A 56078-nucleotide genomic window follows, 5' to 3' on the forward strand; every position below is an offset into this window, starting at 1 on the left:
AGGTGTCGCAACCCTCTGGAATCATACCGGAGCTCGATCGTCCACCGTCATTACGCCGCCGTTTCGAGACAGCCTCTCAGGATGCCACGCTACTTCTCCAAATATCCAAAACTGGTCGCTTCCAGCCACTCCCCTTTTCGTCACTCCGGACTTGATCCGGGGGCTCGCTGCCCTCCATCGCCAAGTCCCGCGATCCACTCCTCAAAGGTGCTGCGCAAAGTCACGGGTGGCGCAACGGCAACAGCCTTTTCAAAAACCATCCTATTTTGCCAACCCCCCTCAATTCCAGCCTGTCCTATTTCATCCCAGCCCGCCTATCCTCGCTTCGTCTTTGAAATGTCGATCAATTAGCCCCTCACGCACACGCGCGCCCAGGCGCGCGCGCGCATATGGTGTGAACTTCGGCGTAAAAATCGCGGGAATCCGCCATTCCCTCCATGGCTGCCGCCAGCCCGGCGTTCTGCGATGTCCTATTCGCATCGGCCATCCGCTCATGAAAAAAGGCGGCACCCTCGCGAGCGCCGCCTCCCGTTGACCGCAATCGCGCCGGTTCAGAACGGCACTTCGTCGTCCAGGTCATTGTCGAAATTCGGTCCGCCGGCGCTGGCGCCGCCGCGCGCGGCACCCGACGAGCGTCCGCCGCCGCCGCCGCTGCCGCTCCCGCCGCCGAAGCCGCCGCTCCCGCCGCCGAAATCGTCATAATCGCCGCCAAACCCGCCCGAGCTGGCGCCCCAGTCGCTGCCGCCCTGTGAGCGGCCGCCGCCGCCCTGCCCGCCGCCGCCGGGCGCGCCGTCCAGCATCGTCAGCACGGCGCCAGGCCCTTGCAGCACCACTTCGGTCGTGTAGCGGTCATTGCCCGACTGGTCCTGCCATTTGCGGGTGCGCAACTGGCCTTCGACATAGACTTTCGATCCCTTGCGCAGGAAACGTTCGGCAACGCCCGCCAGGCCTTCGGAAAAGATGGAGACGCTGTGCCATTCCGTGCGCTCCTTGCGCTCGCCCGACATGCGGTCCTTCCAGCTTTCGGACGTGGCGATGCGCAGGTTGCACACCTTGCCGCCATTCTGGAAGCTTTTGACTTCCGGATCGGCGCCCAGATTGCCGACCAGAATGACCTTGTTGACCGAACCCGCCATGTTTCCTCCGATGCGTTTAGCCGGTCTTTATAAAGCGACGGCCTTCGGAAGCTACCCCAAACCGATGGCAACAGCGGTCCAGTAGGTGACGCCCGCCGCGACATAGGCCAGCGCAAAAAGATAGCCGACCATGAAGAGCGGCCATTTCCAGCCGTTGGTTTCGCGCCGGGTGACCGCGATCGTCGAAATGCACTGCGGCGCGAACACGAACCAGGCCAGGAAGGCGAGCGCTGTCGGCAGCGGCCACTTGTCCTTCAGCCGATCGCCCAGGCTGCGCTCCAGTCGCGCCTCGTCATCGCCCGCGTCGATCGAATAGACGGTGGCGAGCGCCGACACAGCGACCTCGCGCGCCGCCATCGCGGGGATCAGCGCCAGCGAGATGTCGCGGTTGAAGCCGATCGGCTCCAGCACGACGTTCAGGCCATTGGCGATGCGCCCCGCGACCGAATAATTGACCTGGCTGACGCCGCTGTTGTGAGGCGCCTTGGGGAAGGAGAGCAGCATCCACAGGATGACGGTCGACGCGAAGATGATGGTGCCCGCGCGCTTGAGGAAAATGATCGCGCGCTGCCACAGGCCGAGCAGGATGTCCTGCGGTCGCGGCCACTGATATTTGGGCATTTCCATCAGGAATCCGCCGCTCGCGCCCTTGGCGACCGTGCGCCGCAGCACCAGCGCCGCCAGCATCGCGCCGACGATGCCGGCGACATAGAGGCTGAAGAGGACGAGGCCTTGCAGCCCGATCCCCAACGCGACCGTCCGCGCCGGGATGAACGCGCCGATGATCAGCGCATAGACCGGCAGCCGCGCCGAACAGGTCATCAGCGGCGCGATCAGGATGGTGGTCAGCCGGTCCTTGGGGTCCGATATGGTGCGCGTCGCCATGATGCCGGGCACCGCGCAGGCAAAGGAGGACAGGAGCGGGATGAAGGCGCGGCCCGACAGGCCGACCCTGGCCATCAGCCCGTCCATCAGGAAGGCGGCACGAACCATGTAGCCCGTCGCTTCGAGCATCAGGATGAAGAAGAACAGGATCAGGATCTGCGGCAGGAACACGATGACCGACCCCACGCCATTGATGACGCCGTCGACCAGGAAGGATCGCAGCAGCCCGTCCGGCAGCGCGGCGGCGACGGCGTTGCTGGCGGCCTGCGCCAGGCCTTCGATCGCGGCGATCGGCGCCTCCGACCAGGCATAGACCGCCTGGAACATCACGAACAGCAACGCCAGCAGCAGCAGCAGGCCAAGGACCGGGTGCAGCGCCACGCGATCCACCGCCGCGGTCAGGCGGCGCGAAGGCGTTTCGCGCACGATCGCCGCGCGTGCGATCCGCCGTGCCTCGCCGCGCAGCGCATCGAAGCCGGGCGTCCCGCCAGAGGGGCGCACGGGCTGCAGGCTGGTGTCGAGCAAGCCTTCCAGTTCGGAACGCAGATGGTCGAGCCCGCGCTTGCGGACCGCGACCGTCGGGATCACCGGCACGCCCAGTTCGCGCGACAGCACGGCGGCGTCCAGTTCCAGCCCGTCGCGGGTGGCCAGGTCCACCATGTTGAGCGCCACGACGGTCGGCCGCCCCAGCGCGATCAGTTCCAGCGCGAAGCGCAGGTGATTGTCGAGGTTCGACGCGTCGACGACGATGACCAGCGCGTCGGGCAGTCGTTCGCCCTGCTGCTTGCCCAGGATCACGTCGCGGGTGACCTGCTCGTCGGGGCTGGTGGGATTGAGGCTGTAGGTGCCCGGCAGGTCGACCAGTTCGACCGGGCGGCCATCCGGCAGGGGCAGGCGGCCCGCCTTGCGTTCAACGGTGACCCCGGGATAATTGCCCAGCTTCTGCCGCGCGCCGGTCAGGGCGTTGAACAGCGCGCTCTTGCCCGCATTGGGATTGCCGACCAGGGCAACGAGCGGAAGCCTGCTCATCCGTCGCTGTCCCGAACGCCGGTCCGCACGGAGACGGCGGCGGCATGGTTCCGGCGCATGGCGATGGTCATGCGCCCGACCTTGCAGGCGATGGGTCCGCGACCCAGCAGCCCGCCGTGGTGCAGCGCCTCCACGCTTGCCCCTTCGCACAGGCCGAATTCGCGCAGGCGCTGCCCGTCCGACGCGGACAGGGCGGTCCAGTCGATCAGGTCCACATAAGCGGGTTGGCGCAGCGGCAGGTCGGTCAGGCGCAAGGAAAGGGCACTCGCTGAAAACTCCTGCGAGTGACTATCAATACCGATAGGAAAAGGCCATACGGAATCGCCGCAATGGTGCGGCAGATCATGCCGCCGGGTAGCGCAGCCGACCGATGAAGCGGGCAAGGCTCAGCCGCTCGCCCCCTCCTATGCCCTTCCACCGTGCCTTCGCGCGCTCGAACCGCATCACGCCCTCGATCCGGCGCGCCAGGAAAGCGCGGGTCTGCGCCCACTCCTCACTCTCGTCATTGACGAAAACCAGCAGCGTCGCGGCATAAACCGCCGCCAGCGTGGCGCGCTTGCTATAGTGATTGAAGTCGGTCGCGCTGTCGCCCGCGGCCCGCCACATCGCATCCGCCGCGCGCCAGCCGAGGCGCGCCGAGCGCCCGCCATTTTGCGGCATCGCCATGATCGCCATCGCCCGGCGCAGCGCCTCGCGGTCGGGCGCCAACAGCTTGAGCCGGGTTTCGACAAGCGTGGTGATGCGCTGGCGAAAGGGAAGATCGGCCAGCTTTTCGGGTGGTTCGGCTTCCAGCATGCGGCTGTCGATGCTGGCGAACCAGGCGTCGATCATGTCCATGGCGCCGGCCGAAAGGGCAAGCTGCGCCAGATCCGGGTCGATCCCGCATTCCGCCGCCGCCATGTTGACCGCTTCCTTGCGCCAGCCGTCGAAGGCCGCGTGGCGCGGCAGGATGGGGGCAAGTGCTGCCCGGATTTCGTCCAGCGTCATGTCGTCTGCGGTCTGTGTCATGGCCGGATCCCTAGCGCATTATACCCTCTGTCGGAATTGGCTTTGCGGCCGTTCGCCTCGCCCCTCTTGTGCTTGACCGGCTGCGCTGTTCCGACGGAGTGTCGGCAAGTCTAGGGTTTCGGGTCCTGCCGCACAAGCACGCTATCCGGCACGTTATCTGGGCGAGAAAGGATGTTGCAACATATCATTAGATATGATGTAACATTCCAAGTCGCGGCACGACGACCGCGCAAACGGCAGGATGGAGGACAGGATGACACTGATGAGGTTGCAAGCGACCAGCGACGGATCGGTGGCCGGCTATCGTCGCGGCGGTGGGTCCCCGATCGGCGTCGGCGGCGCGATTGCCGTGCACGCTGTGGTTATCGGCGCGTTCCTGCTGATGCCCAGGGAAGTGATCGCGCCCTACGTCCCGACGATCCTGGTCGGCGAGCCGATCCCGCTTGATCCGCCCCCGCCCGAAGCGGAAAAGCCCCAGCCGCCGAGCGAGACGCCATTGCGGCCGACACGCGATCCGATCCCGGCAAAGCCCGATACGGCGGTCGACCTGCCACCCACCGGCGGGGACATGACGATGGGCGGTTCGAGCGGTGAGGGCTCCGGCGGCGATGAGGGGATAGTGCCCCCGCCGCCGCGCGACCCGGTGGTCGTCGACGCGCGCATCGATCCGCGCGCCTTGCCCGCCTTTCAGCCCGACTATCCCGCCTCCATGATCCGCCAGGGGATGGAGGGCAGCGTGACGGTGCGCGTCGCGATCGGCGCGGACGGGCGGGTGACCGCGATAGAACGACTGTCGGCGACCGACGACGCCTTCTGGACCGCAACCCAGCGCCACGCGCTGCGCAAATGGCGCTTCCGTCCCGCGACTCGCGACGGTGAGGTGGTCGCCAGCATCAAGGTGCTCACCGTCCATTTCCGGCTGACCGACCTCTGATCCCTTGCACCGCCGGGGGGGGGGGGGCGGGGGGCGTTGCCCCCGCTTTGCAACCGGGCCTGCATCCCCTATATGTTCGTGATGGCGATTTTCCCCCGTCCCGTGTCCCCGAAGAGCGCCCTGAGCGACCTGTGGAGCTATTTTCGACAGAATCGGCCCCATAAATGGCCGCTGCTGGGCCTGTCGGTGGCGATCACCTGGGTCATCATCTGGGTGTTCGTGGTGGACGCCAACACCAATACCATGCCGACCCGCAACAAGATCATCTATGTCGAAAGCTGGGACGCCAATCGCACCGACGCGGCGGTCATCCTGCAGCAGAAGATCGACCTCGCCAAGCGCGAGTCCGCCCTGCAAAGGGAACAGAAGCGGATGCAGGGGTGGGCCGACGAATTCGGCATCGACTGGCGCGCGGATGAGGCGCGCAACAGCGCGCGGCGCAAGGAAGCGCTGAAGGCGATCAACGCGCAGCTCGACGCGCGGCTTGCCAAGGCGGAAGCGGCCGAGAAGGGCCAGGCCCCCACCGCCCAGTCCCGGACATCCCAGCCCTGAGCGCCCGACGGTGAGGTCCGATCCCGCGGCCGATCGCCGCTTCATGGCTGCGGCGATCACCTTGTCCGAACGGGGGCGCGGGCTTTCCACACCGAATCCGAACGTCGCCTGCCTGATCGTGCGTGACGGCATCATCGTCGGGCGCGGCTGGACGCAGAAGGGCGGCCGGCCGCATGCCGAGGCGCAGGCGCTGGAGGAGGCGCTGGAGCGCGCGCACGGATCGACCGCCTATGTGACGCTGGAACCCTGTTTTCACCTGTCCCCGCGCGGTCCGCGCTGCGCTGACCTCATGGTGCGCGCCGGGGTGGCGCGGGTGGTGATCGCGCTGCGCGATCCCGATCCGCGCACCGACGGCCAGGGCGCGGCGCATCTGCGGGCGCATGGCATCGCGGTCGAAATGGGGCTGATGGCAGAGGAAGCGGCGGCGGCGATGCGCGGCTTCGTCCTGCGCCAGACGCTGGGGCGGCCCGCCGTGACCCTGAAACTGGGCCTGTCGCTCGATGGGCGGATCGCGCTCGCTGACGGATCCAGCCGATGGATCACGGCAGAGGCGGCGCGGGCGCATGCACATCTCGAACGTGCGCGGCATGACGCCATCCTCGTCGGCAGTGGGACGCTGCGCGCTGATGCGCCCCGGCTGGATGTGCGGCTCGCGGGCCTGGAGACGCGCTCGCCGCGTCGCCTGCTGCTGACGCGGGGGGCGGCGCCCGACGGATGGGAACGCATAGGCGCGCCCGAGGACATCGCCTCGCTCGACCGCATCGATCATCTGCTGGTCGAGGGCGGAGCCGGAACAGCGGCAGCCTTCCTGCGCGCCGACCTCGTTGACCGGCTGCTGCTGTATCGCGCGCCCATCATCGTGGGGGCCGGGCTGGGCGGGATCGGCGACATCGGCCTTGCCGATCTCGGGCAGGCGCATGGCCGCTGGCAAATGCGCGACGAACGGCGGCTGGGGGTTGATCGGCTGGAGGTTTACGAACGGCAACGCAGCGCCTAGAGCCAAGCTGCCCACGTAAGCCAGGACCCCTAAACGCTATGTTCACCGGCATCATCACCGACATCGGCATCATTCGCTCCGCACAGAAGCGCGGTGACCTGCGCCTGGTTATCGGCTCTGCCTACGACATGGACGACGTGGCGATCGGGGCGTCGATCGCGTGTTCGGGGGCTTGCCTGACGGTAGTTGAAAAAGGCACGGGCTGGTTCGCGGTCGACCTGTCAGGCGAAACCGTCGCTCGCACGGCGCCGGGCCTGTGGGAACAGGGTGGCCGGCTCAACCTGGAACGCGCGCTGAAGGTTGGCGACGAACTGGGTGGCCACATCGTCACCGGCCATGTCGATGGGATAGGCACGCTGGTATCCGCAACAGCCGAGGGCGATTCGACCCGGCTGGTCATCGCCGCGCCCGCAGCGCTGGCGCCGGCGCTCGCCGCGAAGGGATCGATCACCGTCGACGGCATATCCCTGACCGTCAACAGCGTCGAGGATCAGTCGGACGGGTCCGTGCGCTTCGGCGTCAATATCATCCCCCACACGGCGTCGGCGACCACTCTCGACACGCTGGTGCCGGGCCGTGCCTTTAACCTGGAGATCGATGTGCTGGCCCGCTATCTCGATCGAATGCAAAGTCTGCGCAACGCCGCCCTGTGATTTTCCGCTTGAACTAATCACATTGTGATGTGATAGGTCCGCGCGGTGACTTTTGGGTCAAGGAGTCGGCATCATGTCTTCCGCGCTTATCGACAAGGTTCGTTCCCTGGTGAATGACGGGAGCATGTCTCGTTCGGGCCTGGCCCGGGCGGCCGGCCTCCATGCCAATTCGCTCCGCCGACTGGGGGAAGAGGACTGGAACCCGACCGCCGACACCCTCGGCAAGCTGGAAACCTATCTGGCGCGGCGGGAGGGCGGCACCGCGCTGGCCTCGCCCGAAGAGATCATCAACGAAGCGCGCAATGGCCGCATGTTCATCCTGGTCGATGACGAGGACCGGGAAAATGAGGGGGATCTGGTCATCCCGGCGCAGATGGCGACGCCCGACGCGATCAACTTCATGGCAACGCATGGCCGGGGCCTGATCTGCCTTGCCTTGACCAAGGCGCGGATCGACGAACTCGGGCTCGACCTTATGAGCCGCAACAACGGGACGCGGCACGAAACCGCCTTCACTGTGTCGATCGAAGCGCGGGAGGGCGTCACCACCGGCATCAGCGCCGCTGACCGGGCGCGCACCATTTCCGTGGCGATCGACGGGTCGAAGGGGCGGGGCGACATCGTGACGCCGGGTCACGTCTTCCCCCTGGTGGCGCGCGATGGCGGCGTGCTGGTGCGTACCGGCCATACCGAAGCGGCGGTCGACGTCGCGCGCCTTGCGGGCCTCAATCCCTCCGGCGTCATCTGCGAGGTGATGAAGGACGACGGCACGATGGCCCGGCTCGACGACCTCATCCCCTTCGCCCAGAAGCACAGGATGAAGATCGGCACGATCCGTGACCTGATCGCCTATCGGCGCCGCCACGACCATCTGGTCGAACGCCGCGCGCAGGCGACCTTCACCAGCAAATGGGGTGGCGAGTGGAAGGCGATCGCCTTCTATAACCGCGCGACCGACAGCGAGCAGATCGTGCTGCAAAAAGGTCATGTCGATCCTGATCAGCCGACGCTGGTGCGCATGCACCAGATGGCCCCGCTCAGCGACCTCTTCGGCAAGGTCGGCGATCGAAGCGGCGTCCTCGCGCGATCGATGGAAATCATCGCGGAGGAAGGCGCCGGTCTCATCGTCGTGCTGCCCAATTCTTCCGAAAATAGCGACTGGCCGTCCAGGATGCTGCGTCGGCTCGCCGGCGAGCAGGTCGACGGCATGGATGAATTGCGCAACTATGGCGTTGGCGCGCAGATCCTGGCGGAACTGGGCGTCCATGACATGATCCTGCTGACCAATTCGCATCACAGCCTGGTCGCGCTGGAAGGGTATGATCTGGCGGTCGTGGGCGAACGCCGGTTCGACATCTAGGAGAAAAACGATGGCGAAGTTCCTGATCGTCGAAGCGCGATTCTATGATCATCTCAACGACCTGCTGATCGAAGGCGCGGTCGCCGCGCTGGAAGAGGGCGGGCATAAATATGAGGTGGTGACCGTGCCGGGCGCGCTGGAAATCCCGGGCGCGATTGCGCTGGCGGCGGAAAGCGGGCGCTATGACGGCTATATCGCCATCGGCGTGGTGATCCGCGGCGAAACCTATCATTTCGAAGTCGTATCGAATGAAAGCGCGCGCGGCCTGATGGCGCTCAGCATGGATGGCATCGCGATCGGCAACGGCATCCTGACGGTTGAGAATGAGGCCCAGGCCCTGACCCGCGCCCGCCGCACGGAAAAGGACAAGGGCGGCGAAGCGGCGAAAGCGGCCATGGCGATGTTGGGGCTGCGCGACCGCTTCGGCGCCTAAGCTTTACGGCCGGGAAGGCAAGGCCCCCTAGGGTCGCGCTATGAAAAACTTCCCGCAATTGACTGTTTCGTTCAGGGTTTCGCACCAGAACGCCGGAAAGCGCTCAAAGCAGCGTGTCGATCGCATGGATCGCAAGGCCGACCAAGCCACCCACCAGCGTGCCGTTGATGCGGATATATTGCAGGTCCCGCCCCACCGCGCCTTCCAGCCGGCTGGTCACCGTACCCGCGTCCCAGCCGCGCACCGTGTCGCTCACCAGCTTGACTATGGTCGTGCCGTAGGCCGCCGTGGCGCCCACCGCCGACCGCCGCGCGAAGCGGTTGATGAGCAGGCGCAGCCCGGCATTGTCCTGGAGCGTCCCGCCCAGTTGCCGCAGCGCCTCGCCCAGGCGGCCGGCCATCGCCTTGCCCGGATCGCGGACCGCCCGCAACAGGCTTGAGCGCGCCTGCTCCCACAGGCCGTCGATCCAGCGCTGCATCGCCGGATTGTCGATGATCTCGTCGCGAATGCGCGCCACTCTCGCCTGCAGGACGGGGTCGGATTGCAGGTCGCTCGCCAGCCGCGCCATGCCTTCCTCCGCCTTCAGCCGCAAGCTGTGCGCAGGGTCCGCCGCCATGTCGGCCAGCAGCCGACGCAGCCCGTCTATGATGGCATTGGAAAGATTTTCATCAAGCCCAGTCCAGCGCAGTATCTTGCCGGCCCGATCATGCACCATCTGCCGGATGAGATGGTCATTGGCTTCCAGCGCCCGGTCGGCCCAATGGATCATCGCGTCCATTACCGGGGCGTGGCGGCCGTCGCGCATCGCCGCTTCGATGGCCTGTCCGATCAGCGGGGCAAGGCTGATGGAGCGCAGCCGCTGCGCGATCGCGGTCTTGGCCATGCCGCCCAGCCGTTCCTGGTCCAGCGCTTCCAGCATGTCGGCCGCAAGGCGCGACGCGCCCTCGCGCAGCCGGCCGTCTCCGCCGGAGGGGCTGGCGAGAAAGCGCCCCGCCGCGCCGGCGATGTCAAGGCGCTGCATCCGCCGCGCCACGACCGCGGGGGTGAGGAAATTGTCGCGCAGGAACAGGGCGAGCGTGTCGCCGATCCGGTCCTTGTTACGCGGGATGATCGCCGTGTGGGGGACCGGCAGCCCTAATGGGTGGCGGAACAGTGCGGTTACCGCGAACCAGTCGGCAAGGCCGCCGACCATCGCTGCCTCGGCAAAAGCCTGGAGGAAGCCGATCGCGGGGTGGAGATGGGCGGTTGCGCGGGCCAGAGCAAACAGCGCGGCCATCGCCACCAGCATGCCGGTTGCCACCCTCCGCATCGCCCTCGCTGGATGGACCGCGCCGGCAAGGGGAAAAGGAAGGCTGTTCAGCTTCATGGCCGACCAACGGTTACGCCGCCGTTTCGTTCAGGCAAGCGCTTCTTTTCGCAGCGATACACGGTAGCAATCACTCGGCCGGCTGCGCCGTTCTTGCATGGGGCTGATCGTCGCCCTTGCGATAGGTCAGAAGGCGGCGGCCAAGGCGGGGGCCCACCCACTCTTCGACCCCCAGAGCCAGGCTGAAGGTCGCAGGTACGATGACCAGCGTCAGCAAGGTCGACAGCAGCAGCCCGCCGATCACGGTGATCCCCATGGGCGATCGCCATGCGCCGTCGCCATTGATCGACAGGGCGGTCGGCACCATCCCCGCGACCATGGCAACGGTGGTCATGACGATCGGCTGCGCTCGCTTATGCCCCGCATCCACGATCGCCTCGAACGTCGGCACGCCTTTCTGGATTTCCTCCAGCGCGAAGTCGATCACCAGGATCGAGTTCTTGGCGACGATACCCAGCAGCATGAGAAGGCCGATCAACACCGGCATGGATATGGGATTGCCGGTCAGGTGCAGCGCGAGCGCGCCTCCCAGCGGCGCCAGCAGCAGCGATCCCAGATTGACGAAGGGCGGCATCAGCCGTTTGTACAGCAGCGTAAGCACGGCAAGGACCAGCAGCACGCCGGATACCACCGCGACGGCGAAATTCTTGACCATTTCGGCTTCGAACTTCGAATCGCCGCTGTTCAGCTTCTGGACTCCCGGAATCTTGCCTTGAAGGACCGCCTTCATGGTGGGCAGCGCATCGATCTTCGCCATTGCCTCGCTGCTGACGACGTCTGGGGCCAGATCGGCGCCGGCGACGATCCGGCGTATCTGATTGTAGCGATTGATCTGCGTGGGCCCCGCGCCGAACTCCACCTGGGCGACGACTTTCAGTGGCACGGATCCACCATTCACCGTTGGCACCGGCATGTTCTCGATCGTGGCGATGTCGCGGCGGCTGTCCTCGGCGATCGACACCCTTATCGGAATCTGCCGGTCAGCGAGCGAGAATTTGGCGCTGTTCTGGTCGATATCGCCAATCGTCGCCACGCGGATCGTCTGGCTGAGCGCGGCGGTCGTGACGCCCAGGTGGGCCGCGAGATCAAAGCGCGGCTTGATGACGATCTCCGGCCGTCTGAGGTCGCCTTGCAGCCGAGGCGCGCGAATTTCCCGGATGCTGGCCATTTCGGTTATCAGCTTATTGCCGACCTGTTCCAGCAGGGCGGCATTGTCGCTGCCCAGCATGATGTTGATGTCACGGCCCTGGCCGCCATTCGACTGCGACTGGAAGTTGACGCGCGCGTCGGCGACCTGCTGGAAGCGCGGCGCCATCGATCGTTCCCAATCCACTGAACTGATCGGGCGGTCCTTTCGCAGCGTCAGATAAATCTTCGCATCCGTGGGATTTATATCGGCAAATGCGGCTTCGACGATCTGGGAGTCGGCGCTCAGCATATCGGCGACGCGACGGGTGATGGCGGTGGTCTGTTCCAGCGTGCTGCCCGGGACGGTTTCCACCTTCACCAGGCTGTAATCGGTGTCGGTCGTTGGCTGAAAGGTCATGGGCAGCGTGCCGAACGCCGCGATAGTGGCCACAAAGGCAAGAACCCCCAGTCCCATGGTCCAGATCCGGTGATCGTACACCCAGGCGGTAAGGCGGTTACGCCCACCGAGCGCCCGCCGCGCCCTGGCCTTGCGTTCGTCCAGTGACCAATGCAGCACCGCCATGTAGCGGTCCATAAGCCGCCCCTCGCCATGGCTTTCCTCGCCATGCGCCTTGAGGAAATAGGCAGCGACCATCGGCGTGATGAGCCGCGCGACGGCAAGGCTGATCAGCACCGCGACGACGACGGTCAGGCCGAACTGGCGGAAGAACTGGCCGGTGAGGCCGGGCATCAGACCGACAGGGAGGAACACCGCGACGATCGCCATGGTGGTCGCGAGCACGGCAAGGCCGATCTCGTCAGCGGCGTCGATCGCGGCCTGATAGGCCGTCTTGCCCATCCGCATGTGCCGGACGATATTCTCGATCTCCACGATGGCGTCGTCGACCAGCACGCCCGCCACCAGGCTGAGCGCCAGCAGCGAGGTGATGTTGAGCGTGAAGCCCATCATGTCCATGAACCAGAAGGTCGGTATCGCCGACAGGGGGATGGCAAGTGCCGAGATCAGCGTGGCGCGCCAATCGCGCAGGAACAGGAATACGACCACTACGGCCAGCACCGCGCCTTCGACCATCGCGGCCAACGCCGAATGATATTGGCTCTTGGTGTAGTCGACGCTGGTGAACAGCTCCTTGTAACGAACCTTCGGATTCTCCTTGCCCAGCTGATCGAGCACTTTTTTCGCCTGGTCGAAGACGGTGACGTCGGACGCGCCCTTCGCCTTGGCGAGGTTGAAGCTTGTCACCTGACGGCCGTTCATTACCGAGAGCGAACGCTGCTCGGAATACATGTCGCGCACATCGGCGAGGTCGGCGAGCTTGACGGTGCGGCCACCAGGAATGGCGATCTGGGTCTCGCCCAGCGCATGCGCGTCGCGAGCGTTGCCGACAACGCGGATAGCCTGTTCCGCGCCGGCAATTTCCGTCCGCCCGCCCGCCGCATTCAGATTGACCTGCTGAAGCTGCTGATTGACCTGCGCCGCGGTAATACCGTGTGATTGCAGCCGCGCCGGATCCAGGATGACGCGGATTTCCCGGCTAACCCCGCCGCCGCGCTTGACCGCTGCCATGCCCGGGATGGCCAGAAGCCGCTTGGCGACGGTATTGTCGACATACCAGGACAACTGCTCCAAGGTCATGTCGGTGGCTTCGGCGCTGAAATAGGCGATCGGCATGCCGTCAATGTCCAGACGACTGACCTGCGGTTCCAATATCCCTTCGGGCAGGTCGCTGCGGATCTGATCGACGGCGTTCTTCACGTCGTTCACCGCGCGGTCGACCGGGGTGCCGATTTCGAATTGCACTGTCGTGAGCGATTGGCCCTCGGACACGACCGAACTGATCTCGTCAACGCCGCTGAGGCCGCGCACGGCGGCCTCAACGCGCTGCGTCACCTGGGTTTCCAGTTCGCTGGGCGCGGCGCCCGGCTGCATTACCAGGACTTGCGCGACGGGGAAGCTGATGTCGGGCTGCTGGTTGACGTCCATCCGGCCAAAACTGAGTATGCCAGCCAGCACCAGGCCCGCGAACAGGACGATCGGCGACACCGGATTGCGGATGGCCCAGGCCGAGATATTGCGAAAACTCATAGCGCTTCCTCGCTTGTACGGGGCGCGATCAGGCGCGCCGCCGCACGCCTAGCCTGCTTTCCTCGGTTCCGGCTTCACCTTCTGGCCCGGAATCAGGAAGGCGCCAGCGGTCATCACGACCCGCTCGCTGCCGGTCAGCCCCGCCGTCACGGGAACGCCAAGCTCCGAAGGCGAACCGACCCGCACCGCACGACGCTCAGCCTGGTTGCGGGCATTGACGATATAGACATAATGGCCCTTGGCGTCGGTCTGCACGGCGGATTCCGGCAGGAGGGGCGCGGCTGTCCTGCCGCTGACGATAGTGGCTGAGGCAAATCCGCCGGGGCGGATCGCGCGATTATAGGGAATGGCGATGCGGACCGTCCCTTGCCGCGTCTGCGGGTCGACCACCGGGGATACCTGCCAGACCCTGCCGGCAAAGCCTGTGCTGCTGCCAACCGGCGTGATGGTCGCGCTGTTGCCCGGCCTTATCGCGGCAAGATCGCTTTCGCTGACCTGCGCCAGCATTTCCATTTCGCCGCTCTTTGCCATGCGGAACAGGATGCCACTCCCGGCGCTCACGATCTGGCCGGGCTCAACATCTCGGGTCAGCACCAGTCCGGCGGCGGGTGCGCGGATGTCGAGCCGGCCCGTGCGGGCCCGCTGTTCTGCCAGCTGAGCGGCCGCGACATTCATGCGCGCGTTGGCCGCGTCACGGGTGGCGGTGCGCTGATCGATATCGGCCTGACTGATGAAACCCCGCTTCACGAGCTGGAGGGCGCGGTCGAGTTGCGCTTGGGCCAGTTTGGCATCGGCCCGATTGACCTCGACCTGCGCGGCGAGCGAGCGGATCTGCTCGCTCTGCACCGACCGTTCGATGACCGCCAGCACCTGTCCAGCGCCAACCCAGTCGCCCGGCTGCACCAGCACGCGGGTGACAGCGCCGCCTTCACCCACCACGCCCACCGGCATTTCGACGCGAGCGGCGAGCGATCCGGTGCTGTTGACCGTTCGCGCCACCAGCGATCGGCCTGGCGTAATTACTGTCACCACGGGTGCCTGCTCCACGCTGTAGGCGGGCTGGGCACTCTTTCCGCGCAGGCTGACCCATGCGGCGGCGATTATCAGGATGCCGGCGATGACGGCGCCGACAAGGAGCGCGCGGCGCCGTGAGCGGCGCGGTTGCTCACCAAAAACGCGCACCGGCGTATCGGCAGCGACTGGAGTTTCGTAGTTCATCCCTGGGTCCATCTTCCGGCGCGCAGCGCGGTGCGAGCTGTATTATAAAAATAAATCACCTCGCTCAACACCCAATATCGTGAGCCTCAGTGCCGCCGCAACCGCAGGTGCGGGCAATGCAGACAATAGAGCCTGGCCGGTCTTGTCAAAAGCGCTCGGCTGTGGCGCAATGCGAGGGTCGGGGCAGGAGGATGCCATGGAACTGCTGGGGTGGATCATCGTGGGACTGTTCGCGGGCGGGATAGCTCGACTGGTAATGCCGGGCCGCGATCCCGGCGGCTGCGTGGTGACGATCCTCCTCGGCATCGCGGGGGCGTTGCTGGCCGGCTATGTCGGCCGGCTGCTCAACATCTATGCGCCGGGCGAACATGCGAGCTTCGTCGCGGCAGTGCTGGGATCGATTGGGGTGCTCGCCATCTATCGCTGGTTCGCGCGCCGAGGCTGAAGGCCGGACGGCGCTGACGCGAAAGGGGCCGCGTCCATGAGACGCAACCCCTTGTTACCCGCCAGCGTTGGTGCGGTTAACGGACTGTGCCGCGCCGAACCAGGTTCACGATGGCGAGCAGCACGACCGCGCCCACCAGGGACACGAGGAAGCTGTAGAGCGTCAGACCTTCATTGATCGACCCGCCACTGAAGATCAGGCCGCCGATGAACGCGCCGACGATGCCGACGACGATATTCAGCAGGATGCCCTGCTGCGCATCGGTACGCATAAGCATGCTGGCAAGCCAGCCAATGATGCCGCCGACAACAAGCCACAAAATAATGCCCATCTCACACTCTCCTTGGACCAGCGCCCCCAGCGGGTTGGCAATTTATGTAACGGAGAAGTCGGCTTCGCGTTCCCGGCAAAAATGAAGGCGATGCAGAATGGCGACCCAGGGTCAAGAGGCGGGGTTAAGAAAAAGGGCCGGCGGATCGCTCGATCCGTCGGCCCCATTCGCGCCGGCCGGGCTCCAGGAGGACGGAGCGCGGCCGGCGTTCAGAATTTCTGCTGCCGTTCGTAGAGGGATTTGTAATATTGGATGCGCGTCACGCGCAGGCCATGCATGCCCGAACGATCCACCGCGCGCTGCCAGCCGGCAAATTCCTCCAGCGTCAGCGAATAGCGTGCGCAGGCTTCGTCCACCGTCAGAAGCCCGCCATTGACGGCGGCGACCACCTCCGCCTTCCGGCGTACGACCCAGCGCGTCGTCTCCACCGGCGGCAAGCTGTCCAGCGTCAGGGGTTCTCCAAGCGGCCCGACGACCTGAGCAGGCCGAATTTTTTGATTTTCTATCATTCTCACCCTCAAAAAGCGGCAGTGGCGTGCCGAGTTCAGCAGCGGCGACCGGTATGCGCTTCAGCCCTGAACATCGGCTAAAGCGCCACGGTAAACGCCCCCTTCATCATCCTTGTCCCGTCCTTAAATGTTGTGCGATCAACGGGTTGAAGCTTCCCGTCGGGCGCATGGCCTCGATCATGCCGTCGGCCCTGGGTGCGAAGATTTCGGCCAGGTCCTGGATCCAGTCGCTCGGTTCATCCTGCCCCCGCAGGACGCCCGCGACCGCTCGCGCCGTCGGGCTGGCCGCTTGCGCCGCCGCCGAAGCCGCCCGCAGTATAGGCCAGACCGGCATGCGCGCCCGGTCGACAGGTCTGGCAAAGGCGGGTTTGAGTCCGCCTGCCCGAAGGAAACTGAAATCCATGGGCAGGAATCTAGCGACGAAAGGATAAAGTCCGGTAAACTCGTCTCACCAATATTGACGAGGTGCGCGATCGTACTGGCATGCGACCGTCTCCGCGATTATATGCGCCGCCATGCAGCCCCAGTTCCAGTTGCCCGAGCCGCTCAGCGCGCGGCGGATCGTTGTTGCCATGTCGGGCGGCGTTGATTCCAGCGTCGTTGCTGCGCTTGCTGCCCGCACCGGGGCTGAAACGATCGGCGTCACTCTTCAGCTTTACGATCATGGCGCGGCGGTGGGCCGCACCGGAAGCTGCTGCGCCGGGCAGGACATACGTGACGCGCGCGCGGTCGCCGATCGCATCGGCATAGCGCATTATGTCTTTGATTATGAAAGCCGTTTCCGCGAGTCCGTGATGGCTGACTTTGCCGACGAATATATGGCCGGCCGCACGCCCATTCCTTGCGTCAAATGCAATATGGGGGTGAAGTTCACTGACCTGTTCCAGATTGCACGTGACCTGGGGGCGGATTGCCTTGCTACCGGTCACTATGTCCGCCGCCTAGAAGGGGCAGGCGGTGCCGAACTGCACCGCGCCGCCGATCCCGCGCGTGACCAGAGCTATTTTCTGTTCGCAACGACTCAGGCGCAGCTAGACTATCTGCGCTTCCCGCTGGGCGGTCTGCCCAAACCTCAGGTGCGCGGGATCGCGGCCGAGCTGGGCCTGTCCGTGGCGTTGAAGCCCGACAGCCAGGACATCTGCTTCGTGCCCGACGGTGATTATGCAACGATCGTGCGCAAACTGCGACCAGACGCGGACAGGGGCGGTGACATCGTCCATGTCGATGGCCGCACGCTTGGCCGGCACAGGGGCTTGATTCATTACACGGTCGGCCAGCGCAAAGGGCTTGAGATCGGTGGACAAGCGGAGCCCCTTTACGTCGTGCGGCTTGACGGCGAAGGGCAACGGGTAATCGTCGGACCAAAGGCCGCACTGGCCGTATCAGGCGCGTTGCTGAGCGATATCAACTGGCTGGGCGGAGATTTCAGCGGCCCGTTGACTGCCAAGGTGCGCTCCATGGCCAGGCCCGCACCCGCGCGCCTGGAAGGCGATCGCCTGCTGTTCGATGCCCCCGAATATGGCGTGGCGCCTGGGCAGGCCGCCGTCCTCTATGCCGGCGACCGCGTGCTGGGCGGCGGCTGGATTGCCAGCACCGAGGCGGCAATGGCGCAAGCGGCCTGACGTCGCTCGACATGGACTTGATGACGAGGTCACGGCGTCCGGTGCGCGGCGCCGAAACCTAGGAGTCCGAACTCGCCAGCTTGGGCGGGGCCCCGCCTAACCTTGCCCTTTTGCCTCCCTGCCGGTAAGGCCCGCGCGTCATGACTCGTCCGATTACCTTCGCCATCCCCAAAGGCCGAATCCTCGATGAGGCGCTGCCTTTGCTCGCCCGCGCCGGCATCGAGCCGGAGGCCGAGTTCCATGACAAGAAGAGCAGGGCGCTCCGCTTCGCAACCAATCGGCCGGACGTGTCGATCATTCGGGTGCGCGCCTTCGACGTCGCCACGTTCGTCGCTCATGGCGCCGCGCAGATCGGCATTGTCGGGTCCGATGTGCTGGAAGAATTCGACTATTCGGAAATCTACGCGCCGGTTGACCTCGACATGGGCCATTGCCGCCTGTCGGTCGCCGAGCCGGAAGGCCTTGCCGACGAGGACGAGGCAGCGATGAGCCATGTGCGTGTCGCGACCAAATATCCCTACCTGACCCGCCGCTATTATGAGGCGCGCGGCATCCAGGCCGAATGCGTGAAGCTCAACGGTGCGATGGAACTGGCGCCTTCGTTGGGGCTCTCTCGACGGATCGTCGACCTGGTCTCCTCTGGCGCGACGCTCAAGGCGAACGGTCTCGTTGAAACGCACGTCATCATGCAGGTGTCGGCGCGGCTGATCGTCAATCGTGCCGCCTACAAGATGCGCTCGGCTGAACTCACGCCCTTGGTGGAAGCCTTTCGCAAGGCGGTAGAGGTGCGGGATGCCGCTTAGGCTCGACAGCGGGTCAGCGGACTTCGTCGCAGCCTTCGACGCCCTGGTCGAAGCGCGGCGCGAGGCGGACGAGGATGTGTCGCGCGATGTGACTGCGATCCTGAAGCGCGTGCGCGCCGAGGGCGACGCGGCGCTTGCTGACTACACCAGCCGGTTCGACCGGCACGATCTGGACGCGAGCGGCTGGGCGGTCAGGCCGGCCGAATGTCGCGCGGCGCTCGATGCGATATCCACCGAACTGCGCGATGCGCTGGAACTCGCGGCGGCGCGGATCACAGCCTATCATGAAAAGCAAAGGCCGCAGGACAGCGACGGCGTGGACGCGGCGGGCGTGCGACTGGGCGCGCGCTGGCGGGCGGTGGATGCGGCTGGCCTCTATGTGCCCGGTGGCCGCGCAGCCTATCCCAGTTCGCTGCTGATGAACGTCATCCCGGCCAAGGTTGCCGGGGTCCAGCGCATCGCGATGGTGACGCCGACGCCCAATGGTGAAATCAACCCGCTCGTCCTTGCTGCCGCCCGTATCGCCGGCATCGAGGAGATCTGGCGCGTCGGCGGGGCCCAGGCGGTCGCCGCGCTTGCCTATGGCACACAGCGCATCCGGCCGGTCGATGTCATCACAGGTCCTGGCAATGCGTGGGTTGCGGAGGCCAAGCGCCAACTTTACGGCGTGGTCGGTATCGATATGGTCGCCGGCCCTTCCGAGATCGTCGTCGTCGCCGATGCGAAGAACGATCCGGACTGGATCGCCGCCGACCTGCTCAGTCAGTCGGAGCATGATCCGACCAGCCAGTCCATCCTCTTTGCCGACGATGCGGACTTCGCCGATGCGGTCGCCGCAGCGGTCGAGAGGCGGCTGCCGCTGCTGTCGACGCAGGCCATCGCGGCAACGAGCTGGGCGAATAACGGCGCCATCATCCTGGTGCGTGACTTTGATGAGGCGATCCCGCTGGTCGACCGGCTGGCTGCCGAGCATCTGGAACTGGCGGTCGATGATCCCGACGCGCTGTTCGCGCAGGTGCGCCACGCCGGATCGGTGTTCCTGGGGCGGATGACACCTGAAGCGGTGGGCGATTATGTGGCCGGCCCCAACCATGTGCTGCCGACCGGACGGCGCGCGCGTTTCTCATCGGGCTTGTCGGTGCTCGACTTCATGAAGCGAACGAGCTTCCTCAGCCTGGATACCGCCGCCATCGGCGCGATCGGTCCGGCGGCCGTCGCTCTCGCGCAGGCGGAAGGGCTGCCGGCGCATGCGGCCTCGGTGGCGCTGCGGCTGAAATAATTTCATCCGTTCGGTTCGAGCCTGTCGAGAACCGGATGCGCGGACTTCTCGACAGGCCCGACCCGAACGGAATAGAAGATCCTTATGAACGAACGCTCCAAATCCCGCTCTGCTGCGCGTCTCGCCGCGGTCCAGGCACTCTACCAGATCGAGATGGAGGGCACGCAGCTCAACGCGCTGCTGCACGAATTCCATCAGCACCGCCTTGGCGCGACGATCGAGGACGTGACCTATGCCCAGGCGGAAGAAAGCTTCTTCGACGATATCGTGATCGGCGTCGACAAGCGCCGGGCGGAGATTGACGGGCTGGTCATCGCTCGCCTGTCCAAGGGATGGAGCCTGGAAAGGCTGGACAAGCCCATGCGCCAGATCCTGCGCGCCGGCACCTATGAACTGCTGGCGCGCAAGGATGTGCCGACCGGCACCGTCATCAGCGAATATGTCGATGTCGCTCACGCCTTCTACGACAAGCGTGAGGCAGGGTTCGTGAATGGGCTGCTCGACGCGGTGGCGAAGGATGTACGGCCGTAAGATCAGGAAAGAGGCGTCGGGTCGAGCTTGTCGACGCCGGCTGCTTCTCTAAAAGGAAGAAACGTCCTTCGATACGCTCCGGGCGACCGATCTTAAGGCTGCAATGTCCGCTGAATCCCGCTTTCTGACCCTGCTGCGCCTGCTGGCGAACGATCCTGCTGCACGAGGCTTGCAGGATGACGTGGCGGTTCTGGAACTGGGAGGCGAACGGCTTGTCCTCACCAGCGATACGATCGTCGAGAATATCCACTATCTGCCCGCGGATCCGCCGGCCGACATCGGGTGGAAGCTGGCCGCGGTCAATCTGTCGGACCTTGCGGCCAAGGGCGCAAGGCCCAGGGGATGCCTGCTCAATTATGCGCTGTCCGGCGATGAAGGCTGGGACGCAGCCTTCCTGGAAGGACTGGGCGAAGCGCTCAGCCGACATGCCATGCCTCTGCTGGGCGGCGATACGGTGCGTATGCCCGCCGGTGCGCCGCGCAGCTACAGCCTGACCGCGATCGGCGAGGCAACATGCACGGTTCCCGCCCGGAAGGGCGCGCGGGCCGGCGACCGGCTCTATGTCACCGGACCGGTTGGCGATGCCGGGGCAGGGCTCGAACTCTTGCGGGCTGATCCCGGCGCGACGGGGCCGCTGGTTGGCGCCTATCGCCGCCCGCGCCCGCGCCTTGTGGAAGGGGCACTGCTCGCGCCGCATGTCCATGCGATGATGGATGTGTCGGACGGTTTGCTGATCGACGCGGCGCGTATGGGGCTGGCGAGCGGGCTCGCCGTCGCCATAGACCATATCCCCCTGTCCGCCGCGCTGGAGGCCGCCCGCGGGGCCAGCACGGCAACGCAGATCACCGCCGCGCGCGCGGGCGATGATTATGAGTTGCTCTTTGCCCTGCCGACGACCGTCAAGCCGCCGGTCCGGGCGATCCCCGTGGGTCATTTCGCGGCGGGCGCCGGCCTGTCGCTGGTCATCGATGGTGTGTCGGTGCCACTGCCCGACCGGCTCGGTTGGGAACATGGATAAACAGTCGCAGCCAAGACGCTGATTCAGGTCAATTTCGCGACGTCTTGACGCGGATCATCTTGCCTGTAGCTTGCCACCCATCCTTTCTCAGCCCGGTGGACGCCCCTGATGCGCGCGACCTTGATGCTGATTGATGCGGTGCCTGATGCCGGATACGCGAATTCCGGCCGCCCGCCTTTACGCCATTCGCCCGTCCGTCTTTCCCTGCGGAGCGGTCGATGACAGGGATAACAGGGGGAGAGGAACCTTCATGCAGATTGTCTATATCGCCATAGGGTGCGGCCTGCTGGCCGTTCTCTACGGCCTGTTCACTAGTCGCCAGGTGCTGGCAGCCTCTGCCGGCAACGAAACCATGCAGCAGATCGCAGGCGCCATTCAGGAAGGCGCCAAAGCCTATCTTGGCCGGCAATATACGACCATCGGCATGGTCGGCGTCGTCGTTGCCGCGCTCGTCTTCTTCTTCCTGGGTGCTACCTCGGCCATCGGCTTCCTGATCGGCGCGATCCTGTCGGGATCGGCGGGCTTCATCGGCATGAATATCTCCGTGCGCGCCAATGTCCGCACCGCCGAGGCCGCCCGCGCGTCGCTGCAAAGCGGTCTGACCGTGGCCTTCCGTGCGGGGGCGATCACCGGTATGCTGGTGGCAGGGCTGGCGCTGCTCGCGATCAGCGTCTTCTTCTGGTATCTGACGGGCCCGGCGGGCCATGCGCCCGATGACCGGCTGGTGATCGACAGCCTTGTCGCGCTGGCCTTCGGCGCCAGCCTGATCTCCATTTTCGCGCGGCTGGGCGGCGGCATCTTCACCAAGGCGGCGGATGTGGGCGCGGACCTGGTCGGCAAGGTGGAAGCCGGCATACCGGAGGACGATCCACGCAATCCCGCCGTCATCGCCGACAATGTCGGCGACAATGTCGGTGACTGCGCGGGCATGGCGGCCGACCTGTTCGAAACCTATGTCGTGACCGTGGGCGCCACCATGGTACTGACCGCTCTGCTGGTGACGGGCGTCGATAACGCGTTCCTGATGCGGCTGATGTCGCTGCCGCTGATCGTTGGCGGCGTGTGCATCATCACGTCCATCATTGGCACCTACATGGTGCGGCTCGGGTCCAGCCAGTCGATCATGGGCGCGCTGTACAAGGGCTTCTGGACGACGGCGATCCTGTCGATCCCGGCGCTCTATCTTGCCAGCCAGTTCACTTTGGGCGATCTCAACGCACGCTTCGGCGCCGACCTGGACGGCAGCGGCGGCTATACCGGCATGGCGCTGTTCTGGTCGATGATGGTGGGCCTGGCGGTCACGGGCCTTATCGTCTGGATCACTGAATATTATACCGGCACCAACTATCGCCCGGTCCGCAGCATTGCCCGTGCGTCGGAAACCGGCCACGGCACCAACGTCATCCAGGGCCTGGCGGTCAGCCTGGAGGCTACCGCGCTGCCGACGCTGGTGATCGTGGTCGGCATCATCGCCGCCTATCAACTGGCCGGCCTGATCGGCATCGCCTTCGCCGCGACCGCAATGCTTGCGCTGGCGGGCATGGTAGTGGCACTCGACGCCTATGGCCCCGTCACGGACAATGCGGGTGGCATCGCGGAGATGTCCCATATGGACGATAGCGTCAGGGTGAAGACCGATGCGCTCGATGCGGTGGGCAACACGACAAAGGCGGTGACGAAAGGCTACGCAATCGGCTCGGCGGGCCTTGCCGCGCTGGTCCTGTTCGGGGCCTATACGGAGGACCTGAAATTCTACAACACGGCGCTGGGCCTCACCGAGCCGGTCGATTTCAGCCTCTCCAATCCCTATGTCATCGTCGGCCTGCTGCTGGGGGCTCTGCTGCCCTATCTGTTCGGAGCGATGGGCATGACGGCCGTGGGCCGCGCGGCTGGCGACGTGGTCAAGGATGTGCGCGAGCAGTTCGCCACCAATGCGGGCATCATGGAAGGAACCTCCCGCCCCGATTATGCCCGGACCGTGGACCTTGTCACCCGCGCCGCGATCAAGGAAATGATCGTCCCCAGCCTGCTTCCGGTGCTGGCACCCATCGTCGTCTTTTTCGCCATCTCGGCCGTGGCCGGCAGGCCTAACGGCTTCGCCGCCCTCGGCGCATTGTTGCTCGGCGTCATCGTATCGGGGCTATTCGTGGCGATCTCAATGACCTCTGGCGGTGGAGCCTGGGACAATGCCAAGAAATTCATCGAGGACGGCAATCATGGCGGCAAAGGCTCCGAAGCCCACAAGGCGGCGGTGACCGGCGACACCGTGGGCGATCCCTACAAGGACACCGCTGGCCCCGCTGTTAACCCGATGATCAAGATCACCAACATCGTCGCGCTCCTGTTGCTGGCCGCGTTGGCCCATGCAGTCTGACTCGGCGGCCCGAAGGTGATCAAAGCCCGCCTCCTCAACGGGAGGCGGGCTTTTTTGAGGCCCCATCCGCAACAGAAAGGACATAGGTTAGTCACAATAACGTAACATATAAGTCATAGTCGGCCCACCGTTCGCCAGGGGGCGAGGGGAGAAATTTCATGCGATTGACGTTCAAACTCATGACGGCCGTGGCCGTGCTGGCGCTGCCTGCCGCCGCCCGTGCCAGTGAGGACGAGCAGTTGTGGACCACCGCGAGCGCGACCGTCAAACTCAGCGACAAGTGGCGCTTTTCGCAAGAGGTGGTGGCCCGTTTCAGCGATGATCGCGACGGGCTGTATGAGGTCGAGATGAACTCGCTGATCGGCTACAAGCTGACCAAGAAAGTCACAGTCTGGGCCGGCTATACGCATGATCCCAATTATAATGCCGGTCATTTCGCGGTGATGGAGCATCGCGGTCGCCAGCAGGTCACGTTTGACAATATCCTCAAGGTCGGGCCCGGCCAGTTGAGTGGCCGCCTACGCATGGAGGAGAGATGGCGTGAGGGCGTAAATGGCACGGCGTGGCGCCTGCGACCCTATGTGAAATATGTCGTTCCGTTCCGGGAAGGCGGGAAGACGGCGCTGGTGCTCAGCCATGAAAGCTTCATCGACCTCAACACCACCAATTTTCAGCGTGTGGAAGGAGAGGAACGGATGCGCAACCTGATCGCCATCACCACGCCGGTGGCGAAGAATGTCAATGCGGAGATCGGCTATCTCCATCAGCATGGCTTCCGCCCCAACGCTGCTGACTCGAACGACAATGTTGCGTCCTTCTCTCTGAGCTTCAACTTCTAGAGGCATAATAGACGCCGTCTGTCCGATCGGAGCCAGATCGGCTTTCCAGTCGAATGGTGACATCGGCTTGCCCCCTGGCGCATGGCCGGCCTATAGCGCCGGCCATGACCAGCGAACCCTTCCGCTCGCAACTTTCGGCTCTCGAAAAGAGGGGACGGCTGCGTCGGTTGATGCCTCGCGCTGGCCGGGATTTCGCGTCGAACGACTATCTGGGGCTCGCATCCGACCCGCTAATCGGGCAGGCGATCGCCGACGCGGTGGCGCGTGGCGTGCCGGTAGGGTCTGGCGGCTCCCGACTGCTGCGGGGCAATACGCCCGAGCATGAGGGGCTGGAGGCCAAGGCCGCTGCTTTCTTCCGCACCCAGGCCGCTCTGTTTCTGGCAAACGGCTTTGCCGCCAATGGCGCGCTTTTCTCGACCCTCCCGCAACGCGGGGACCTGATCGTGGCGGACGAACTGATTCATGCCAGCGTTCATGACGGCATCCGCCTGTCCAAGGCGGCGACCGTCTTTGCCCGCCACAACGACGTCCAGAGCTTTGCCGACCTCATCTCCGGCTGGCGGACCGAAGGTGGCAAGGGACGAATCTGGATCGCGGTAGAGACGCTCTATTCCATGGATGGCGACATTGCGCCGCTGTCCGATCTGGCAGCGCTCGCGGCGCGGCACGACGCCATGCTGATCCTGGATGAAGCGCACGGCACGGGCGTGTTTGGACCGTCCGGCCGAGGTCTGTCCGCGGGTCTCGATGGCCTTCACAATGTCGTGACGCTGCACACCTGCGGCAAGGCGATGGGGATCGAAGGGGCGCTGATATGTGGTCCGCGCATCATCATCGACTATCTCATCAATCGTGCGCGAGCCTTCATCTTCTCGACCGCGCCGTCGCCGCTGATCGCGGTGGCCGTCTCGGCAGCGATCGACCGGATCGAGCAAGCCGATGACCTGCGCGCCCGACTTCAGACGTTGCGCGTCGACGCCGCCGAGGCGATCTGCGCGCCGCTGGGCCTGCCGCGGCCGCGCAGTCAGATCGTGCCCGTCCAGTTGGGTGAGGACCGGCGTACCATGGCTGCCGCGGCCGCGCTGCAGGAAGCGGGCTTCGACGTGCGCGGCATCCGGCCTCCGACCGTGCCTTCCGGAACAAGCCGGTTGCGAATTTCGCTGACCCTGAATGTGGGTCGGCCCGATGTACTGGCCTTGGGAGCGGAATTGCGGAGAATTCTGGCATGAGCGTCCTTGTCGTTACCGGCACGGACACCGATATCGGCAAGACCGTGTTCGCCGCAGGACTCGCCGGGGCGCTTAACGCCCATTACTGGAAGCCGGTGCAAGCGGGCATCGATCCGGAGGGAGACAAGGAGAGGGTGGCTCGGCTTTCCGGTCTGCCCGCCACGCATATCCTGCCTGAAGCTTACCGGTTGGCCACCCCTGCCTCGCCCCACCTGGCCGCCCGGATCGATGGTGTGGAGATAAGCCTCGACCGGCTGGAATTGCCGCGCGTGGACGGACCGCTGGTGATCGAAGGTGCCGGCGGCGTGCTGGTTCCCGTCAGCGAAACGCTGCTGATGGCGGATCTGTTTGTTAGCTGGGGAGCGCCTGTCATCCTGTGCGCGCGCACGGCGCTGGGCACCATAAACCATAGCCTGTTGAGCATTGAAGCACTCCGCAGCAGGGGGGTGACCATCGCCGGGATCGCGTTCATCGGTGACCCGCATGCGGAAAATGAGCGCATCATTCCCGCCCTGGCGCGCGTGCCCAGCCTCGGTCGCCTGCCGCATATTGACCCTCTGAACGCAGCGACCCTGCGATCGGCCTTTGCAAGCGGAATCGCCTTGCCCTGACCGTGCCGTCACAAAGCTTCCGCATTTTTTCGGCGAATGACATGGACATAGGGGCTCGCTGGCGCTCAACTCCGTTTCATCGGAAAAGCAAAGGATGCTTTCATGACCAGATTCATCATTGGCTCTGCCGTCTGTGCGCTGGCGCTGGGCGCGTCCATCGCCTCCGCCGACCAGGCGGCGCATCCTGTACCCGCGAAGCCGGCCTATGGCAGCTACGGCTTCGACACGAAGGGCATGGACCCCTCGGTCAAGCCGGGCGATGACTTCTATCTCTACGCCAACGGCACTTGGGCCAGGACCACGCCGGTCCCGCCCGACAAGTCCAACTATGGCGCCTTCAATGTGTTGGATGATCTGTCGCGTGAGCGGACCAAAAAGATATTGGAGGAGGCGAAGGCCCAACCCGGCAGCAAGATCGGCGCCGCCTATGCGAGTTATCTTGATCGTGTGACCGTGGAACGCCGGGGATTGGCTCCGATCAAGCCCTGGTTGGATGAAATCCGGGCGATAAGGGACCGTGCGACCTATGTCCGGGTCGCAGCTGAGGGCGCGCGTGCTGGGGTCCCAGGGCCGTTCGCTTTCCATACCGGCCAAGATGACAAGGCCCCCGACAGCTACATCTTGAATCTGCGTCAGGCCGGCCTTGGCCTGCCAGACCGGGATTTCTACCTGCAACCTGATGCGAAGATGGCGGCCATCCGCTCCGCCTATGTCGCGCATCTCGAGCAGATGCTGACTCTGGCTGGCGAGCCCCACGCAAAGGCGCGCGCGACCGCGCTGATGGCTTTCGAAACAGAGGTTGCGAAGGTCCACTGGACCCAGGTCGAAAGTCGCGACGCCGATAAGACCTACAACAAGATGACCCTGGCTGAACTGGACAAGGCCGCGCCCGGCTTCGACTTCGCAGGCTATTTCGCTACCAATGGCCTCGAGCCGGTCGCCCTGATCGTTGCCCAGCCGAGCGCTGTCGCGGGCGAAGCGGCGCTCATCGCCAGGACTCCGATCGGGGTCCTGCGCGATGCGCTGATGCTGCGCAGCCTCCACGCCCACGCGACATATTTGCCAGATCGTATCGCCGACGCCGACTTTGCATTCTACGGCACCACGCTGTCGGGAACGCCCCAGCGCGAGGAGCGATGGAAGCGCGCTGTCGACTTCCTCAAGGATGCGATGGGAGAGGAAGTAGGAAAAGCCTATGTCGCCCGTTATTTTCCGCCGGAAACCAAGGCGGCGATGGACGAATTGGTGAAGAATGTGATCGCTGCCATGGGCCGCCGTATCGACGGGCTTGCCTGGATGAGTGATGCGGCCAAGGCGCGCGCTCACAGGAAACTCGCCGCTTTCACGCCCAAGATCGGCTATCCCGACAAATGGCGCGACTATTCGGGGCTTGCGATCAAAGCCGACGATCTGTTCGGCAACGCGTTGCGGTCCACCCGCTATGAATTCGACTATCAGATGGGCAAGCTGGGCAAGCCGATCTACCGCTGGGAATGGCAGATGACGCCGATGGAGATCAACGCCTATGCCGATTTCTCGATGGTTGAGATCGTCTTTCCCGCCGCGATCCTGCAGCCGCCCTTCTTTGATCCGCATGCCGACCCGGCCGTCAATTATGGCGGCATCGGTGCGGTGATCGGCCATGAACTAAGTCACCATTTCGATGACCAAGGTGCGAAATATGATGAGACCGGCAAGCTCAATCAGTGGTGGAGTGATGCCGATGTCGCCGCCTTCAAGGCGCTAACCGACAAGCTGGTGAGGCAATATGACGCCTATGAACCGCTGCCCGGTGCCCATATCAAGGGCGCCTTCACACTGGGCGAGAATATCGGCGACCTTGCCGGCGTGGCCGTGGCGCTGGATGCCTATCATGCCTCGCTCAAAGGCAAGCCCGCGCCGGTGATCGATGGCACCACGGGTGACCAGCGCTTCTTCCTGGGATGGGCGCAGGTCTGGCGCCGCAATTATCGCGAACCCAATCTGCGCCAGCGACTTGTGACTGATCCGCATGCGCCTTCGCAATATAGGGCGGATATCGTGCGCAATTTCGACGCATGGTATGCAGCCTTCCAGTCGGAGCCGGGCGGAAAAATCTATTTGGCGCCGCAGGACCGGGTGCGAATCTGGTAACATGTTGGGCGAAAACCGAATCGTTCTCGGCTTGCAACGATCGGCCAGCCGTTGTGGGGAAGCGGCTGGCCGCATTTTATAAGCGACTGTCTCTTTAATGCCACGGCTCGCCGGTTCGCCCTTTAACCTGCTGTGTATCTCTACAATTTTGGGTTCAACCCACTTTGAGGAGAAGCATGTTGACGGGTTTTCATTCTGCCAAGTTTTTGAAGGTCGCGATCGTTTCATGTGCAATGCTGGGCACCGCGCCGGCTCTGGCTCAGGCGGCAGCCGCTCCGGGCGCCCCAGCCGGGGCCACGCCGGCGGCCCCAGCCAGTCCGTCCGCTGCTGCGTCGAAATACAGCGATGCTGATCTCAAGCAGTTCGCTGCCGCTGCGGTAGAAGTGACCAAGATCCAGTCGGATACGACAGTTGCCGCTGCCGACAAGCAGCCCAAGATGCTGGCCGCGCTTCAGGCGTCCGGTATTGCGCCCGAAAAGTTCAATGAAATCGGGCAGGCCGCAGCCGCGGACCCGGCGCTGCAGCAGCGCATCCAGGCCGCCGCTCCGGCTGCGCCCGCTGCCCCAGCGCCGGCGCCGGCGCCGGCGCAGCCGCAATAAGCGAGATAGCACGACAAGGGAGGTACTTGGCCTGACGCGTACAGTCTTTTAAGCGTCGGCCATGGCCTCCCCTGTCTGGCATCCCTTCCACCAATACGGCCTCAACGAGGCTATTCCCCGAATCTCGCGCGGGGAAGGCGCACTGCTGCATCTAGCTGACGGCGGAATGCTGATCGACGCCATCTCCAGCTGGTGGGTAACGACCCACGGTCATTGCCATCCGCGCATCGGCGCCGCGATCGCCGCCCAGGCAGCGAAGCTCGATCAGCTGATCTTCGCGGGCTACACGCATGAGCCTGCCGAGGAGGTCGCCCGCGGGCTGATCGACATCGCCCCCAGCGCGCCCGGCAGTGACCCTCTCACCCATGTCTTTTATTCCGACAGCGGATCGACGGCGGTCGAAGTCGCGCTGAAGATGGCGCTTGGCTATTGGCACAATCGGGCGCTGGACGGCGTTTCGGCGCCGCGCCATCGCATCCTCGTCCTGCAGCACAGCTATCATGGCGATACTATCGGCGCGATGTCCGTGGGGGAAAGGGGGGTTTATAACGCTGCCTGGTCGCCCCTGCTGTTCGACGTCGGGACCATCCCGTTTCCCGCTGAGGGCCAGGAACAGGCGACGCTGGATGCCCTTGCGGCGGCCTGCGCCGAAAAACCCGCAGCCTTCATCGTCGAGCCGCTGATATTAGGTGCCGGTGGCATGCTTATCTACCCGCCGCACGTGCTGCGAGAAATGGCCGCGATCTGCGCGCGTCACGACGTGCTGTTCATCGTCGATGAGGTGATGACCGGCTGGGGCCGCACCGGCACGCTGTTCGCTTCCGAGCAGGCGGGCGTTGTGCCGGACATCATGGCAGTGGCGAAGGGCATCACTGGCGGCGCCATTCCGCTGGCCGCCACGCTTGCCAGCCAGCGCATTTTCGACGCGTACAAATCGACCGACCGGGCGCGTCTTTTCTACCATTCCTCGAGCTATACCGCCAATGCCATCGCCTGCGCCGCGGCGGCTGCCAACCTTGCTATCTGGCGGGAGGAGGATGTCCTGGGCCGCATCGCCGCGCTTTCCGAAGGGATCGCGCGGCGACTTGACGCTGTGGCGGCGCATCCTGCGTTCACCAGGCCGCGACAGCTTGGCACCCTCGCCGCCATCGACCTTGTCACGGCGGATGCTGGCTACCTGTCGGAACTGGCGCCGCGCCTGCGCGCCTTCTTCCTGGAAAGGGGCATCTTGCTGCGACCGCTCGGCAACACCATCTATCTGATGCCGCCTTATTGCATCGACGCAGGCCAGCTCGATCAGCTGTTCGCGGCACTCAATGACGCGGGCGATCGCTTCCGCGTCTCACCCTGACTTTCATTTTCCCGAAATTGGCGCTATGGCGGCGCGATTTTTGGGCTTTCCGGGATATTATGGCGAAAGAAGAACTGCTTGAAATGCGCGGACAGGTTGTGGAGCTTCTCCCCAACGCCATGTTCCGCGTCCGGCTTGAGAATGATCATGAAATTCTCGGCCACACCGCGGGCAAGATGCGAAAGAACCGCATCCGCGTGCTGGTGGGCGATGAAGTGCTGGTCGAATTGACCCCTTACGACCTGACCAAGGGTCGGATCACCTATCGTTTCAAATAGGCCGCCCGGTTTATACGGTCCGATGCGGCTCATCCTGGCCTCGGCTTCCCCCAGACGACTGGCACTGCTTGCTCAGATCGGCGTTGCGCCGGATTCGGTGGATCCTGCCGATTTGGACGAGACGCCGCGGAAGGGGGAACTTCCCGCCGCCTACGCGGCGCGTGTCGCGGCCGACAAGGCCGCGCTGATCGCAGCGCGTCACCCCGGTGCGCTTGTGCTGGCCGGCGACACCGTCGTCGCGGCGGGCCGGCGCATCCTGGCCAAGGCGGAAAGCGAGGATGAGGCGCGGCACTGCCTTTCGCTGCTGTCGGGCCGGCGTCACCGCGTGCTGAGTGCCATCACGCTGGTCGATGCACTGGGCCGCGCGCGGCACCGGCTGTCGACAAACTTCGTGACATTCAAGCGGCTCGATCGTGCCGAGGTCGACGGCTATCTGGCCTTGGAGGAATGGCGCGGCAAGGCGGGCGGCTATGCGATTCAGGGCCGCGCCGCCGGCCTGATACGCGCCATCATTGGCAGCCACAGTGCGATCATGGGCCTGCCTCTCTACGAAACCCGCGCGCTGCTGAAGGCAGCGGGCTATCCACTGGACTGATTGATGGCCGAATGGCTTTATGAAGAAGGTATTGGCGAGGCCCGTGCCGCGCTGATCGAAAAGGGCAGGCTGGTCGAAGCGCAGATCGAGCGGGAGGGGGATTCCGCCCGTGCCGGGTCGTGCATGCAGGCAAAGCTGGTGCGGACCATCATTCCCAGAAAGCGGGGTATCGCTCGGCTGATATCCGGCGAGGAGGTCCTCGTCGAACCCATCCCGCCGAAAATCGCCGAAGGCGCCACGGTGCTCCTGGAAATTCTGCGCGAGGCCATTCCGGAAGAGGGGCGCGCCAAGCTCGCCAAGGCGCGCATCGCCCAGCCTGGTTCCAAGGCGCATCCCGCCCCCAGCCTGCTCCAGCGCCTGCGCGTGACCGGTTTGCCGATCGTCCCATGCCCGGCCCATGAGGAAGACCGTTTCGAGGCGCATGGCTGGAGCGAACTCATGGAGGAGGCGATGTCCGGCGAAGTGGGCACGGAGGAAGCGGCGCTGCGGATATTCTCCACGCCCGCGATGATCCTGATCGATGTGGACGGCTCGCTCCCCCCCGCCAAGCTTGGACCCAAGGGAGCGAAGCTGGCAGCGCAGACGATTCGCCGCATGGGCCTGACCGGGTCGATCGGCATTGATCTGCCAACGATGAACAACAAGGACGAGCGCGCCGTCGCCTCCGCCCAGATCGACAAATATCTGCCGCTTCCCTTTGAGCGGACGGCTGTCAATGGCTTTGGCTTCGTCCAGGTCATCCGCCGCCGCGAGCGCATGAACCTCATTGAATTGCTGCGCGCTGACCCAGTGGCGACCGCCGCGCTCGCGTTGCTGCGGCGCGCTGAGCGTCACGGTCAGGGCGGCCCAGCAACCATCACCGCTGCACCCGCGATCATCGACCTGCTGCATAAGGCGACGGGCTGGATCGATACCCTTGCCCGTCGTCGTGGCGGTGAAATCGGGTTGAAGGCCGACTCCGGCCTCGCCATATCGGCAGGCCATGTCGCCTAAAGCCCCCTCCTCCTGCCCGGTTTGTCGGCGGCCGAGCGCGCCTGATACGCGTCCTTTCTGCGGCAAGGCTTGCCGCGACCGCGACCTGCTGCAGTGGCTGGGCGAAGGCTATCGCGTCCCCGGCGCCACGGTCCGGGACGACAGGGAAAAAAGCGACGATTATGGGGTGGACAGCACCCCGGATTGATGCCTATAGGCACGCCTCTCGACGCGGCTGGCGGCTCTCGCCACCGCCCGATGCCCGGGTAGCTCAGTTGGTAGAGCATGCGACTGAAAATCGCAGTGTCGGCGGTTCGACTCCGTCCCCGGGCACCATATCTCCATTCGCCATCGTTCGCTGACGGATTACAAACCCGCTGAATTCGCCAGATGCCGCATAGGTTTCTGTCGGGATTGTTCGCGGGTAGCCGGTGAATTTGGGGGCCATTTTCGGGGCCATGACAAGGTGGCTCTCGAGATGACGGAAAATGGCCCCCATGGCGCCGGCGGATACGACGGTCGGGAACGCGAAACCCAAGGATAAGCCTTAAAAATTGGGTGGTGCCGGAGCGCTGTTCCTGCTCGTCCAACTCCCAGGCGGGAAATTGTGGCGGCTTAACTACAGGGGCGATGGCAAGGAAAAGAAACTGCCGCTGGGCGCCTATCCCGCCGTCGGCTTGGGCGAGGCTTGCAGGCGCCGGCACGCAGCGAGGGCCGAATTGGCTACTGGCCAGGACCCGGGAGGCGAGAAGGCGCGGCGCAAGGCCCAGGGAAGGATCGCGATAGGCAACAGCTTCGCTAACGTCGCGGCAGAGTTTATCCAGAAGCGGACGAAGGGATGCTGTTCCGAATGATGCCGGTCGGGCAGATTATGCCAGCCGATTTGTTGAAGATCCTGAAAAAAAGGCGGAGGGACGGGCTGCGATCGTCGATCGGTAAACCTGTGGCGCCCTTTCAATCAATCATCGGGTCGGCGCCAGCCAATCGCCAGACGCGGTTTCGAGGCCTCCTGCCGCCGCGCCTGGCATTTTCTTTCCACTTGTTCGTCAATCTCGCGATCAGGCGAGAACGCTGTCGGCCAGCTTCGTGTCCATCAGTTCGCGCATCGACAGGATCTTATCGCCCCTGAACCGGCAGACCGCGGCATAATCGCCGTTGAACTGCCTGCCGTTCTTCAGTTCGCATTCACCCGAGAAGATCGCGATGACCATGTCGCCCTCTTCGACCATTTCGTGGAAGGTGAACTTGCCCGGCCTGACCAACGCCGCGGAAAATAATTCCAGCTGGGACAGTATCTGGTCGAGCGTCCTGACCCCGGCCTCCGCCAGCACGGTAGTGCCCAGAAACTCGTGGCTGTAATCTTCCGTCACGATTTTGCTCAGCGCGGCGCCATCGCCCCTGCCCACCGCATCGCAATAATCCCGTACTGCCTTCTTTTTCACGCTGTCCATTTGTTTCTCCTGTCCATGAACATCCATTATTGGCCATTCCAGCCGTTTCAACTTTCCAGATCCCGAGAGCAACACAAGATTCGACCGGCAATATTGCCGGAAGCGCCCCACGTCCGTCCTAGAGGTAGAGGCGCGAGTGGACTGCCGTGATTGCGCTTTGCACGTCCCTCCGCTTCCCCTTGCAACGGGTTGGGCAATACCATATCAAGCGCACTCTATAAAGGTTCACGGGAGATTTTCTGGGTTGGGCGGGCTTAGCGTCAACACTGAGCTATCCTTCGCACTCTACGGGGCGGCGAACCGGATGGCGCGCATGCATAGGCCCTTTCTCCAGCCCCTGGGTCTCACATTCCCGCAATATCTGGTGATGCTGGAGCTGTTTTGCGACACGCCTGTATCCGTAGGATCGCTCGGCGCGCGGCTGGATATGGATACCGGAACGATAGGGCCGTTGCTGAAGCGGCTGGTCAATGCGGGCTTGGTTACGCGGACACGCGACCCGTCGGACGAGCGTCGCGTGCTTATCGATCTGACACCGCAGGGCCGCGCTCTGGAGGCGGAGGTGCGCGGCATTACCGGTAAAATAAAGGCGGCATGTCAGCTTGACGAACAGGGTCTTGAGGATTTTCGTCGCACGTTGGAATTGTTCGCATTCCCGGCCACATAGGGCGCGGCACAGGCTGATTCGCTTCGACTAAGAGAGGAAATTACGTTGTCACAAAATCTCGCAGGACGCTCCATCCTGATCACCGGCGGCGCTAGCGGCATCGGCCGTGCCGTTGCATTGCGCAGCGCGGAGGCAGGAGCGGCCATCACCGTCACCGACGTGAATGTTGAGGCAGGCACCAAGGTAGTGGACGAGATCATCCGCAGCGGTGGCCAGGCGCAGTTCGTGCGGTTGGATGTGTCCGACGAGGCGCAGCACCATGCTGCGGTTGCGGCGGCGGTGAAGGCGTTCGGCAAGCTCGACGGGTCCTGCAATGCTGCAGGAAAGCCGTTCCAGGGCAAGCCGATGCATGAGATTGACCCCGATTTCTGGGAAAGCGTCTATGCGCTCAATCTTCGCAGCGTTTTCTTTGCCACGCGTGCGCAGGTCCCGGCGATGCTGGCGGCGGGCAAGGGATCGATCGTGAACATCGCGTCGACAGCCGGCATAGCCGCCTTCCCGGGGGGCGCAGATTATTGCACCGCGAAGGGTGGCGTCGTGTCGGCGTCTCGCGCGGCTGCTCTCGATTATGCCAAGCTGGGCATCCGGGTAAATTCGGTGCTCCCCGGCGCCACGCGGACGCCCATGATGCAAGGCCAGATGGATGCGTTTGAAGGGCTTGAGGACATGATGATGGCGGCCAATCCCATGGGTCGTCTCGCTGAGCCGGACGAGATCGCCTATGCCGTTCGTTGGCTGCTATCCGACGAGGCAAGCTTTGTAACCGGTACGACGATGATCGTCGACGGCGGCCTCACCGCCGCCTGATCGACCAGGCGGACGACAGAATCCCAGAGAGGGGGGCGAAACAGGTGCCGACAACGGACGGCACCTGAATACCAAAAATCCCGATGATCATATCGGGCATATTTAACAAGTGGAGGGGAGAAGGAAATGACAACAACATTCAAGTCTGCACTATTCAGTGGAGCCTCGATGGCGCTTTTGGGCATGGCGATTGCGACGCCAGCCTATGGACAGCAGCAATCTTCGGTCGATGCGGCGGGCCAGCCTGCCGGACAAATAGGTGAGATTGTCGTGACCGCGCAGCGCCGCTCCGAGCGGCTGCAAGATGTTCCGCTTGCGATTACCGCCATTAATCCGCAGACCGCAACACAGCTCGGGTTGCGTAACCTCCGCGACGTCCAGTTGACGATGCCGGGGACGGATCTCGCGGCGGCGACCGGCTTCACGATGCTTTTCATCCGCGGCATTGGCGTTCAATTCACCACGCCGGGCCTCGAACCGCCGGTGGCCATCTATCTCGACGGTGCATATATACCGCGCGCCGGTGGCCTCAATTCGCTGCTCGACATGGTCGATCCGGGGCAGATCGAGGTTCTGCGCGGGCCACAAGGCACCTTGTACGGGCGCAATGCGACGGGCGGCGTCCTTCTGCTTAACAGCGCGAACCCGACCAACAAGTTTGAGGGCCGCCTCATGGCGGAATATGGCCGTTTCGACCACAAACAGGTCGATGGAATGTTGAATGTGCCCGTTTCCGATACCTTCAGTGTTCGTGTCGCCGGACGACTGAGGAAAGAGGATGGCTATATTACCAACTATGATGGCACAAAGCTGGGCCAGCAGAATAATTATACCGTCCGAGCGCGCGCGCGGTGGACCCCAACGGATAGCCTTGAGGTGTACGGTGGTGTCGAGTGGCAAAGAAGCCGTGCGCGAGAGTTCATCGATCAGCTCGGTGCTGGCGCTCCGACATGCTATGTTTGCCAGACGACCGGTCAGGCCGCATCTGGCTTCTATGAGGCCGGTGAAAACGCCCCCTCGCCCTATTATAATCGCTTGTTCAAAGCCGATCTTCACGCCAAGCTCAGCCTTGGCAGCATCGACCTCTCAAGCTTGACAACCTATTTCAATAACATCAGCGTCCAGCGCGCCGACAACGACTTCACGCAAGCTCCCGTATTCTTCTTTAACGTGCTGAGAAATGGCGGAAAGGCATTTGGGCAGGAATTTCAGCTAACATCGAATTTCGACGGGCCCTTTTCCTTCATCGCCGGTGCCAACTATCTTCACGACAACCCCCACCTCGATATTCAGCTGGACGGCTCGGCCTATGATTTTTCCGTTATTGCAACGGGAGCTTACCCGGCGAGCTTCAACAGTCTGAAGACAGATTCCGTATCCGCCTTCCTCGAAGGAACGTACAAGATCACCGATCAGATCAAGGTGACTGCGGGCGGCCGCTACACGCATGACAAACGTGAGATATCCGTAACTAACGGCCCAGGCTTCCAGTTGTTTGGTGCGCCGGCGGCCTATACAAGGTCGGCGTCGTTCAAGGCGTTCACACCGCGATTCGTCCTGGCGTGGGATAATGGCCCGGTAAATGTGTATTACAGCTATACACGCGCCTTCAAGGCCGGCGGCTTCTCGTCCGCGGCGCCATTCCCTGGCGCTCCCGTCAACCCGGAAAAGATGTTCAATCATGAAGTCGGCGTGAAGACATCGTCATTCGGCGGCAGGCTGCGGACTTCGCTTTCGGCCTTCTACTACAAGAATAAGGGGCTGCAGACACAGATCCTCGATGCTACCGGATCGGGGACCGTCACCCAGAACGCGGGTGCGACCGAAGGCTATGGGGCAGAGTTCGAGATCAACGGTGATCCCATGCGTGGTCTGCAGGTTGGAGCATCGCTCGGCTACCTGCATGCGCAATATCTAAGCTATCCGAATGCCTCGCAGGTCTGTTTCGATCCGACCGGCACCTCCAATCCCACCGCGCCGGGCGCAACATTGTACGCGTGCTCGATGGACCTGTCGGGAACACGGGTGCCGCACGCACCCAGGGTAACAGCGTCGCTGAACGCCCGCTACAGCTTCGACATTGCGGGCTGGGAAGCCAGTCTTGCCGGCGTTGCCCAGTATCGCTCGCGCTTCCTGTTCTGGCCAGGCGCCGGCGGACAACTGGGCTACGATCAGCAAAAGGGATACACCGTCGCCAACATCTCCGGCTATGTGAGCCCTCCGGGCACCGGACTCCGGTTGGGCCTTTATGCCGATAATGTGTTTGGCACGAAATATACGGTCATCAGGACGACCAGCCAGCCTTATGGACTGGATTTCAGTGCGGCCAGGCCGGCGACATACGGAGCGCGTGTGGAATATAATTTCTAGGGACCAAGCGAATGGGCAGAGCGGAAGCACTCCGGGCGCATGATCCCCAGCACCGGTTGGCCCAGATATGAGGTTGTGAGTTAAAGAGGGGTTGGGCTTCGTCATCGTGACGAAGGAACGAAAATGAAGCCCAACCCCTCCTTGAAAAATTCGCCGACAAAGGCCCCTGCTGAGTGGGTGGTGAGGATATCTGTCGGCGGGCCCGTCGGCAGTTCTTGGCCGAGGACAAGATCCGGATCATGCTGGATGACCTGCGCGGTGAGGACAGCATCGCCTGGTCGAAGCGGTTCATGGAGGCGGGCGGCGCCGGTTGGCCGGTGACATCGCCCGAGCGGCAACCACCGGCAAGGCGCAGGATCTGCGTCGTGAAGCCCGCGCGATCTGTCGCGCGGCAACTCTAGCGCCACCGACCTGCACCTTCATCCAGGGGATCATATGTCGCCGGCGGTGCGAACGACTGGCGCCTTCTCGCGGCTGCGCATGGGGTTATATTAAAGGATATACCTCGCCATAGCATTGCGCCCATTTTCGGGGGCGATGATAACCTGAGTCTCCCCCGCGATAGAGGAGATCAGCCTTGACTGAGGATCCCACCCCCCTCGATGCGTCCGCCGACCGGCGCCGGTTCCTGCAAACCTGCGGTCGTTTTGCTGCGACCGTTCCACCTGCCATCACGATCATGTTGTCGACGTCGCTTTCATCGGAAGCGATTGCGAAGTCGGGCGGGGGCGGAGGCGGCGGGCCCAAAGGCAATAATGGCGTCGGTAACGGGCCGGACCCGCAACCGCCTGGTAATCCGCCGATCAACGATGCGCCCGGAACCAGCCCCGGTCATCCCGGCAACCGCGGCGGCGTGAAGCACTGAACGCGAGTCCGGCGGCTCAGCCGGCTCGCGGGGGGTCTGATCTGATGTTGCGCCTTACGCCAGGGACTTCGATAGCATTCATCGAAGATCAGCCGGTCATCGTGGCGCAGTCCCGGCGCGTCCTTTTCGACGTGAACCAGATCGGCGGCTATATCGGCTGCCGTCTGGAAGAGGGCGTGAGCTTGAGGGAGTTGGTCAAAGACGTGCGGGCGCGAGGCTTCGCGCCGGCGCCAGCCACGCTTCGAGGGATATTGGCGGATTGGTCGCTATCCGGTCTGGTCTGCGCCACAGACGATCCGCCCAGGACGCCCCCTGTGCTGGTGCAGCATATCATGCTGGCCGGGAGCGCCCTGACGCTGCGGCACCATGATCAGGGGCTGGCCGCTCGCGTGGCTCCCTTGTTCGCGCATCTGGAAAGTGACGCTCGGGCCGGCGAGATCTGCTATGACCTGTGGAGTGAGCAGGGACTGGTGCTGCTCAGCCGGGAGGGTGGCCTGGCCGCGCTTCTGCATCGCGACCAGGTTGGTCCGCTCGTCAAGGCGCGTTTCACGCAGGATATTCTGGAAGACGCGCGATGGGGCCTGGCGCTGCACGCGGGCTGCCTGCGTCGCGGCGGTCGAGCGCTGCTGCTGACGGGGCGTCCCGGCGCAGGCAAGACGACGCTCAACGCCTGGCTGATGGGTGCGGGCTTCGCCTATGACGGCGATGATATCACCATGTTGCAGTCGGACGGGCGGGTCCGAGGCCTGCCTTTCCTTCCCACGGTCAAATCCGGGGCATGGCCGCTAATGGCGGCGAGGTTCGCTGACGGATTCCAGCCATCGGTCCATAGGCGCCCGGACGGCAAGCGCGTCCGCTACCTTATGCCGCTTGAACTGGCCGAACCGGTGCCGGTGCCGGTGGGCTGGATAGTAAAGCTGCGGCGGACAGCGACCGGCGATACGCGTCTGGTGCCGCTACATCCTACAGCTTCGATCCGGCACCTGCTATCGGAGGCAGCGTCTGCGACTGGAGAGGTCGATACCGCCACCTTGGCTACGTTAATCCGCGCGGTGACGGGGGCCCGCAGCTATGAACTCCATTATCAGGATCTTGATGAGGCAGCGCGACTGCTGGCCCGGCTCTGCGATCATGGCACGGCCTGATCCGCTCACGGGCCTGATCGACTGCCTGCGCGGCACGGTGCCAGAAGGCGCGGACTGGGCTGCAATCGTGGGGCTGGCCAACAAGACCCTATGCAGTCCGATGATGGCGGCAAGGCTGGAAGGCGCAGGGCGCCTCGCAGATGTCCCCGAGGATGTGCGCGCGTTTCTGGGCGAGATGCTGGCCCGCAATGCGGAGCGCAATCAGCGGCTGCTGGCGCAGCTGGGCGAAGCCACTGCCGCGCTCAGCATGGTTGGCGTGCAGCCTGTCCTGCTGAAGGGCGCCGCCTGGCTGGCGAGCGCTGCCGCGCAAGAGCGGGGCGCGCGAATGCTGGCGGACCTCGACTTGCTGGTTCCGACCGGCGCATTCTTCGCGGCCATCGATCGGCTTCGTGCTATCGGCTATGAGCTGGAAGCGCCCGCGCTGCGGCCTGATGTGCCGGCGGTGCTCTGGCGGACGCAGGACCCTGGGACGATCGATCTCCATAGCGACTATGGCAGCCCAGCCACGCTCTTCTATCGTTACGAGGATCTTGCGCGCGACGCGAAGCCCCCCAGGCTGTTGGGTAGCGGGGCGTTGCTGCCGTCCGCCGTCGCGGGCGTAGCGATCCTGCTGTTGCATGATCAGCTGAAGGGCAGGGATTATCTACGCGGGCGGGTTGACCTGCGCCACCTGATCGACATCCAGTATTTCGCGTCAGCATTCGGCGAGGGTGATTGGGCGGAGCTGGACCGTCTCTTCACAAGCGCCTATGCGCGCCAGGCAATGCGGACGCAGCTTCTGACGGCACGCAGGCTGCTGGGAATGAACGTCCCGAAAGAGCTGGTGCGAGGGCTGCGGCCCAGGGTACAATTTGCCCGCCGGCAGTTGCAGCGGCGCTGGCCGGCGCTCACCCCGATCCTGACGCTGCTGTCACTGTTCGACCCCGCCTATCTGGCGGCGAGGCGTACCGCGCGCCGGGCGAGCGCCCACGGTGAGTGTGTCGGGGGCGGGCTGCCGCGGCGCGACAGCCTCTTCAGGCTGTTTCTGCGCGACGAGCTGGGCAAGATTTGAGCAGGAGGCAGGCGGAAGTGCCCAGGTTGCAACGATGGACGGCCATTATTCGCCATCTCTGCCCAGCCTGGGAGATGGGACCCCGCTTGCGAGCGCGCCATTGCAGTGACGGGCGGTCGACGAGTTCCGACATCGTCCTCAGGATGTGCTTCCCTGAGCGAGTGCGGCCAACCTATGCTCTTCGACACTGACCGATTCCTGCATGCTACGGTTCCGACGTCCTCCGCTTGGGAGGCTGTGCAGCATAGTGGGCCGGCCTTCCGATTTTTACGTTTACATGGATAGACAGGTCTGTCTATATCCTGTCATCTTTACTTGAGTCGATGGGACCTGGAATGAGCAAAAAAGTAATTGTCGTGACCGGCGCGAGCAGCGGGTTCGGGAAATTGACCGTGCTGGAGCTTGCGAGACGCGGACACACCGTCATTGCAACCATGCGCGATGTCGAAGGGCGCAATAGCCAGGTTCGCAGCGAACTCATCGAAGCGGCGAAAGCCGAAGGTGCCACGTTGCAGGTTCTCGAAATGGACGTCAGCGATGACGCATCGGTGAGTTCGGCGATCGAGCAGGTCATTGCGCAGTACGGGAAGATCGATGCCCTGATCAACAACGCCGGGCTGATGCCGATCGGGGTGACGGAAGCCTATACGACCGCCGACGTCGAAAAGCTGTTCGCCGTCAATGTGTTCGGCGCCATCCGCACAAATCGTGCCGTTCTGCCGCACATGCGTGCCGCCGGCAGCGGACTTGTCCTTCAGGTGACCTCGCTGATGGGGCGGTTTACCATGCCCTTCTTCGGCATCTATTCCGCGAGCAAGTTCGCGGCCGAAGCGCTGGCCGAAACATACCGCTACGAATTGTCGGCATTCGGCGTCGATTCGGTCATCGTCGAGCCGGGGCCGTTCCCGAGCAACCTCATCTCATCCAGCCCCGAGCCGTCCGACGCGGGCGTGGTGGCATCCTATGGCGACGTCGCGGCGATTCCGGGCCAGATCAAGGCCAACTCCGACCAGTCGCACGATCCGGCCAATCCGCCCCAGCCACAACTCGTCGCCGATGCGATCGCACGTCTGGTGGAAGCGACGGAGCGGCGTCCCCTGCGAACGGTCGTCATGCCGGATGGCATGGATTTCGGCGTTGCCGCGATCAACGAAGCGGTGGCCCCCATTCAGAACGGCGTCCTCAAGGCAATGGGCATGGAAGCCATGATCTGACAAACGGATCGGATCGGCGGGCGGGTCGAACGCCTGCCGATCTTCCATGTTTACACGAAGGCGCCCGACGGGCGGCGTACGCATGACGGTGCAGCGCCGCCCGGTTCAGGCGCTTGCGCTGAATGGCGACGGACGCGCGCCGGCCAGTTGCTCGGGCGACAAGGGTGCGTCGAGCCGAGCAGGATCAAGGCGCAGGCCCAGCATATGTCCCAGATAAGCTGCACGCTGCGGAAAGACCCGCCCGCTCAACGCGATCCGGCGATCAAGCGCTTCGCGTCTATCTCTTGCAATCGTCGTCATCATCGAGGCGCTCGGTGACTGGATGCAGGCATATGACGGGCTGCCCGAGCCGCTACGTATGGCTTGTCGGACAGTCTCCCCGCTGACTCCGACCTGCCATGCTGTCATTGCAATTACCGAGCGAATATTGAAACCTGTACAGGAAAGGGCTTCGCATAACGGATATTGTCGGGCCGGGACATCTTTTTAGGGGCATTGGCGATTGCCTGGGCAAGCGGCGTCACGACAGCGAGCGAAGGTGCGGGAATGTGCTTCGCAACATCCTTAAGAACGGGTGGATGGAACCGAAAACAGCAGCTGGCCGCCGACTTTAATCGGCTGCATCCGGCAGCGCGGACGGGCACGACCGGGACCTGTCAGCGATACGCGGCGCTTTGTGCTCCGAGCAGGCGTGCTCCAGCATGAGCGCTGGGACCTTATATTTCTCCGCGTCGTTCGCAATATATGTGATGATTGAACTATAGAGGAGCCGATCATGAGCCATCTTTACACCACGAGGGTCACCGCCGTTGGCGGGCGCAGCGGCACCGTCAGGAGCGATGATGGCATTCTTGACCTGCAACTGGCCATGCCCAAAGAATTGGGCGGCAAGGGCGGTGCGACCAATCCCGAGCAGCTTTTCGCTGCTGGCTATGCGGCCTGCTTTGAAAATGCCGTGATTCATGTGACGCGCGCCCAGGCCGACAAGGTACGCGACAATGATATTAAGGTGGTTGGCGAGGTCGGCCTTCTGCCAAACGGTCAAGGCGGATTCAATCTCGCCGTGACGCTCTACGTGGCAATTAGCGGCTTAGACCAGGCCAAAGCCGAAGAGATCGTCAATGCCGCACATGCGGTCTGTCCTTATTCCAATGCGGTGAAAGGCAATGTCGACGTCAAGCTGAAGGTGACCACACGATGACCCGAAAATGGCTGCGCGGGAGGGTCAAGAAGTTTCCCGCCGCTTGATCGGCAGATTTGCTTCCGCTCTACGCTGCCTCTAGCTCCTGCTGAACCATGAGCCGGTTCAGCAGGAGCCAGGTTCCACAATCCCCACTCACGGCCCGCCCTCTCTGCTGAGGCAACAATAGGCGCAATCCCCCTGGCGGCGGATCTAACCAAACCGCATGCCCGGATCGGGCATCATGTCATGGAGCGGTTTTTTAGCCAAAGCCTTCGGTTGATCACGCACAACCCATGCAGTCCAATCCGTCCGCTTGACATATGCCCTGATTGTCAAATCTGAGCGATTGTATTGGCTCCTCATTGGCTCCAAGGTTTCGCCCGACAAAACAACTTTGAACAACGCTGCGATCACGGTCTGAAACCATGCCGGCGGTTCAAGGAGAGGGCCAGGATGAGGATAATAGATGGAGTGTTGGCGGCCACGGCTGGAATGCCCTGGCCGTTTGCGAGTTGTGCACGGAGCGCGATGGGCGATGCCCACGTTAAAGAGCAAGCATGACAAATACGGTAGTTTTGATCGGGGCCAACAGCGACGTAGGCGGCGAGGTAGCAACACGTCTACTGGACCATGGACATACTGTTATCGCCACGGCGCGCAATCAAGATCAGTGCGCCCTCATCAACGCGAAGATGCCCGGTCTTAGTGATATATTCCCCCTCGACCTGGGGAATGCAGAGACTGTCTTCCAGATATTGGGAGAGAGATTGGGGGCGGCGCAGGTCGATGGTGTAATAGTCTGCGCGGCGGCAGGCGCTCATGGACCGCTCGAAACGGCGTCTCTGGCCGGCGTGCGGGCCGTATTGGAGACAAACGCCCTTGCTTGCCTGGCGATCTATCAGGCCTGCCTGCCAACTTTACGGCGGCGGCGCGGGCGCATGATCTTGATCGGCTCGTCCAGCGGCAAGATCGCCCTCCCTTTCCTGGGCGCATATCAGGCATCGAAATTCGCGCTGGAGGCATTGGCCGACGTCATGCGCCAGGAAGGCAGCATGTCGGGCGTGACAGTGGTGCTCGTCGAACCGGGCGGGATCAACACGAAGATGGTTCGCAGGATGCTTGACGCCGTAAAGCAGGAATATCGCGACCTGCATCGGTCCGCGCATCGCCTCTATGGCGACCTCTATAAAAGCTTTATCGCTTTGTCCGAGAATGCCGACTGGTCGAAGATGAGTACGGCCGCGCAGGTCGCCGATACCGTCATCGCCGCGTATCAGTGTGCGGATCCCGAGCCTCGCTATGTCGTAGGCGCCGATGCAAAATACCTCCTCGCTGAACGCAAGGTCAGAAACGACCGTGAAATGGACGCGCTGGCGATGGAAATATATGGCGTCAAATCGTTGGGTAATGGCCCGCTTAACTTTGATAATATTGAGTAGAGGATGATATCAATGCTCGTTCCACAATCGCCCAGCGATCTGACGCCGGAGGTTCTTACTAACATTATTGCGACGGCGCATCCTGGAGCCCGGGTCGAACGGGTTACCATCGTGGATTTTAAGGACAGCGACTCGACCGAAACGTCCAGTTCCGCCCTGATCAGACTTGCGGTGGCCTATACAGACGGTAATCCACAGGGACTTCCGGAGCATCTGGTGGGAAAATTGACGCAGAGCGATCCTTCGCTCTGGTATAGCAATCTCAACGCCATGTATGCCAACGAACTGGATTTCTACGCCAGGCTGAGGTCCGAAGTCGATCTGGAGGCGCCGATTGGCATGGGCGGCGCGATGGATGACAGCGGGCGATACATCCTCTTGATGGAAGACGTCAGCAAGCGCGGCGCGACATTCCATACGGTCCTTACCGAGGACGTTACCCTGGATCATGTTCGCGCGATCCTCACCACGCTGGCTCGTCTCCATGCCCGCTATTGGGATAGTCCTCGTTTCAAGACCGACCTCGCCTGGGTTCAGACGATGGTGAGCGGCGACCTTGAATCGCTTATGCGCCAGTTGATCGGCGACGGCATCAGCAGCGAAATCCGCCTGCGCAAGTTCAAGCGCGAATTCCTCGGCATAATGGGGGTCGATGAAGAACGGCTTCGTCAAGGCTCCATCAAGATGAAGGAGCACCAGGCCACGCTGACGCCCACTATCCTTCACGGCGACTCTCATCTTGGCAACATGTATTTTCTGCCGGACATGACGGGCGGCCTGCTGGACTGGCAACTGGTGGCCAAAGGTTACATTGCCCATGATGTTGGCTATTTCATCACGGTTTCGCTCCCGGTGGATGTTCGGCGCCGCGAGGAACGCGCATTGCTCGATTTCTATCTGGAGAAGCTGAAGCAATTCGGCGCGGTCAATCCACCCGATCGCGAGACGCTCTGGCTCGAATATCGCCGGACGCTGATCTGGGGCGTCTATATCGGCTGGCTGACGGTCCCCGAGCAGAATTACGGGTGGGAGCACAGCGTTGTCTGCCACCTGCGTGTCATCAATGCCTTTATCGACCATGACACGATGCGCCTTGTCGATGAACTATAAATGATGTTGCCGCCGGCCCTGCCCACGCGGGTCAGGGGTGTTGGAGCGTCGTCACCCGAGTGACGATCCGTACTTGGAAGAAGAAGATTATGTTGGATGGTAAGGTCGTCTTGCTCACCGGGGCAGGCTCAGGCATTGGCCGGGCCACCGCGATCATTCTTGCCGAGGCGGGGGCCAGCGTTCTGGTTACCGATTATGATGAAGCCAGTGCCCAAGAAACCGCAACCCTGATCCAGCAGGCGGGAGGCTCCGCCAAGGCAATGCGGGTCGATGTCACGAGCGAAAATGATGTGAAAGCGATGGTGGCGGCGGCCGTCGACTTGTTCGGAAAAATCGATGGGGCCTTCAACAATGCCGGGGTTCGTATGAGATACGAACTCCTTCCGGACTTGACCGTCAGCGACTGGGACAGGGTTGCCGACGTCAATATGAAGGGCGTTTTCATGTGCATGAAATATGAGATCGAGGCGATGCGTCAGTGTGGCGGCGGCGCGATCGTGAACACATCATCGGCAAATGGCTTGCTCGGAAGTGCCTATTGCTCGGAATATGTCGCTTCAAAACATGGCGTGCTGGGCCTCACCCGCGGCGCTGCTTGCGAAACGAATATCACGCATGTTCGCGTGAACGCTGTTCTGCCCGGCGTGATTGTGACGCCCATGGTGGGCGAGTTGACGACCAGCCCTGAACTCAAGCCTCTCTACGATGCCGCGCTGGCGCGGCACTCCATTGGTCGTCTCGGCAGGCCCGAAGATGTAGGATATGCCGTCAAATGGCTGCTTTCAGATGAGTCATCCTTCGTCAACGGCGCAGCAATTTCAGTCGATGGAGGATATACGGCGGGATGACATGCCGGCCGGATATATGAGCCGCAGATGCCAAAGTGTCGGTTCATCACAACATAAAAATATGGGAGGATTCGGTGAGAGGATTTTCAAGATATCGCCGTAGCCGGCCCGGCTTCAGTGTCGGGTCGACCCGCAGCGGGCCGGGGCGTTCACGCTGATGCAGGTTCCGGCCCAACGATTGACGAAATCGCTTCGTCAGTATCTCGTCCGGCAGCTTGGGAGCGATGTCGGCTATGGTTCCAATGAAGAAGCGGCGCTGGCTGCGGTGCGCCTGCTGGAGGATTGGAGCGAACAGAAGGGCGAGCGTGATCGCGTCTGCTATGGCGAGTTGGAGACGCTGATCGCATCCGTTGTCCAAAGCCTCGAACTTGAGCGCGTCGTGCCCGAACTGGCGAAGATGGGGGACGATATCGTCGGGGCGATCAGCGCGCTCGATTTCGAGCGACGGCTGGATCTTGTGGAGCAAGGGGAACGCGCGATTCTTGCGCGGCTGTCGGAGTTTTCCGGCGCGTTGTCGGCGCAGGCCGATCTTGATCCTGTCAAGCGCCAGAGTTCAGCGCTCGCCATCGCCGCGTGGGATTGCCGCAGGATTGCGGGCCGGGCCGGGCGCGACAGCCAGGCTGGCCCGGATCAGGATGTGTCGATCACCGCGCCCAAGCTGGAAGCCTATCTGCGCGATCGCTTCGCCGATCCGGACCTGACGCTGACCGCCTTCGCCGCCGTTTCGGGCGGGTTCGGCAAGGAGACGATCATCTTTGCCGCCTCGGCGCGTGCGTTGACCGGTGAGTTCGTGCTGCGGCGCGATCGGTCCAGCCCGATCCTCGACAATGATTGCCACCGGGTCAGCCAGGAATATCCGGTCATTCGCGCCGTCGCCTCGCACGGATTCCCCGCGCCCGAAGTGCTGTGGTTGGATGTTGAGCATCACCTGCTTCCCGGTGGAGACTTTCTGGTGATGCGACGTTCGCCAGGTGCAGCCTGTGGCGATATCTTTGGCGGCGCCAATGCGCTGTCAGCCGCGATCCAACAGAACTGGGCGGAGGCCGTGGCGGACCTTCATAGGCTGCCCCAACTCACGGAATTGGGCGACCTCACCAATTCCATTCGCACCGAATTGTGGAATCTGCCGCTGCAGCATGTATCGGCCCGCTATATTCGCGACTATTACGACCATTATCTCGCCAATAGTCCCGCGCCGCTGCCTTCGCTGGCGGCGCTTTACGCCTGGCTGCTGGCGAATGTGCCCGATGGCGAGATCGGCGCGCCGGCGCTCGTCCATGGCGATTTGGGGTTGCAGAACCTGCTTCTCGACGGCGACCGGCTCAGCATCATATTGGACTGGGAAATGGCGCATGTCGGTGATCCGATGGAGGACCTGGCCTATATCCGCAACGCGGCCGGCAATAATATCGACTGGGACTATTTCCTGGGTGTCTACGAGGAGCGGACTGGCCGGACAATCGCGCCCGCGCATCTCCACTTCTACCGGGTCTGGGGCCATGTTCGCAATGCGACGGGGGCGGCGATCGGTTCGGATCGCTACAGCAGCGGCGCGTTAACGGACTTCAACATCGCGCCGATGGGCTTCTTCTATGTCCCCAGATTTCTCGACGAGGCGATCCGGCTGATCGGCGCCGGGGCCGCCTCGTAACGCGCCGCAAATTTTGAAACCCGACCACGAAAGGACTGTCCTTAATGGCCCTCACCATCCCCCGCACGCTGGAAGACATCACGAAAGACTGGCTGAATGAGGCCATGGCCGATCGTTTCCCCGGTATCCGGATCCAGTCCGCCAGAGTGGACGGGTTTCTCGGCTACAAGCCGAACAAGGCACGCGTTTTCCTGGAGTATGAGGGCGAACGCCGGCGTGAATATCCCGAAACGGTTTACATCAAGGGCAGCTTCCGAACCAACCATAGCGAAAAGCCGTCGGGCATCGACGTCGGCAATGCCCTGGAAGTGCCTATGTATGAGGAAGTCCTGCCCGACCTGAACGTCAATCGCCCAGATTGCCTCTATGTGCGGTTCGATGCGAAGAATTTCGAAGGCATACTCATTCTTGAGGATCTTGAGGCCAAAGGCGCGCAGTTCCTCGGCGACGCTCATTGTCTGACTTACGGACAGGCGGCAGCCTTCATCGAAGCCATGGGGACCTTCCATGGGCAATGGCTGAACAGCCCGGAATTTGCCGAAGGCGGCCGCTTCGGGCCGGATTCGCCGATTGCCCAGCGATCCCGTTTCCTCAACGTCGAATATTTGGTGGAAATGGTAAGGCCGCTTTTCTGGGAGGAATCCATTGCCCTTCCGCGCGGGATGGCGCTGCCGCAACGATTCCGGAACATGGAGCGAATGGCCGCAGCCTATGAATCCCTCAAATCCGTCCATTCAAGTGCCGCGCGCACGATCATCCACGGCGATTCCCATCTCGGCAACATTCATCTGACCGCGCGGGGCCAGCCTGGCTTTCACGACTGGTGCTCACGGATCGAGCCATGGGTGAACGACTTCACCTATTTCATATGCTCCAACCTCGACAGCCTCAATCGTCGGGAATGGGAGCGCCCGCTCCTGGCGCGCTACCTGACCACCCTTGCCCGCCGCGCGGAAGCCCCGAGCTTCGAAGAAGCGTGGTTCTTATACCGCTGCTCCACCATGTTCCCCTTCCTCACCTGGCTGAACAACGCGCAGTGGCAGCCTGAAACCATCAACACCATGAACACCGTCCGTGCGGCCAACGCGATGTCGGATCATGACGTATTCGGGTTGTTGGGCGTATGAGGGCCGCCGTCTTTCGCGAGGTCGGCCAGCCCTTGTCGCTGGAGGACATTCCGGTTCCCAGGCCGGGGGCGCATCAGGCGCTGATCAAGGTCGGCCGTTGCGGTTTTTGCGCGACCGACGTGGCGATGACCTCCGGTGTGGGGATGAACTTTCCCCTGGGCGCTGCCATCGGCCACGAATATTGCGGTGAGGTGGTGGAACTCGGCCCGGACGTCACCCGGCTGAAGGTCGGCGATATCGTCGCTGGAATGCCCGAGGGCGGCTGCGGGACATGTCCGGCCTGCCTCGCCGGCCGGCCGTTCGATTGCTTCGACGGCTTCACCATGATGCTCGGCGGTTTTGGCGAATATACGCTGGTCGATGAACGGTTCGCGGTGCGCCTGCCCGCCGGATTGTCGTTGACCGACGGGGCGCTGGTGGAACCGATCGCATCGGCGCGGCGGGGCGCGCAGATGGCGCCGATCGACAAGGACAGCCGCATCCTGATCCTCGGGGCCGGTGCGATGGGCGGTGGCGCTGCCTATTGGAGCCGGCTGCGCGGCGGGCGCAAGATCGTGACCAGCGCCCGCTCCGCCTGGCGGGCGGATCTGATGAAGGAAATGGGGGCGAGCGAGTATCTCCTCGCCCATGAGCTTGGAGAAAAGCTCAGCGGAGCCTTGGGCAGCGCGCCCGACGTCGTGTTCGAATGCAGTGGCGCGCCGGGAATGCTGGCCGCCGCGATAGACGCGGTCGCGGTGGGCGGCACGGTGGTCTGCATCGGCATATGCACCTCACCGGAAACGCTCCTGTTACCTCAGGCCTCCTACAAGGAAGTATCACTCCGCTTTACCGCCGCCTATTCTGTCGCCGATTTCCAGGCCACGGTCGATGCCTTCGATCGCGGCGCGGTGGAACCGCGCAAGCTGGTCGACCGCATCATTGGGCTGGACGAGGTGCCGGATCATCTGGAGAATATGCGGCAAGGCAAGACCAACGGAAATAAGGTGCATGTCGATCCCACCATTGCCGGCGGCGATCATTAGCGGCTGACTGATTGTTGATAAGATCGAGCAAACGGTTCGGCCAACGATCAGTTGGATACGCCGCCAAATTTGGACAAGGCGCCGGAGATGACGACGTCTGTACCAAAAATCCAGTCATCGAACATCTCGTCGATTGTGCATGCACCCTCGATCCAATCCCTGACGGCATTGTGAGGGACGGACAAAAGTTGATAACTGACCTGCCAATGCTCTTTTCTAAAATCAGATGCACCGAGCAGGGACTTTACTACGGGCAAGAAGTGCTGCGCACTCTTCTTGATAAGTTTACGATACAATTCATGGTCAGAAAACATGATACGCTCTGCTGCGGAAATATATTCAGGATATATTTCTGCCACCATTTTATAAGTCCGCAGGAAAGACGGGTACAGGTTGCCGATGTCATTGGTCTTGGGAATGCACGATAGGACCTGTTCGTTAAATTCGATCAGGGATGCCCAGATGATGTCCCTCTTCCCGCCAATCATGTTATGGATGTTTTGGCGAGACGTGTCACATTCCTGTGCAAGGCGTTGAAGGGGCAGCGTGGCGCCGCCGCTCTCGGCGATTAACCGCCGTGCTGTGGCTAAAATCAGCCGACGCCGCTGATGCTGGGTAAAGTTGTGTCGATGAGCCATAAGGCTGGCATCGAGTTCGAATGGCGACGGTGCAGGACTTGATTCCGAGGGTGTCATAAGGCCCGGCAAATGCGTTCGGGCATCACCAACCATCGAATGGCGCGCATAAGTTCATCCTCTCTCGACCTTGGATAGCATTCTGGGTGTAGGCACACAACAGAACAGGTGCAGCAACCCATTCAGTCTATTCCTCCGATTGACAAATTCCCAGATTGTCAAATTTGAGCGATTATATTGGTCACATATCAACGGACAATGGTCCGACGAACCTCTATGGCTCAGTAGGCGGCCGGTCGTTTGAGCTGGGCCGGAATGATCAAGTAGCGCGCCGCAAGTCAGCGGTCGGGAATGGGGCCTGTCGATCACACCAGCAGTCGATCGCGTATCGCCATTATTTCGGCGTCGCCAAGGCCGAGTTCCTCACGCACAAATCCGAGGGTGGAGCCGTGGCGCTCCTCAAGCACTTCGAACATCGTTTCGAGATATGCGGGATCCGCCCGGATCATTGGTTCCCAGATGGCCAGATCAGTATCTGCCAAGGCGTGGCCGAAGGGATCCTTCGCTATCAGCTCCCATCCTCGTGCGAAAAATCGATCTGTAAGCGCATACTCGGCGATCACCTGCGCACGCTCAACCCCCAGCAGTTCGAGCAATAATGCGGCCGCGATCCCCGTTCGGTCCTTTCCTGCCGCACAATGAAATACCAACGGCAGCCGCCCGTGGGCAACGTGCAGAAAAAGCTCCCGGTAGGAAGGAGCCTGCTCATAAGCCAAAGTGCGATAGGCTTCGACCGCCATGGCTCGAACCGAAGCGGCCGTCGCGCCCGGCGCGCGGATCGCCGCAGTCAAATCCCCTACGCTCAACGCATGGTCGCGTGACCAGATTTCATAAGGCGGGGCGGGCGGAAGCCGGGACGGCCTTTTGCTTCTCTCCTCATTGGATCGCAGATCACAGATCAGCTTCAGGCCGAGCGCTTCCAGGCTGGAATGGTCGCGCTCGGTAAGTTCGCACATGGTCCCGGAACGAAAAATCAGACCTTTTGCGACGTGGCGACCATTCTTCGTCAGATAACCTCCGATGTCCCGGAAATTATGTCCTCCATCCAGGGCTATGATCCGATCGAATTCCTCTGCGTCACGCATCATATATTAGCTTGCTCCATGTACATGCTGCGGCATGAGCGACAAACGGGATTAGCTTAACTCAGCCAAAGATTGTCCGGATGATCAGGGGGCATGAGCCCGCATGAACATGTCGGTTGCAAAGACCGCATCCGCGCGGATCAGATCGGCGGGGGCGCTATCGATCAGGCCCCAGACCAGCTGCTGGTGACAGCCCGACGTGGCAAGGGTCATAAGCGCCCGAGCCGCCAACGCCGGATCAGGCGTCCTTAATTGGCCGCGTTCGATCGCGCCGGCGATATAGGCGGCGAGCTGGGTGCGGGTTTGAAGCGGGGCATGCTGATAAAAGATATGGCCCATCTCCGGAAATCTTCCCGCTTCCGACGCGATAAGGCGGTGCAAAGCGATCGCATCGGGTGATGTCACCTTTTCCAGCAGGCTAATGCAAAAATGCAGCAGCGTATCGGCCACCTCCTCTCCCGGGTCGAGTATCTCCTGCAAGCGCTGGCGATAATCGGTGGTCATCCGATCGAGCACGGCGGCGAACAGGGCTTCCTTGCAGGGGAAATAGCTCCACAATGTGCCTTTGGATCCTCCCAGCTCGGCGGCAATGCCCGACATGGTGGTCCCCGCATAGCCATTTTCCAGGAAGGAGCGCGCTGCGACGGCCAGTATCGCATCGCGCCGGTCGCGTCGGCGCGCCTCTCTGCGGCTGATAGAAGGAAGATCGGCGCGTGTCATAAAATCGTACCCTATAGTACGCCAAAGTGGTTGACAAGAGACGGGGTGCGCGGCAAAGCCCGATTTCATACTAAGTGGTACGATTTGATATGTCGGTGATTCGCTTCCCCAGTGCGGTCCGTGCCAGCGTGATCACCGCGTCGATCGCCCTCTTGGCGGGCTGCGCTTCCGTTCCCGATCTCGGTCCCCAGGCTGCCTTGCGCCCCGCCAACAGCATCGCCGCCGCGCGAAGCCTGCCGACGAGCGCCACTGACTGGCCCGGGGATGGTTGGTGGACTGCCTACGGTGACCCGCAGCTGGACCAGCTTATCACCGAAGGGCTGAGTGGATCGCCCGACGTCGCGGCGGCGGCAGGACGCCTGCGCCGGGCACAGGGGTTGGCTCAGCAGGCCGGCGCCGCACTGCTGCCCAGCATCGACGCACGCGGCAGCGCGACGGAGGAACGGCAAAGCCTGAACAACGGCTTTCCTGATAATTTCAAGGGCTTCCTGCCGCACGGCTGGAACGATCATGGGCAGGCCGCCCTTTCGCTCGACTTCGACCTCGATCTTTGGGGCAGGAACCGGGCCGCGCTGGCTGCGGCGACTTCGGAAAGGCGGGCGGCGGAAATCGACGTGGCGCAGGCGCGACTGATGCTCGCGACCGGCATCGCCGAAGCCTATGCCGATCTGGCGAGGCTCTATGCGGAACGCGATATCGCTCAAGGTGCGCTCGACATTCGCACCGCGACGCGCGAACTGGTCGTCAATAGGGTGAAAAGCGGGCTCGATACCCGCGGCGACCAGCGACAGGCCGAGGCTGGCGTGCTGTCGGCAAGGGCCGATCTCGCGGCGGCCGACGAAGCCATAGCATTGCGCCGCAATCAGATCGCGGCGCTGGTTGGTGCGGGGCCGGATCGCGGGCTGGATATCGCCCGTCCGGCGCTGCCCCGCCTGGTCCCGCGCGGGTTGCCTGCCGACGTCACGACCGATCTGGTGGGCCGACGTCCCGACGTGGCGGTGGCCCGTGCGCGGGCTGAAGCCGCCGCCAGCCGCATCCGGCAGGCGCGCGCCGCCTTCTTCCCGGCGATCAATCTGTCTGCACTGATTGGCGTACAGTCGCTGGGACTGGACCTCATTACCAAGAATGACTCTGTCTATGGCAGCGTAGGTCCGGCGATCAGCCTGCCGATCTTCCATGGCGGCGCGCTGTCTGGCCAGTATAGGGGCGCGCGCGGGACCTATGATGAAGCGGTCGCAACCTACGATCGTACGGTATTGGATGCGTATCGCGAGGTGGCCGACGCCGTCACGAGCCAGAAGGCGCTGGATCATCGTCTCGAAGATGCCCGCGCCGCGCTGAAGGCTTCGCAGGATTCCTACGGGGTCGCGCAACTGCGCTACAAGGGCGGCCTTTCCAACTATCTGGACGTTTTGCTGATTGAGGAACGTCTGCTCCAGGCGCGTCAGGCCGTGGCCCAGCTCGATACGCGTGCCTTCACGCTCGACATCGCTCTCATTCGCGCGCTTGGCGGCGGTTTTGCCGCCAGCGACGCACTGACCAAGGACCGACCCAATGGCTGATGCCGCGCCTGAATTTGCCGCTGCGGACAAGGACGCACAAGAGCGCGCGGCCGCGAGCGACCGGGCGCAGACGCGCAAGATCTGGCTGATCCGGCTGGCGATCGCGGTGGCGGTCGTAGCGCTGGTCTACGGGCTTTGGTATCTTTTGATCGGCCGCCATCATGTCGAAACCGACAACGCCTATGTCAGCGCTGAAATGGCGCAGGTGACGCCCCTGATCTCCGCGCAGGCGATCGAGGTCGCGGTGAGCGATACCCAGACCGTAAAGCGGGGCGACGTGCTGGTGCGGCTCGATCCCACCAATGCGCGTATTGCCATCGCGCAGGCGCAGGCCGACCTTGCCGAGGCGCGCCGCCGGTTCCGCCAGGCGTCAGCCACCAGCACGGCCTTGTCGGCGCAGGTTACGGCGCGCGACGCTGACATAGCTCGGGCGCAATCGCAGGTCGCATCGGCGCAGGCCGATTTCGACAAGGCGCAAGTCGACTTTCGACGGCGCGACGCGCTGGCGCCCGCGGGTGCGGTTTCGGGTGATGAACTCACGAGCGCACGCAAATCCCTTATTGCGGCACGCGCGGCGCTCGCGGTCGCCCGGGCCGGCGTGGCCCAGGCGCAGGCGACGCGGGGCGCGGCAGAGGGCGAGCTGGCCGCCAACGAAGCGCTGGTGCGCGGATCGACCATCGACACCGACCCAGCGGTACAGGCGGCCCAGGCGCGGCTCGACAGCGCCAAGCTGGATCTCGATCGCGCCGTCATCCGTGCACCGATCGACGGCGTGGTCACGAAACGTCAGGTGCAGGTAGGCCAGCGGGTTGCGCAGGGTACGCCGATCATGACCATCGTTCCGGTCGGGCACGTCTATGTCGACGCCAATTTCAAGGAGCGGCAGCTGCGCAATGTAAAGGTCGGCATGCCGGCCCGGGTGACCGCCGACATCTATGGCGGGGATGTGGTCTATCATGGCCGGGTGGTCGGCTTTTCCGGCGGAACGGGATCGTCGATGTCGCTCATCCCGGCGCAGAATGCGACGGGCAACTGGATCAAGGTGGTTCAGCGCCTGCCGGTGCGCATCGCGCTCGATCCCAAGGAACTGGCCGCTCACCCGCTGCGCGTCGGTCTTTCGACGACTGTCGAGATCGACCTTTCGGGCAGTTGATGTGACGGCTTCGCTCACGCCCTGGGACCAGCTGTCCCCGCGCCAGCGGATGATGGCCGGCCTCGGTCTGGCGCTGACCAATTTCATGGTCGTCCTGGACTTGACGATCGCAAACGTGTCGGTGCCCCATATCGCTGGCAATATGGGCATTTCGCCGGATCAGGGCACATGGATCATTACATCCTATGCGGTGGCAGAGGCGATTTCGGTGCCGCTGACCGGATGGCTGTCTCAGCGGTTCGGCGTGCTGAAAGTCTATCTGTTCGGCATGATCGGCTTTGGCCTGTTTTCCCTGCTGTGCGGTTTGTCGATGACCTTGGGCATGATCGTGATCTGCCGGGTCGGACAGGGGCTGTGCGGTGGGCCTTTGATGCCGGTGACCCAGACGTTGCTGATGCGCGTCTTTCCGCCTGAACAGCGGGGGCGCGCAATGGGTCTGTGGGCGATGACGACGATGCTGGCGCCCGCGATGGGCCCCATCATGGGGGGCTTTATCAGCGATAATTGGAGCTGGCACTGGATCTTCTTTATCAACATTCCGATCGCTGTGGGATGTGTCATCAGCGGATATGCGATGCTCCGACCCGT

56 protein-coding genes, 1 tRNA gene and 1 pseudogene (1 of these 58 running past the window's edge) are annotated in these 56078 nt (G+C 63.2%); 43 read left to right on the plus strand and 15 right to left on the minus strand.

Annotated features, from left to right (window positions below; translation table 11 throughout):
- Positions 1 to 551: 551 nt before the first annotated feature.
- The 4 genes from ssb to AAC640_RS07890 form a co-directional block, all read right to left on the minus strand.
- On the minus strand, positions 552 to 1136 hold the full coding sequence (ssb, locus tag AAC640_RS07875; protein ID WP_340265572.1) for a single-stranded DNA-binding protein: 585 nt from the start codon (positions 1134 to 1136) through the stop codon (positions 552 to 554).
- A 51-nt stretch (positions 1137 to 1187) separates the two neighbouring features.
- Positions 1188 to 3050 (minus strand): ferrous iron transporter B, encoded by a 1863-nt coding sequence (gene feoB / locus AAC640_RS07880; RefSeq protein WP_340265573.1) that lies wholly within the window; start codon positions 3048 to 3050, stop codon positions 1188 to 1190.
- On the minus strand, positions 3047 to 3304 hold the full coding sequence (locus tag AAC640_RS07885) for a FeoA family protein (RefSeq protein ID WP_340265574.1): 258 nt from the start codon (positions 3302 to 3304) through the stop codon (positions 3047 to 3049). The genes feoB and AAC640_RS07885 overlap by 4 nt, the downstream gene beginning before the upstream one ends.
- A gap of 88 nt (positions 3305 to 3392) precedes the next feature.
- Positions 3393 to 4058: a COQ9 family protein gene (locus AAC640_RS07890; protein ID WP_340265575.1), complete on the minus strand. Its 666-nt coding sequence runs from the start codon at positions 4056 to 4058 to the stop codon at positions 3393 to 3395.
- Positions 4059 to 4320: 262 nt separating this feature from the next.
- On the opposite strand from AAC640_RS07890, the gene AAC640_RS07895 reads away from it, so the two are divergent.
- The 6 genes from AAC640_RS07895 to ribH all read left to right on the plus strand — a co-directional run bounded on the left by AAC640_RS07895 (position 4321) and on the right by ribH (position 8987).
- Positions 4321 to 4992: an energy transducer TonB gene (locus tag AAC640_RS07895; protein ID WP_340265576.1), complete on the plus strand. Its 672-nt coding sequence runs from the start codon at positions 4321 to 4323 to the stop codon at positions 4990 to 4992.
- Between the two features lie 36 nt (positions 4993 to 5028).
- Complete coding sequence (locus AAC640_RS07900; RefSeq protein ID WP_422794967.1) at positions 5029 to 5544, plus strand: hypothetical protein; 516 nt, start codon at positions 5029 to 5031, stop codon at positions 5542 to 5544.
- A 43-nt stretch (positions 5545 to 5587) separates the two neighbouring features.
- Entirely contained in the window at positions 5588 to 6541 is a 954-nt protein-coding gene (gene ribD / locus AAC640_RS07905; RefSeq protein ID WP_340265724.1) for a bifunctional diaminohydroxyphosphoribosylaminopyrimidine deaminase/5-amino-6-(5-phosphoribosylamino)uracil reductase RibD, read from the plus strand.
- 38 nt (positions 6542 to 6579) lie between these two features.
- Positions 6580 to 7194, plus strand: coding sequence for a riboflavin synthase (locus AAC640_RS07910; protein WP_340265577.1), 615 nt, complete (start codon positions 6580 to 6582; stop codon positions 7192 to 7194).
- A gap of 73 nt (positions 7195 to 7267) precedes the next feature.
- Positions 7268 to 8554 carry a 3,4-dihydroxy-2-butanone-4-phosphate synthase gene (ribB, locus tag AAC640_RS07915; protein WP_340265578.1) on the plus strand — a complete coding sequence of 429 codons (1287 nt, stop codon included), beginning with the start codon at positions 7268 to 7270 and terminating at the stop codon, positions 8552 to 8554.
- Between the two features lie 10 nt (positions 8555 to 8564).
- Positions 8565 to 8987: a 6,7-dimethyl-8-ribityllumazine synthase gene (gene ribH / locus AAC640_RS07920; protein WP_340265579.1), complete on the plus strand. Its 423-nt coding sequence runs from the start codon at positions 8565 to 8567 to the stop codon at positions 8985 to 8987.
- Positions 8988 to 9090: 103 nt separating this feature from the next.
- On the opposite strand, the gene AAC640_RS07925 is transcribed toward ribH, so the two are convergent.
- The 3 genes from AAC640_RS07925 to AAC640_RS07935 form a co-directional block, all read right to left on the minus strand.
- Entirely contained in the window at positions 9091 to 10353 is a 1263-nt protein-coding gene (locus AAC640_RS07925) for a DUF445 domain-containing protein (RefSeq protein WP_340265580.1), read from the minus strand.
- Between the two features lie 70 nt (positions 10354 to 10423).
- Complete coding sequence (locus AAC640_RS07930; RefSeq protein ID WP_340265581.1) at positions 10424 to 13588, minus strand: efflux RND transporter permease subunit; 3165 nt, start codon at positions 13586 to 13588, stop codon at positions 10424 to 10426.
- A gap of 48 nt (positions 13589 to 13636) precedes the next feature.
- Complete coding sequence (locus AAC640_RS07935) at positions 13637 to 14806, minus strand: efflux RND transporter periplasmic adaptor subunit (protein ID WP_340265582.1); 1170 nt, start codon at positions 14804 to 14806, stop codon at positions 13637 to 13639.
- 196 nt (positions 14807 to 15002) lie between these two features.
- On the opposite strand from AAC640_RS07935, the gene AAC640_RS07940 reads away from it, so the two are divergent.
- Positions 15003 to 15251, plus strand: coding sequence for a GlsB/YeaQ/YmgE family stress response membrane protein (locus AAC640_RS07940; protein ID WP_340265583.1), 249 nt, complete (start codon positions 15003 to 15005; stop codon positions 15249 to 15251).
- A gap of 76 nt (positions 15252 to 15327) precedes the next feature.
- Here the strand turns inward: AAC640_RS07940 and AAC640_RS07945 are convergent, their stop codons facing one another.
- The 3 genes from AAC640_RS07945 to AAC640_RS07955 all read right to left on the minus strand — a co-directional run bounded on the left by AAC640_RS07945 (position 15328) and on the right by AAC640_RS07955 (position 16494).
- Complete coding sequence (locus AAC640_RS07945; protein ID WP_340265584.1) at positions 15328 to 15582, minus strand: GlsB/YeaQ/YmgE family stress response membrane protein; 255 nt, start codon at positions 15580 to 15582, stop codon at positions 15328 to 15330.
- 209 nt (positions 15583 to 15791) lie between these two features.
- Positions 15792 to 16091: a CtrA inhibitor SciP gene (gene sciP, locus AAC640_RS07950; RefSeq protein ID WP_340265585.1), complete on the minus strand. Its 300-nt coding sequence runs from the start codon at positions 16089 to 16091 to the stop codon at positions 15792 to 15794.
- Between the two features lie 106 nt (positions 16092 to 16197).
- Positions 16198 to 16494, minus strand: coding sequence for a hypothetical protein (locus AAC640_RS07955; RefSeq protein ID WP_340265586.1), 297 nt, complete (start codon positions 16492 to 16494; stop codon positions 16198 to 16200).
- Between the two features lie 112 nt (positions 16495 to 16606).
- Here AAC640_RS07955 and mnmA point away from each other — a divergent pair, with 112 nt between their 5' ends.
- The 18 genes from mnmA (at position 16607) to AAC640_RS08045 (ending at position 33179) form a co-directional block, all read left to right on the plus strand.
- A complete protein-coding gene (gene mnmA, locus AAC640_RS07960) occupies positions 16607 to 17713 on the plus strand; it encodes a tRNA 2-thiouridine(34) synthase MnmA (protein WP_340265587.1) in 1107 nt (368 codons plus the stop codon).
- 140 nt (positions 17714 to 17853) lie between these two features.
- Positions 17854 to 18516, plus strand: coding sequence for an ATP phosphoribosyltransferase (gene hisG, locus AAC640_RS07965; protein WP_340265588.1), 663 nt, complete (start codon positions 17854 to 17856; stop codon positions 18514 to 18516).
- Positions 18506 to 19795 carry a histidinol dehydrogenase gene (hisD, locus tag AAC640_RS07970; RefSeq protein ID WP_340265589.1) on the plus strand — a complete coding sequence of 430 codons (1290 nt, stop codon included), beginning with the start codon at positions 18506 to 18508 and terminating at the stop codon, positions 19793 to 19795. The genes hisG and hisD overlap by 11 nt, the downstream gene beginning before the upstream one ends.
- Positions 19796 to 19879: 84 nt before the next feature.
- A complete protein-coding gene (nusB, locus tag AAC640_RS07975) occupies positions 19880 to 20326 on the plus strand; it encodes a transcription antitermination factor NusB (RefSeq protein ID WP_340265590.1) in 447 nt (148 codons plus the stop codon).
- Between the two features lie 103 nt (positions 20327 to 20429).
- Positions 20430 to 21344, plus strand: coding sequence for a thiamine-phosphate kinase (gene thiL / locus AAC640_RS07980; RefSeq protein ID WP_340265591.1), 915 nt, complete (start codon positions 20430 to 20432; stop codon positions 21342 to 21344).
- Between the two features lie 250 nt (positions 21345 to 21594).
- Positions 21595 to 23718: a sodium-translocating pyrophosphatase gene (locus AAC640_RS07985; protein ID WP_340265592.1), complete on the plus strand. Its 2124-nt coding sequence runs from the start codon at positions 21595 to 21597 to the stop codon at positions 23716 to 23718.
- 158 nt (positions 23719 to 23876) lie between these two features.
- The gene (locus AAC640_RS07990) at positions 23877 to 24557 is read left to right on the plus strand and encodes a DUF2490 domain-containing protein (protein ID WP_340265593.1); all 681 of its coding nucleotides are present in this window, start codon (positions 23877 to 23879) and stop codon (positions 24555 to 24557) included.
- Between the two features lie 104 nt (positions 24558 to 24661).
- Positions 24662 to 25786 (plus strand): 8-amino-7-oxononanoate synthase, encoded by a 1125-nt coding sequence (locus AAC640_RS07995; protein ID WP_340265594.1) that lies wholly within the window; start codon positions 24662 to 24664, stop codon positions 25784 to 25786.
- The gene (gene bioD, locus AAC640_RS08000; RefSeq protein WP_340265595.1) at positions 25783 to 26397 is read left to right on the plus strand and encodes a dethiobiotin synthase; all 615 of its coding nucleotides are present in this window, start codon (positions 25783 to 25785) and stop codon (positions 26395 to 26397) included. Before AAC640_RS07995 ends, bioD begins: the two co-directional genes overlap by 4 nt.
- A gap of 102 nt (positions 26398 to 26499) precedes the next feature.
- Complete coding sequence (locus AAC640_RS08005) at positions 26500 to 28530, plus strand: M13 family metallopeptidase (protein ID WP_340265596.1); 2031 nt, start codon at positions 26500 to 26502, stop codon at positions 28528 to 28530.
- A gap of 176 nt (positions 28531 to 28706) precedes the next feature.
- The gene (locus tag AAC640_RS08010) at positions 28707 to 29129 is read left to right on the plus strand and encodes a DUF4168 domain-containing protein (RefSeq protein WP_422794968.1); all 423 of its coding nucleotides are present in this window, start codon (positions 28707 to 28709) and stop codon (positions 29127 to 29129) included.
- Positions 29130 to 29190: 61 nt separating this feature from the next.
- Complete coding sequence (locus tag AAC640_RS08015; RefSeq protein ID WP_340265597.1) at positions 29191 to 30480, plus strand: adenosylmethionine--8-amino-7-oxononanoate transaminase; 1290 nt, start codon at positions 29191 to 29193, stop codon at positions 30478 to 30480.
- Positions 30481 to 30539: 59 nt separating this feature from the next.
- Positions 30540 to 30758 (plus strand): translation initiation factor IF-1, encoded by a 219-nt coding sequence (gene infA, locus AAC640_RS08020; protein WP_003049127.1) that lies wholly within the window; start codon positions 30540 to 30542, stop codon positions 30756 to 30758.
- A gap of 22 nt (positions 30759 to 30780) precedes the next feature.
- The gene (locus tag AAC640_RS08025) at positions 30781 to 31353 is read left to right on the plus strand and encodes a Maf family protein (RefSeq protein ID WP_340265598.1); all 573 of its coding nucleotides are present in this window, start codon (positions 30781 to 30783) and stop codon (positions 31351 to 31353) included.
- Between the two features lie 3 nt (positions 31354 to 31356).
- Positions 31357 to 32346 carry a ribonuclease gene (locus AAC640_RS08030; RefSeq protein ID WP_340265599.1) on the plus strand — a complete coding sequence of 330 codons (990 nt, stop codon included), beginning with the start codon at positions 31357 to 31359 and terminating at the stop codon, positions 32344 to 32346.
- Positions 32336 to 32533: a DNA gyrase inhibitor YacG gene (locus AAC640_RS08035; RefSeq protein ID WP_340265600.1), complete on the plus strand. Its 198-nt coding sequence runs from the start codon at positions 32336 to 32338 to the stop codon at positions 32531 to 32533. The genes AAC640_RS08030 and AAC640_RS08035 overlap by 11 nt, the downstream gene beginning before the upstream one ends.
- 52 nt (positions 32534 to 32585) lie before the next feature.
- A tRNA-Phe gene (locus AAC640_RS08040) sits at positions 32586 to 32661 on the plus strand.
- Positions 32662 to 32879: 218 nt separating this feature from the next.
- Positions 32880 to 33179, plus strand: coding sequence for an integrase arm-type DNA-binding domain-containing protein (locus AAC640_RS08045; protein ID WP_340265601.1), 300 nt, complete (start codon positions 32880 to 32882; stop codon positions 33177 to 33179).
- 204 nt (positions 33180 to 33383) lie between these two features.
- On the opposite strand, the gene AAC640_RS08050 is transcribed toward AAC640_RS08045, so the two are convergent.
- Positions 33384 to 33776, minus strand: coding sequence for a nuclear transport factor 2 family protein (locus AAC640_RS08050; RefSeq protein WP_340265602.1), 393 nt, complete (start codon positions 33774 to 33776; stop codon positions 33384 to 33386).
- Positions 33777 to 34089: 313 nt separating this feature from the next.
- Between AAC640_RS08050 and AAC640_RS08055 the strand changes: the two genes are divergently transcribed.
- From AAC640_RS08055 to AAC640_RS08090, 8 genes and pseudogenes are all read left to right on the plus strand, one after another.
- Positions 34090 to 34443: a MarR family winged helix-turn-helix transcriptional regulator gene (locus AAC640_RS08055; protein ID WP_340265603.1), complete on the plus strand. Its 354-nt coding sequence runs from the start codon at positions 34090 to 34092 to the stop codon at positions 34441 to 34443.
- Between the two features lie 45 nt (positions 34444 to 34488).
- Positions 34489 to 35250 (plus strand): SDR family NAD(P)-dependent oxidoreductase, encoded by a 762-nt coding sequence (locus AAC640_RS08060; RefSeq protein WP_340265604.1) that lies wholly within the window; start codon positions 34489 to 34491, stop codon positions 35248 to 35250.
- Positions 35251 to 35520: 270 nt separating this feature from the next.
- Positions 35521 to 37620: a TonB-dependent receptor gene (locus AAC640_RS08065; RefSeq protein ID WP_340265605.1), complete on the plus strand. Its 2100-nt coding sequence runs from the start codon at positions 35521 to 35523 to the stop codon at positions 37618 to 37620.
- Between the two features lie 123 nt (positions 37621 to 37743).
- Positions 37744 to 38002, plus strand: a pseudogene (locus AAC640_RS08070) (IS3 family transposase); the annotation flags it as partial.
- A 195-nt stretch (positions 38003 to 38197) separates the two neighbouring features.
- Positions 38198 to 38485, plus strand: a complete 288-nt coding sequence (locus AAC640_RS08075; RefSeq protein ID WP_340265606.1) for a hypothetical protein — start codon at positions 38198 to 38200, stop codon at positions 38483 to 38485.
- A gap of 44 nt (positions 38486 to 38529) precedes the next feature.
- On the plus strand, positions 38530 to 39630 hold the full coding sequence (locus tag AAC640_RS08080) for a hypothetical protein (RefSeq protein ID WP_340265607.1): 1101 nt from the start codon (positions 38530 to 38532) through the stop codon (positions 39628 to 39630).
- A complete protein-coding gene (locus AAC640_RS08085) occupies positions 39617 to 40681 on the plus strand; it encodes a nucleotidyltransferase family protein (protein WP_340265608.1) in 1065 nt (354 codons plus the stop codon). Before AAC640_RS08080 ends, AAC640_RS08085 begins: the two co-directional genes overlap by 14 nt.
- A 335-nt stretch (positions 40682 to 41016) precedes the next feature.
- On the plus strand, positions 41017 to 41895 hold the full coding sequence (locus AAC640_RS08090; RefSeq protein ID WP_340265609.1) for an SDR family oxidoreductase: 879 nt from the start codon (positions 41017 to 41019) through the stop codon (positions 41893 to 41895).
- Positions 41896 to 42000: 105 nt separating this feature from the next.
- Here the strand turns inward: AAC640_RS08090 and AAC640_RS08095 are convergent, their stop codons facing one another.
- On the minus strand, positions 42001 to 42198 hold the full coding sequence (locus tag AAC640_RS08095) for a hypothetical protein (protein WP_340265610.1): 198 nt from the start codon (positions 42196 to 42198) through the stop codon (positions 42001 to 42003).
- A 472-nt stretch (positions 42199 to 42670) separates the two neighbouring features.
- Here AAC640_RS08095 and AAC640_RS08100 point away from each other — a divergent pair, with 472 nt between their 5' ends.
- The 7 genes from AAC640_RS08100 to AAC640_RS08130 all read left to right on the plus strand — a co-directional run bounded on the left by AAC640_RS08100 (position 42671) and on the right by AAC640_RS08130 (position 50275).
- Positions 42671 to 43096 carry an organic hydroperoxide resistance protein gene (locus AAC640_RS08100; protein WP_340265611.1) on the plus strand — a complete coding sequence of 142 codons (426 nt, stop codon included), beginning with the start codon at positions 42671 to 42673 and terminating at the stop codon, positions 43094 to 43096.
- A gap of 539 nt (positions 43097 to 43635) precedes the next feature.
- On the plus strand, positions 43636 to 44517 hold the full coding sequence (locus AAC640_RS08105; RefSeq protein ID WP_340265612.1) for an SDR family NAD(P)-dependent oxidoreductase: 882 nt from the start codon (positions 43636 to 43638) through the stop codon (positions 44515 to 44517).
- Positions 44518 to 44733: 216 nt separating this feature from the next.
- The gene (locus tag AAC640_RS08110) at positions 44734 to 45627 is read left to right on the plus strand and encodes a phosphotransferase (RefSeq protein WP_340265613.1); all 894 of its coding nucleotides are present in this window, start codon (positions 44734 to 44736) and stop codon (positions 45625 to 45627) included.
- 59 nt (positions 45628 to 45686) lie between these two features.
- Positions 45687 to 46475 (plus strand): SDR family NAD(P)-dependent oxidoreductase, encoded by a 789-nt coding sequence (locus tag AAC640_RS08115; RefSeq protein WP_340265614.1) that lies wholly within the window; start codon positions 45687 to 45689, stop codon positions 46473 to 46475.
- Positions 46476 to 46653: 178 nt separating this feature from the next.
- Complete coding sequence (locus tag AAC640_RS08120; protein ID WP_340265615.1) at positions 46654 to 48126, plus strand: phosphotransferase family protein; 1473 nt, start codon at positions 46654 to 46656, stop codon at positions 48124 to 48126.
- Positions 48127 to 48170: 44 nt separating this feature from the next.
- A complete protein-coding gene (locus tag AAC640_RS08125) occupies positions 48171 to 49253 on the plus strand; it encodes a protein kinase family protein (RefSeq protein WP_340265616.1) in 1083 nt (360 codons plus the stop codon).
- A complete protein-coding gene (locus tag AAC640_RS08130) occupies positions 49250 to 50275 on the plus strand; it encodes a zinc-dependent alcohol dehydrogenase (protein ID WP_340265617.1) in 1026 nt (341 codons plus the stop codon). The genes AAC640_RS08125 and AAC640_RS08130 overlap by 4 nt, the downstream gene beginning before the upstream one ends.
- A gap of 47 nt (positions 50276 to 50322) precedes the next feature.
- On the opposite strand, the gene AAC640_RS08135 is transcribed toward AAC640_RS08130, so the two are convergent.
- The 3 genes from AAC640_RS08135 to AAC640_RS08145 all read right to left on the minus strand — a co-directional run bounded on the left by AAC640_RS08135 (position 50323) and on the right by AAC640_RS08145 (position 52775).
- A complete protein-coding gene (locus tag AAC640_RS08135) occupies positions 50323 to 51006 on the minus strand; it encodes a TetR/AcrR family transcriptional regulator (RefSeq protein WP_340265618.1) in 684 nt (227 codons plus the stop codon).
- A 269-nt stretch (positions 51007 to 51275) separates the two neighbouring features.
- Positions 51276 to 52058: a tyrosine-protein phosphatase gene (locus AAC640_RS08140; RefSeq protein WP_340265619.1), complete on the minus strand. Its 783-nt coding sequence runs from the start codon at positions 52056 to 52058 to the stop codon at positions 51276 to 51278.
- Between the two features lie 81 nt (positions 52059 to 52139).
- Positions 52140 to 52775: a TetR/AcrR family transcriptional regulator gene (locus tag AAC640_RS08145; protein WP_340265620.1), complete on the minus strand. Its 636-nt coding sequence runs from the start codon at positions 52773 to 52775 to the stop codon at positions 52140 to 52142.
- Between the two features lie 89 nt (positions 52776 to 52864).
- Between AAC640_RS08145 and AAC640_RS08150 the strand changes: the two genes are divergently transcribed.
- The 3 genes in view from AAC640_RS08150 to AAC640_RS08160 are tightly spaced (at most 49 nt apart) and all read left to right on the plus strand, a layout consistent with a single transcriptional unit that may run on beyond the window.
- Positions 52865 to 54337, plus strand: coding sequence for an efflux transporter outer membrane subunit (locus AAC640_RS08150; RefSeq protein ID WP_340265621.1), 1473 nt, complete (start codon positions 52865 to 52867; stop codon positions 54335 to 54337).
- Positions 54330 to 55490, plus strand: a complete 1161-nt coding sequence (locus AAC640_RS08155) for an EmrA/EmrK family multidrug efflux transporter periplasmic adaptor subunit (RefSeq protein ID WP_340265622.1) — start codon at positions 54330 to 54332, stop codon at positions 55488 to 55490. The genes AAC640_RS08150 and AAC640_RS08155 overlap by 8 nt, the downstream gene beginning before the upstream one ends.
- A gap of 49 nt (positions 55491 to 55539) precedes the next feature.
- Positions 55540 to 56078: the beginning of a DHA2 family efflux MFS transporter permease subunit gene (locus AAC640_RS08160; RefSeq protein WP_340265726.1), read on the plus strand. The gene runs 949 nt beyond the window's last position; 539 of the gene's 1488 nt are visible here — the first part of the coding sequence; the start codon lies at positions 55540 to 55542; its stop codon lies beyond the right edge, outside the window.

It is taken from the genome of Sphingobium mellinum (assembly GCF_037860795.1).
Taxonomy (GTDB): domain Bacteria; phylum Pseudomonadota; class Alphaproteobacteria; order Sphingomonadales; family Sphingomonadaceae; genus Sphingobium; species Sphingobium mellinum.

What these genes read in the sequence shown, in the direction of transcription:
- ssb (WP_340265572.1), bottom strand. Translation starts at nt 1,136, where the DNA reads ATGGCGGGTTCGGTCAACAAGGTCATTCTGGTCGGCAATCTGGGCGCC.
- feoB (WP_340265573.1), bottom strand. Translation starts at nt 3,050, where the DNA reads ATGAGCAGGCTTCCGCTCGTTGCCCTGGTCGGCAATCCCAATGCGGGC.
- AAC640_RS07890 (WP_340265575.1), bottom strand. Translation starts at nt 4,058, where the DNA reads ATGACACAGACCGCAGACGACATGACGCTGGACGAAATCCGGGCAGCA.
- AAC640_RS07895 (WP_340265576.1), top strand. Translation starts at nt 4,321, where the DNA reads ATGAGGTTGCAAGCGACCAGCGACGGATCGGTGGCCGGCTATCGTCGC.
- ribD (WP_340265724.1), top strand. Translation starts at nt 5,588, where the DNA reads ATGGCTGCGGCGATCACCTTGTCCGAACGGGGGCGCGGGCTTTCCACA.
- AAC640_RS07910 (WP_340265577.1), top strand. Translation starts at nt 6,580, where the DNA reads ATGTTCACCGGCATCATCACCGACATCGGCATCATTCGCTCCGCACAG.
- ribB (WP_340265578.1), top strand. Translation starts at nt 7,268, where the DNA reads ATGTCTTCCGCGCTTATCGACAAGGTTCGTTCCCTGGTGAATGACGGG.
- ribH (WP_340265579.1), top strand. Translation starts at nt 8,565, where the DNA reads ATGGCGAAGTTCCTGATCGTCGAAGCGCGATTCTATGATCATCTCAAC.
- AAC640_RS07925 (WP_340265580.1), bottom strand. Translation starts at nt 10,353, where the DNA reads ATGAAGCTGAACAGCCTTCCTTTTCCCCTTGCCGGCGCGGTCCATCCA.
- AAC640_RS07930 (WP_340265581.1), bottom strand. Translation starts at nt 13,588, where the DNA reads ATGAGTTTTCGCAATATCTCGGCCTGGGCCATCCGCAATCCGGTGTCG.
- AAC640_RS07935 (WP_340265582.1), bottom strand. Translation starts at nt 14,806, where the DNA reads ATGAACTACGAAACTCCAGTCGCTGCCGATACGCCGGTGCGCGTTTTT.
- AAC640_RS07940 (WP_340265583.1), top strand. Translation starts at nt 15,003, where the DNA reads ATGGAACTGCTGGGGTGGATCATCGTGGGACTGTTCGCGGGCGGGATA.
- AAC640_RS07945 (WP_340265584.1), bottom strand. Translation starts at nt 15,582, where the DNA reads ATGGGCATTATTTTGTGGCTTGTTGTCGGCGGCATCATTGGCTGGCTT.
- sciP (WP_340265585.1), bottom strand. Translation starts at nt 16,091, where the DNA reads ATGATAGAAAATCAAAAAATTCGGCCTGCTCAGGTCGTCGGGCCGCTT.
- AAC640_RS07955 (WP_340265586.1), bottom strand. Translation starts at nt 16,494, where the DNA reads ATGGATTTCAGTTTCCTTCGGGCAGGCGGACTCAAACCCGCCTTTGCC.
- mnmA (WP_340265587.1), top strand. Translation starts at nt 16,607, where the DNA reads ATGCAGCCCCAGTTCCAGTTGCCCGAGCCGCTCAGCGCGCGGCGGATC.
- hisG (WP_340265588.1), top strand. Translation starts at nt 17,854, where the DNA reads ATGACTCGTCCGATTACCTTCGCCATCCCCAAAGGCCGAATCCTCGAT.
- hisD (WP_340265589.1), top strand. Translation starts at nt 18,506, where the DNA reads ATGCCGCTTAGGCTCGACAGCGGGTCAGCGGACTTCGTCGCAGCCTTC.
- nusB (WP_340265590.1), top strand. Translation starts at nt 19,880, where the DNA reads ATGAACGAACGCTCCAAATCCCGCTCTGCTGCGCGTCTCGCCGCGGTC.
- thiL (WP_340265591.1), top strand. Translation starts at nt 20,430, where the DNA reads ATGTCCGCTGAATCCCGCTTTCTGACCCTGCTGCGCCTGCTGGCGAAC.
- AAC640_RS07985 (WP_340265592.1), top strand. Translation starts at nt 21,595, where the DNA reads ATGCAGATTGTCTATATCGCCATAGGGTGCGGCCTGCTGGCCGTTCTC.
- AAC640_RS07990 (WP_340265593.1), top strand. Translation starts at nt 23,877, where the DNA reads ATGCGATTGACGTTCAAACTCATGACGGCCGTGGCCGTGCTGGCGCTG.
- AAC640_RS07995 (WP_340265594.1), top strand. Translation starts at nt 24,662, where the DNA reads ATGACCAGCGAACCCTTCCGCTCGCAACTTTCGGCTCTCGAAAAGAGG.
- bioD (WP_340265595.1), top strand. Translation starts at nt 25,783, where the DNA reads ATGAGCGTCCTTGTCGTTACCGGCACGGACACCGATATCGGCAAGACC.
- AAC640_RS08005 (WP_340265596.1), top strand. Translation starts at nt 26,500, where the DNA reads ATGACCAGATTCATCATTGGCTCTGCCGTCTGTGCGCTGGCGCTGGGC.
- AAC640_RS08010 (WP_422794968.1), top strand. Translation starts at nt 28,707, where the DNA reads ATGTTGACGGGTTTTCATTCTGCCAAGTTTTTGAAGGTCGCGATCGTT.
- AAC640_RS08015 (WP_340265597.1), top strand. Translation starts at nt 29,191, where the DNA reads ATGGCCTCCCCTGTCTGGCATCCCTTCCACCAATACGGCCTCAACGAG.
- infA (WP_003049127.1), top strand. Translation starts at nt 30,540, where the DNA reads ATGGCGAAAGAAGAACTGCTTGAAATGCGCGGACAGGTTGTGGAGCTT.
- AAC640_RS08025 (WP_340265598.1), top strand. Translation starts at nt 30,781, where the DNA reads ATGCGGCTCATCCTGGCCTCGGCTTCCCCCAGACGACTGGCACTGCTT.
- AAC640_RS08030 (WP_340265599.1), top strand. Translation starts at nt 31,357, where the DNA reads ATGGCCGAATGGCTTTATGAAGAAGGTATTGGCGAGGCCCGTGCCGCG.
- AAC640_RS08035 (WP_340265600.1), top strand. Translation starts at nt 32,336, where the DNA reads ATGTCGCCTAAAGCCCCCTCCTCCTGCCCGGTTTGTCGGCGGCCGAGC.
- AAC640_RS08050 (WP_340265602.1), bottom strand. Translation starts at nt 33,776, where the DNA reads ATGGACAGCGTGAAAAAGAAGGCAGTACGGGATTATTGCGATGCGGTG.
- AAC640_RS08055 (WP_340265603.1), top strand. Translation starts at nt 34,090, where the DNA reads ATGCATAGGCCCTTTCTCCAGCCCCTGGGTCTCACATTCCCGCAATAT.
- AAC640_RS08080 (WP_340265607.1), top strand. Translation starts at nt 38,530, where the DNA reads ATGTTGCGCCTTACGCCAGGGACTTCGATAGCATTCATCGAAGATCAG.
- AAC640_RS08085 (WP_340265608.1), top strand. Translation starts at nt 39,617, where the DNA reads ATGGCACGGCCTGATCCGCTCACGGGCCTGATCGACTGCCTGCGCGGC.
- AAC640_RS08090 (WP_340265609.1), top strand. Translation starts at nt 41,017, where the DNA reads ATGAGCAAAAAAGTAATTGTCGTGACCGGCGCGAGCAGCGGGTTCGGG.
- AAC640_RS08095 (WP_340265610.1), bottom strand. Translation starts at nt 42,198, where the DNA reads ATGATGACGACGATTGCAAGAGATAGACGCGAAGCGCTTGATCGCCGG.
- AAC640_RS08100 (WP_340265611.1), top strand. Translation starts at nt 42,671, where the DNA reads ATGAGCCATCTTTACACCACGAGGGTCACCGCCGTTGGCGGGCGCAGC.
- AAC640_RS08105 (WP_340265612.1), top strand. Translation starts at nt 43,636, where the DNA reads ATGACAAATACGGTAGTTTTGATCGGGGCCAACAGCGACGTAGGCGGC.
- AAC640_RS08125 (WP_340265616.1), top strand. Translation starts at nt 48,171, where the DNA reads ATGGCCCTCACCATCCCCCGCACGCTGGAAGACATCACGAAAGACTGG.
- AAC640_RS08130 (WP_340265617.1), top strand. Translation starts at nt 49,250, where the DNA reads ATGAGGGCCGCCGTCTTTCGCGAGGTCGGCCAGCCCTTGTCGCTGGAG.
- AAC640_RS08135 (WP_340265618.1), bottom strand. Translation starts at nt 51,006, where the DNA reads ATGGTTGGTGATGCCCGAACGCATTTGCCGGGCCTTATGACACCCTCG.
- AAC640_RS08140 (WP_340265619.1), bottom strand. Translation starts at nt 52,058, where the DNA reads ATGATGCGTGACGCAGAGGAATTCGATCGGATCATAGCCCTGGATGGA.
- AAC640_RS08145 (WP_340265620.1), bottom strand. Translation starts at nt 52,775, where the DNA reads ATGACACGCGCCGATCTTCCTTCTATCAGCCGCAGAGAGGCGCGCCGA.
- AAC640_RS08150 (WP_340265621.1), top strand. Translation starts at nt 52,865, where the DNA reads ATGTCGGTGATTCGCTTCCCCAGTGCGGTCCGTGCCAGCGTGATCACC.
- AAC640_RS08155 (WP_340265622.1), top strand. Translation starts at nt 54,330, where the DNA reads ATGGCTGATGCCGCGCCTGAATTTGCCGCTGCGGACAAGGACGCACAA.